The sequence below is a fragment of the Acinetobacter sp. UBA5984 genome, from assembly GCF_002429925.1.
GTDB classification, from domain to species: Bacteria; Pseudomonadota; Gammaproteobacteria; order Pseudomonadales; family Moraxellaceae; genus Acinetobacter; species Acinetobacter variabilis.
The window spans coordinates 1-57,671 of the sequence record NZ_DJBE01000039.1 but is presented as its reverse complement, the minus strand read 5'-3'; the positions used below and the strand labels follow the sequence as shown (position 1 = coordinate 57,671).

The 57,671-nt window shown below is 42.8% G+C and carries 45 protein-coding genes, 1 tRNA gene and 2 pseudogenes (1 of these 48 running past the window's edge); 27 read left to right on the top strand and 21 right to left on the bottom strand.

Features of this window, described 5'->3' with window-relative positions; genetic code table 11:
• From thrS to B3J29_RS05830, 3 genes and pseudogenes are all read right to left on the bottom strand, one after another.
• Window positions 1-1,672 carry the 5' portion of a threonine--tRNA ligase gene (thrS, locus tag B3J29_RS05840; protein WP_004783592.1) on the bottom strand. Its footprint begins 251 nt before the window's first position, so the window shows 1,672 of its 1,923 coding nt (coding positions 1-1,672); it begins with the start codon at window positions 1,670-1,672; its stop codon lies off the left edge, out of view.
• A gap of 257 nt (window positions 1,673-1,929) precedes the next feature.
• On the bottom strand, window positions 1,930-3,069 hold the full coding sequence (locus B3J29_RS05835; protein WP_262735829.1) for an alanine racemase: 1,140 nt from the start codon (window positions 3,067-3,069) through the stop codon (window positions 1,930-1,932).
• 12 nt (window positions 3,070-3,081) lie between these two features.
• A pseudogene (locus B3J29_RS05830) lies at window positions 3,082-4,365 on the bottom strand (D-arabinono-1,4-lactone oxidase).
• A gap of 241 nt (window positions 4,366-4,606) precedes the next feature.
• On the opposite strand from B3J29_RS05830, the gene B3J29_RS05825 reads away from it, so the two are divergent.
• Window positions 4,607-6,250 (top strand): acyl-CoA synthetase, encoded by a 1,644-nt coding sequence (locus B3J29_RS05825; RefSeq protein ID WP_005233901.1) that lies wholly within the window; start codon window positions 4,607-4,609, stop codon window positions 6,248-6,250.
• Between the two features lie 265 nt (window positions 6,251-6,515).
• On the opposite strand, the gene B3J29_RS05820 is transcribed toward B3J29_RS05825, so the two are convergent.
• Window positions 6,516-6,602 (bottom strand) — tRNA-Leu (locus B3J29_RS05820).
• Between the two features lie 167 nt (window positions 6,603-6,769).
• Here B3J29_RS05820 and queA point away from each other — a divergent pair.
• The 8 genes from queA to secF all read left to right on the top strand — a co-directional run bounded on the left by queA (window position 6,770) and on the right by secF (window position 15,027).
• Window positions 6,770-7,804: a tRNA preQ1(34) S-adenosylmethionine ribosyltransferase-isomerase QueA gene (gene queA / locus B3J29_RS05815; RefSeq protein ID WP_005233900.1), complete on the top strand. Its 1,035-nt coding sequence runs from the start codon at window positions 6,770-6,772 to the stop codon at window positions 7,802-7,804.
• Between the two features lie 18 nt (window positions 7,805-7,822).
• Entirely contained in the window at window positions 7,823-8,851 is a 1,029-nt protein-coding gene (locus B3J29_RS05810) for a hypothetical protein (RefSeq protein ID WP_286964595.1), read from the top strand.
• A 25-nt stretch (window positions 8,852-8,876) separates the two neighbouring features.
• A complete protein-coding gene (locus B3J29_RS05805; RefSeq protein ID WP_286716323.1) occupies window positions 8,877-9,446 on the top strand; it encodes a LemA family protein in 570 nt (189 codons plus the stop codon).
• 110 nt (window positions 9,447-9,556) lie between these two features.
• The gene (locus tag B3J29_RS05800; RefSeq protein ID WP_286964594.1) at window positions 9,557-10,411 is read left to right on the top strand and encodes a DUF4303 domain-containing protein; all 855 of its coding nucleotides are present in this window, start codon (window positions 9,557-9,559) and stop codon (window positions 10,409-10,411) included.
• A gap of 122 nt (window positions 10,412-10,533) precedes the next feature.
• Window positions 10,534-11,664, top strand: a complete 1,131-nt coding sequence (gene tgt, locus B3J29_RS05795) for a tRNA guanosine(34) transglycosylase Tgt (protein ID WP_286741032.1) — start codon at window positions 10,534-10,536, stop codon at window positions 11,662-11,664.
• 100 nt (window positions 11,665-11,764) lie between these two features.
• Complete coding sequence (yajC, locus tag B3J29_RS05790; protein ID WP_004783613.1) at window positions 11,765-12,094, top strand: preprotein translocase subunit YajC; 330 nt, start codon at window positions 11,765-11,767, stop codon at window positions 12,092-12,094.
• 52 nt (window positions 12,095-12,146) lie between these two features.
• The gene (secD, locus tag B3J29_RS05785) at window positions 12,147-14,045 is read left to right on the top strand and encodes a protein translocase subunit SecD (RefSeq protein ID WP_286741030.1); all 1,899 of its coding nucleotides are present in this window, start codon (window positions 12,147-12,149) and stop codon (window positions 14,043-14,045) included.
• A gap of 10 nt (window positions 14,046-14,055) precedes the next feature.
• Window positions 14,056-15,027, top strand: a complete 972-nt coding sequence (secF, locus tag B3J29_RS05780; RefSeq protein ID WP_005233894.1) for a protein translocase subunit SecF — start codon at window positions 14,056-14,058, stop codon at window positions 15,025-15,027.
• A 60-nt stretch (window positions 15,028-15,087) separates the two neighbouring features.
• On the opposite strand, the gene B3J29_RS05775 is transcribed toward secF, so the two are convergent.
• The 5 genes from B3J29_RS05775 to cysM all read right to left on the bottom strand — a co-directional run bounded on the left by B3J29_RS05775 (window position 15,088) and on the right by cysM (window position 21,328).
• Window positions 15,088-15,732 carry a hypothetical protein gene (locus B3J29_RS05775; RefSeq protein ID WP_286964593.1) on the bottom strand — a complete coding sequence of 215 codons (645 nt, stop codon included), beginning with the start codon at window positions 15,730-15,732 and terminating at the stop codon, window positions 15,088-15,090.
• A gap of 93 nt (window positions 15,733-15,825) precedes the next feature.
• Entirely contained in the window at window positions 15,826-18,135 is a 2,310-nt protein-coding gene (locus B3J29_RS05770; protein ID WP_286964592.1) for a RelA/SpoT family protein, read from the bottom strand.
• Between the two features lie 44 nt (window positions 18,136-18,179).
• On the bottom strand, window positions 18,180-19,556 hold the full coding sequence (rlmD, locus tag B3J29_RS05765) for a 23S rRNA (uracil(1939)-C(5))-methyltransferase RlmD (RefSeq protein WP_286964591.1): 1,377 nt from the start codon (window positions 19,554-19,556) through the stop codon (window positions 18,180-18,182).
• Window positions 19,557-19,562: 6 nt separating this feature from the next.
• Entirely contained in the window at window positions 19,563-20,381 is an 819-nt protein-coding gene (locus tag B3J29_RS05760) for a 3'-5' exonuclease (protein ID WP_286741023.1), read from the bottom strand.
• Window positions 20,382-20,398: 17 nt separating this feature from the next.
• Entirely contained in the window at window positions 20,399-21,328 is a 930-nt protein-coding gene (gene cysM / locus B3J29_RS05755; protein WP_286713902.1) for a cysteine synthase CysM, read from the bottom strand.
• A 331-nt stretch (window positions 21,329-21,659) separates the two neighbouring features.
• Here cysM and B3J29_RS05750 point away from each other — a divergent pair, with 331 nt between their 5' ends.
• The 6 genes from B3J29_RS05750 to B3J29_RS05725 all read left to right on the top strand — a co-directional run bounded on the left by B3J29_RS05750 (window position 21,660) and on the right by B3J29_RS05725 (window position 28,473).
• The gene (locus tag B3J29_RS05750; RefSeq protein WP_286964590.1) at window positions 21,660-24,467 is read left to right on the top strand and encodes a GacS-like sensor histidine kinase; all 2,808 of its coding nucleotides are present in this window, start codon (window positions 21,660-21,662) and stop codon (window positions 24,465-24,467) included.
• A 102-nt stretch (window positions 24,468-24,569) separates the two neighbouring features.
• On the top strand, window positions 24,570-25,358 hold the full coding sequence (locus B3J29_RS05745) for a crotonase/enoyl-CoA hydratase family protein (RefSeq protein WP_286741019.1): 789 nt from the start codon (window positions 24,570-24,572) through the stop codon (window positions 25,356-25,358).
• Window positions 25,359-25,394: 36 nt separating this feature from the next.
• Window positions 25,395-26,261: an NAD(P)-dependent oxidoreductase gene (locus B3J29_RS05740; protein WP_286741016.1), complete on the top strand. Its 867-nt coding sequence runs from the start codon at window positions 25,395-25,397 to the stop codon at window positions 26,259-26,261.
• A gap of 40 nt (window positions 26,262-26,301) precedes the next feature.
• The gene (locus B3J29_RS05735; protein ID WP_034170849.1) at window positions 26,302-27,090 is read left to right on the top strand and encodes a hydroxypyruvate isomerase family protein; all 789 of its coding nucleotides are present in this window, start codon (window positions 26,302-26,304) and stop codon (window positions 27,088-27,090) included.
• Between the two features lie 81 nt (window positions 27,091-27,171).
• The gene (rsfS, locus tag B3J29_RS05730; protein ID WP_004783634.1) at window positions 27,172-27,573 is read left to right on the top strand and encodes a ribosome silencing factor; all 402 of its coding nucleotides are present in this window, start codon (window positions 27,172-27,174) and stop codon (window positions 27,571-27,573) included.
• A 148-nt stretch (window positions 27,574-27,721) separates the two neighbouring features.
• A protein-coding gene (locus B3J29_RS05725) for an IS5 family transposase (RefSeq protein WP_414632197.1) occupies window positions 27,722-28,473 on the top strand; the annotation gives its coding sequence in 2 pieces (ribosomal slippage) (window positions 27,722-27,956 and window positions 27,956-28,473; 753 coding nt in all).
• Between the two features lie 261 nt (window positions 28,474-28,734).
• On the opposite strand, the gene B3J29_RS05720 is transcribed toward B3J29_RS05725, so the two are convergent.
• Genes B3J29_RS05720 through B3J29_RS05710 form a run of 3 tightly spaced genes read right to left on the bottom strand, consistent with a single transcriptional unit; the run spans window position 28,735 to window position 31,646 of the window.
• Window positions 28,735-30,180, bottom strand: a complete 1,446-nt coding sequence (locus tag B3J29_RS05720) for an NAD(P)(+) transhydrogenase (Re/Si-specific) subunit beta (RefSeq protein WP_214001954.1) — start codon at window positions 30,178-30,180, stop codon at window positions 28,735-28,737.
• Between the two features lie 3 nt (window positions 30,181-30,183).
• A complete protein-coding gene (locus B3J29_RS05715; RefSeq protein WP_004783638.1) occupies window positions 30,184-30,507 on the bottom strand; it encodes a proton-translocating transhydrogenase family protein in 324 nt (107 codons plus the stop codon).
• An 11-nt stretch (window positions 30,508-30,518) separates the two neighbouring features.
• Window positions 30,519-31,646: a Re/Si-specific NAD(P)(+) transhydrogenase subunit alpha gene (locus B3J29_RS05710; RefSeq protein WP_286739153.1), complete on the bottom strand. Its 1,128-nt coding sequence runs from the start codon at window positions 31,644-31,646 to the stop codon at window positions 30,519-30,521.
• 970 nt (window positions 31,647-32,616) lie between these two features.
• Between B3J29_RS05710 and B3J29_RS05705 the strand changes: the two genes are divergently transcribed.
• Complete coding sequence (locus B3J29_RS05705) at window positions 32,617-33,804, top strand: MFS transporter (RefSeq protein ID WP_286739151.1); 1,188 nt, start codon at window positions 32,617-32,619, stop codon at window positions 33,802-33,804.
• Window positions 33,805-33,810: 6 nt separating this feature from the next.
• Here the strand turns inward: B3J29_RS05705 and B3J29_RS05700 are convergent, their stop codons facing one another.
• Window positions 33,811-34,455, bottom strand: coding sequence for a HEPN domain-containing protein (locus tag B3J29_RS05700; protein ID WP_286739149.1), 645 nt, complete (start codon window positions 34,453-34,455; stop codon window positions 33,811-33,813).
• A 296-nt stretch (window positions 34,456-34,751) separates the two neighbouring features.
• Here B3J29_RS05700 and dusA point away from each other — a divergent pair, with 296 nt between their 5' ends.
• On the top strand, window positions 34,752-35,774 hold the full coding sequence (gene dusA / locus B3J29_RS05695) for a tRNA dihydrouridine(20/20a) synthase DusA (protein WP_286739147.1): 1,023 nt from the start codon (window positions 34,752-34,754) through the stop codon (window positions 35,772-35,774).
• Window positions 35,775-35,823: 49 nt separating this feature from the next.
• On the opposite strand, the gene B3J29_RS05690 is transcribed toward dusA, so the two are convergent.
• Window positions 35,824-36,336 carry a hypothetical protein gene (locus B3J29_RS05690; protein ID WP_214001915.1) on the bottom strand — a complete coding sequence of 171 codons (513 nt, stop codon included), beginning with the start codon at window positions 36,334-36,336 and terminating at the stop codon, window positions 35,824-35,826.
• Window positions 36,337-36,558: 222 nt separating this feature from the next.
• A complete protein-coding gene (gene coaBC, locus B3J29_RS05685) occupies window positions 36,559-37,833 on the bottom strand; it encodes a bifunctional phosphopantothenoylcysteine decarboxylase/phosphopantothenate--cysteine ligase CoaBC (RefSeq protein WP_262736440.1) in 1,275 nt (424 codons plus the stop codon).
• 113 nt (window positions 37,834-37,946) lie between these two features.
• Between coaBC and radC the strand changes: the two genes are divergently transcribed.
• Entirely contained in the window at window positions 37,947-38,642 is a 696-nt protein-coding gene (gene radC, locus B3J29_RS05680) for a RadC family protein (protein WP_005233842.1), read from the top strand.
• Window positions 38,643-38,713: 71 nt separating this feature from the next.
• Window positions 38,714-39,625: a bestrophin family protein gene (locus B3J29_RS05675; RefSeq protein ID WP_005233841.1), complete on the top strand. Its 912-nt coding sequence runs from the start codon at window positions 38,714-38,716 to the stop codon at window positions 39,623-39,625.
• 78 nt (window positions 39,626-39,703) lie between these two features.
• On the opposite strand, the gene B3J29_RS05670 is transcribed toward B3J29_RS05675, so the two are convergent.
• A complete protein-coding gene (locus B3J29_RS05670; RefSeq protein WP_286739144.1) occupies window positions 39,704-40,555 on the bottom strand; it encodes a PHP domain-containing protein in 852 nt (283 codons plus the stop codon).
• A gap of 44 nt (window positions 40,556-40,599) precedes the next feature.
• Here B3J29_RS05670 and B3J29_RS05665 point away from each other — a divergent pair, with 44 nt between their 5' ends.
• The 4 genes from B3J29_RS05665 to mnmC are packed head-to-tail and all read left to right on the top strand — an operon-like array spanning window position 40,600 to window position 44,013.
• Window positions 40,600-41,211, top strand: a complete 612-nt coding sequence (locus B3J29_RS05665) for a septation protein IspZ (protein WP_005233839.1) — start codon at window positions 40,600-40,602, stop codon at window positions 41,209-41,211.
• 28 nt (window positions 41,212-41,239) lie between these two features.
• Window positions 41,240-41,542: a YciI family protein gene (locus B3J29_RS05660; protein WP_261635327.1), complete on the top strand. Its 303-nt coding sequence runs from the start codon at window positions 41,240-41,242 to the stop codon at window positions 41,540-41,542.
• 5 nt (window positions 41,543-41,547) lie between these two features.
• Window positions 41,548-42,066, top strand: a complete 519-nt coding sequence (locus tag B3J29_RS05655; RefSeq protein WP_005233837.1) for a hypothetical protein — start codon at window positions 41,548-41,550, stop codon at window positions 42,064-42,066.
• A gap of 39 nt (window positions 42,067-42,105) precedes the next feature.
• A complete protein-coding gene (mnmC, locus tag B3J29_RS05650; protein ID WP_286964584.1) occupies window positions 42,106-44,013 on the top strand; it encodes an FAD-dependent 5-carboxymethylaminomethyl-2-thiouridine(34) oxidoreductase MnmC in 1,908 nt (635 codons plus the stop codon).
• Between the two features lie 148 nt (window positions 44,014-44,161).
• Here the strand turns inward: mnmC and B3J29_RS05645 are convergent, their stop codons facing one another.
• Complete coding sequence (locus B3J29_RS05645; protein WP_286739141.1) at window positions 44,162-44,476, bottom strand: rhodanese-like domain-containing protein; 315 nt, start codon at window positions 44,474-44,476, stop codon at window positions 44,162-44,164.
• Between the two features lie 91 nt (window positions 44,477-44,567).
• Here B3J29_RS05645 and B3J29_RS05640 point away from each other — a divergent pair, with 91 nt between their 5' ends.
• Window positions 44,568-45,056, top strand: a complete 489-nt coding sequence (locus tag B3J29_RS05640) for a YajQ family cyclic di-GMP-binding protein (RefSeq protein ID WP_004783667.1) — start codon at window positions 44,568-44,570, stop codon at window positions 45,054-45,056.
• Between the two features lie 27 nt (window positions 45,057-45,083).
• Window positions 45,084-45,587, top strand: coding sequence for a DUF4442 domain-containing protein (locus B3J29_RS05635; protein WP_286739140.1), 504 nt, complete (start codon window positions 45,084-45,086; stop codon window positions 45,585-45,587).
• Window positions 45,588-45,644: 57 nt separating this feature from the next.
• On the opposite strand, the gene B3J29_RS05630 is transcribed toward B3J29_RS05635, so the two are convergent.
• The 3 genes from B3J29_RS05630 to B3J29_RS05620 all read right to left on the bottom strand — a co-directional run bounded on the left by B3J29_RS05630 (window position 45,645) and on the right by B3J29_RS05620 (window position 47,423).
• Window positions 45,645-46,016: an acyl-CoA thioesterase gene (locus B3J29_RS05630; protein ID WP_171523022.1), complete on the bottom strand. Its 372-nt coding sequence runs from the start codon at window positions 46,014-46,016 to the stop codon at window positions 45,645-45,647.
• A 75-nt stretch (window positions 46,017-46,091) separates the two neighbouring features.
• A complete protein-coding gene (trxC, locus tag B3J29_RS05625; protein ID WP_286739138.1) occupies window positions 46,092-46,526 on the bottom strand; it encodes a thioredoxin TrxC in 435 nt (144 codons plus the stop codon).
• Window positions 46,527-47,423 carry an alpha/beta hydrolase gene (locus tag B3J29_RS05620; RefSeq protein ID WP_286739137.1) on the bottom strand — a complete coding sequence of 299 codons (897 nt, stop codon included), beginning with the start codon at window positions 47,421-47,423 and terminating at the stop codon, window positions 46,527-46,529.
• A gap of 125 nt (window positions 47,424-47,548) precedes the next feature.
• On the opposite strand from B3J29_RS05620, the gene B3J29_RS05615 reads away from it, so the two are divergent.
• Complete coding sequence (locus B3J29_RS05615) at window positions 47,549-47,884, top strand: TIGR01244 family sulfur transferase (RefSeq protein WP_004783676.1); 336 nt, start codon at window positions 47,549-47,551, stop codon at window positions 47,882-47,884.
• A 223-nt stretch (window positions 47,885-48,107) separates the two neighbouring features.
• On the opposite strand, the gene B3J29_RS05610 is transcribed toward B3J29_RS05615, so the two are convergent.
• Window positions 48,108-56,255, bottom strand: coding sequence for a hypothetical protein (locus tag B3J29_RS05610; RefSeq protein WP_286739135.1), 8,148 nt, complete (start codon window positions 56,253-56,255; stop codon window positions 48,108-48,110).
• 172 nt (window positions 56,256-56,427) lie between these two features.
• Between B3J29_RS05610 and B3J29_RS05600 the strand changes: the two are divergent.
• A pseudogene (locus B3J29_RS05600) lies at window positions 56,428-57,448 on the top strand (FAD-dependent oxidoreductase).
• Window positions 57,449-57,671: the final 223 nt, after the last annotated feature.

The following is a 57,671-nucleotide window of genomic DNA, read 5'->3' as shown; positions in this document are numbered from 1 at the left end:
CGACTGACTCACAAGCCTCGGCTTGAGCATCAGTAATATTCATTACACACGCTTGCACTGGTGATAACCAAGGTGGCATAAAGCCCGCGTAGTGCTCAATCAGTATACCAATAAAACGTTCGAAACTGCCAAGAATTGCACGATGCAACATTACAGGCTGATCACGATCGTTATCTTCAGTGACATAAGAGGCATCCAGACGTTCTGGAAGGTTGAAGTCACATTGAATGGTACCGCACTGCCAGATTCGGCCTAAGCAGTCTTTCAATGAGAATTCGATCTTCGGACCGTAGAATGCACCTTCACCTGGTTGTAAATCCCAATCCAGGCCAGCAGCATCTAAAGCATCTGCCAAAGATTTTTCTGCCATATCCCAAAGTGCATCATCACCCACACGTTTTTCAGGACGTGTCGACAACTTCATTTGTACTTCTTCGAAGCCAAAATCTTTGTATACGTCTAGTGTCAATTTGATAAAGTCTGCAACTTCAGTACCGATTTGTTCTTTGGTACAGAAAATATGCGCATCATCTTGGGTAAAGCCACGTACACGCATAATGCCGTGTAAAGAACCTGACGGCTCGTTACGGTGACATGAACCAAACTCCGCTAAACGGATTGGAAGATCACGATATGATTTTAAGCCCTGGTTGAACACTTGCACATGACAAGGACAGTTCATCGGTTTCACGGCATAGTTACGGTTCTCTGAATGAGTCGTAAACATGTTTTCAGCATAGTTCGCTGCGTGACCTGATTTTTCCCAAAGCGTGAAATCAACTACTTGTGGTGTACGGATTTCAAGGTAACCATTTTCTTGCTGAACTTTACGCATGTATTGTTCAAGCACTTGATAAATGGTCCAGCCGTTCGGATGCCAGAACACCATACCTGGTGCTTCTTCCTGCATATGGAACAAGTCTAAGGCTTTACCAATTTTACGGTGATCGCGTTTTTCAGCTTCTTCAATACGTTTGATATAAGCTGCGAGCTGTTTCTTGTCAGCCCAAGCTGTACCATAGATCCGTTGCAGCTGTTCGTTTTTCGCATCACCGCGCCAATAAGCACCGGAGATTTTAGTCAGCTTGAATGATTTTAAGAATTTGGTATTTGGTACGTGCGGACCACGGCACATATCCAGATAGTCCTGATGGTAGTACAGGCCCATTTGAGTTTCTTCAGGCATGTCTGCGATCAGGCGCAATTTGTATTCTTCACCACGGGCTGTGAATTCTGCAATCACTTCATCACGTGGGGTCATTTTTTTCACGACATCATAGTCTTGATCAATGAGCTTTTTCATACGCTCTTCAATCGCAGCCATGTCATCTAAAGTAAATGGACGTGGCATCCAGATGTCATAGTAGAAACCTTCTTCAATGACTGGACCAATGACCATCTTTGCTTCTGGGAACAATTGCTTAACGGCATGACCCACCAAGTGTGCGCAAGAGTGACGAATAATTTCGACACCTTCTTCATCTTTAGGCGTGATGATTTGTAAGGTTGCGTCTTCAGTAATCAGATCGCACGCGTCCACTAGACGATCGTTTACACGACCTGCAACAGTATTTTTTGCTAGACCAGGACCGATGCTTTGAGCAACTTCCATCACAGATACGGCGTGATCAAACTGTTTTTGATCGCCATTTGGCAAAGTGATAATTGGCATATGAAATCCTTAAGGAGTGATGCCCCGTACCATGGAGCATGTCACCGCGAGATTATGATCGAGGGAGAACCTCAAAAGATAAAAACGGTGGATAAATAAAAAATCACCTAGAATTTTACACGGCTTGGGCCAATGATTAAACCTTTTCCCTAATAAAAATAGGATTTATCACCAAAAAGTTCTTTTGAGCTGCAATGAGTTAAGATGATTATTCGCTCAAGAATTATTTATTCTCTCAAGGTTTGCCACGCTTCAAATTACCCTTCAGCATAGACATACAATTGAGAAAACTGAGGAATGATGGCTTCACTTTGGGTCGGCCTTAAAAACACGTAATCATCGACTTTCAGTTCACAAGATTTCGGTACCAGAACCATTTCCTGATTGCTACTACGTCCATATAAAACATGCGGCTGGCTTTTTTCTGGAAAATAATAGTCCGCCTGCCAGTAACCACCATAAACGAATAGCGCTTTATAATGATGCGGTAGATGATTAAATACTTTCAGACCAGGAATCTGGCTATAAGGCAGCACTTTTAAAATCGGAGTGGCGATCCACAAAGCACATTTTAAAGCAGAGAGATTGGCCAGATCAAAATCACTGGGTTTAAGTAGCATGGAACCAAAAGCTAGATCATTACAGACACTCTGCTGGCAATGCTGCATAAAGGTCGGACTGCCGCCACCATTAAAACATAGATTTTCATGCCATAAATCAGGAAATTGCTGTTGCAGCGTCAGCTTGAATTGCTGATAAATCTGGTGTGATTGCTGATAACTTTTTTCAGGTCTTTTGAGAATTTTTGGCAGTTTGGCTACATGCGCATCATAGCCCATTAATCCGGAAAACTTTAGATACAGTAGATGCTGCCGAATTAAATTAAGCATGGTTACGAACTGCTCCTGACTGCTTACTCCTCCGCGATGTAGGCCCACATCAATTTCAATATTTATATTCAAGCAGAGATTCAGGTTTTGGGCGAGTTGCAGATACTGCTCCAAGCGTGCTTGACTATCGATCAGCCATTGAATATTTACTTGAGGATTTAAGCCCTTTTGACTAAACAGGCTTTGATAAAAGCGCTGCGCTGCATGAATCGGCATTGGTTTACCGAGCAGAATGTCCGCTTGCTGAAATGCTCCGATAATTTCCCGAAGATGTGGCAGATGAACTACCATAAAACATTGGGTATTCAGCTTTTCACTAGCGAATTGAAGCAACTTGGTACTGGCTAGAGATTTCACCGCCAGACGAGGCTTTAACTGCGGAGGTAATTTTGCCTGCACAACATCCAGATTATGTTGATACTGAGCCAAATCCAGAATCAGTTGTGGTGCACCCGTACCCTGCTGTTTTAGGTCTTGAGTCAGTTGCTGAAAATAAGTTGATCGCACCTTCTACTCCTGTTACTTAACCAAAAACAGTTGTTTTAAGTAGGGATTCAGCCATTTTTTTTTGCGGATCCAGCTGCTGACGTAGCGCCATAAATTCACCCCATCTTGGATATAAGTCGCGCAGTGATGCGGCATGCATGCTATGCAATTTTCCCCAATGTGGTCGCCCCTGATATTTCTGAAAAATCGGTTCCACTAGATTAAAAATGACGTGATAATCCTGCTTATAAAATTGATGGATAGAAATTGAAACTGAATCCCGCTGATAAAATGGACTGAGCCAGATTCATCCGCTTTGACATAACGAAACTCGATCGGAAAGAACATCGGCACACGATGCTGCCTTAGACAATGCAGCACTTCTTCCAGACACTGCAAGCCTAGTTCGACAGGAATCTGGTATTCCATTTCATTAAATCGGGTATTGCGCGGTGTAGGGAAAATCTGACTGGACCAATCCACAAAACAGGTCGGTTTGACAAAAACACCGAGCAGCTTTTGCAGATAAGGATTGGTAGACGGCAATAACCGTGTCAATTCAGAACATAACATCAGTAAACTGTCTTCTGATGGCCAGCTTTCTTTTCTCGACTGGAGAATTTCATCCGTTTCATCTAGTGTTTTCAGCATGACCTGATCAGCATGTAAAAATGCCCAAAACTCAATATGCCGATGCTGATGTTTCCATTGATCGATATTGGAAAATATGTCTTTTAACGAACATAACCAGATCTGTTCTTTTAATTTATAACGCGGCCGATTTTGCAGGTTAATTTTAGTGAGTATTCCGAGACTGCCCAGTGCCACCCGGCCCGCCTAAAAAATTTCCGTATTTTGCTGCTTATTACATTGCAATAATTCGCCATCTGCAGTCAGTAACTGAAAGCCTTGAACGAAAGCAGATAGACACGGTAAATCAATTCCCGTGCCATGCGTACCGGTCGAGATGGCACCCGCCAGACTTTGCTGATCGATATCACCTTGGTTGATCAAAGCCTGATTCAGAGGGGCTAGATATTCACCCAGCTCATATAAAAGCGTACCTGCCTGTACAGTACATTGAGCTGTCGCTTCATTTGCATCTATCACGCCTTTGAAATGATCCAGACGAATCAATACCTCATCAGTTTTGGCTAGCGCACTGAATGAATGTCCTGCACCCGCCACACGAATCTGTGCATGTGACTTTACCAGAGTTTGTAATTCATTGATTTTTTTAGGCTCGAAAGTTTGAGGAGAACTGTACTGGCTTCCCGACCAGTTACTCCATGTTGCATCCGCCTGTTGTATTTTCATTATTATTCCTTGGCTGAGGCTATTTTTAACACCCATTTAGAGTAAAATACCTAAAAAGGCAAATATGGGAACCCATAGGTTCAAAAAAATCAGTGCTTAAAAATAATTTTATTAATATTCAATTATTTAATTTTTTAAAATTATGCATTCTCACTCGACTAAAGCATAACTGCAAGACTTCCAAGAATTGCATATCTTTTTTAACAGGATATGAAAAATAAATATAGAACGGAGTTTTACAATGGTTAAGGCATACGATGAATTACCGCGCACCCCTGCCAATTTTGTAGCGCTGTCACCTTTGCGCTATCTCGATCGCGCGGCTTATATCTACCCGAATCAAAACGCGATCATTCATGGTAAGCGTCGTATTACCTGGCGTGAAAAATACAATCGTTGCCGTCAGTTTGCCCACCAACTCCAAAATTTAGGCATCGGTAAAAATGATACCGTTTCAGTTTTATTGCCAAACGTACCTGCAATGATTGAAGCACACTTTGCTGTGCCAATGGCGGGTGCGGTCCTGAATACTTTAAATACCCGTCTGGATGCCAAAACGTTGGCGTTCATGCTGGAACATGCTGAGACTAAAGTACTGCTGGTCGATCCAGAATTTTCTGCAGTTGCAACAGAAGCTTTGGCATTAATTCCACAGCAAGACATTTATGTGATTGATGTGGCTGATGAAGAATTCGAGGGGGAAGACACCCGTATCGGCCAAATTGAATATGAAGACTGGTTGGCTCAAGGCGATACCAATTTTGAATGGCATTTACCGGATGATGAATGGAATGCGATTAGCCTGAACTACACTTCTGGAACCACAGGCAACCCGAAAGGCGTGGTTTACCATCACCGTGGCGCTTATATTAACGCAGCCAGTAATATCATTGCTTGTGGCATGATGCCGCGTGCCACTTACTTATGGACCTTACCGCTGTTCCACTGTAATGGCTGGTGTTTTGCCTGGACCATGGCAGCCAATGGTGGTACGAACGTCTGCTTACGCAAGGTTGATCCGGAACTGATCTTTAAACTCATTGCTGAACATAAAGTGGATTATTTCTGCGGTGCACCAATTGTACTGTCTATGCTGATCAATACTCCTGAAGAGAAAAAGACCAAGTTTGATCATCGTGTCGAAGTGATGGTAGCCGGTGCTGCGCCTCCTGCTGCAATCATTGAGGGCATGCGCAATATCGGTATCAATGTGACTCACGTCTATGGTCTAACTGAGACCTACGGCCCTTCTGCGCTCTGTGCGTCTCAGGCAGGCTGGTCAGACCTGTCGATTCAGGAACAAGCACAACTGCATTCTCGTCAAGGTGTACCATATCCACTGCAAGACGGCATGAAAGTGCTTGATCCTGACACTATGCAGGAAGTGCCACATGATGGTCAGACCATGGGGGAAATCATGTTCCGTGGCAACATCGTCATGAAAGGTTATTTAAAGAACCCGGAAGCAACTGCAGAAGCCTTTGCTGGTGGCTGGTTCCATACTGGCGATCTGGCAGTATGCCAACCTGATGGTTATGCAAAAATTACCGACCGCTCTAAGGACGTGATTATTTCAGGTGGTGAAAACATTTCATCGCTGGAAGTGGAAGAAGTGCTCTATCAGCATCCTGCTATTCTCACGGCAGCCGTGGTGGCAAAACCAGATCCACGCTGGCAGGAAGTACCATGTGCCTTTGTCGAACTGAAAGCAGGACAAACTGCTACAGCAGAAGAGATTATCGAATTCTGCAAGCAACATCTGGCGCGTTTTAAAGTACCTAAAGATGTGGTGATTACCGAGATTCCAAAAACTTCAACCGGGAAATTGCAGAAATTTATCCTGCGTGACTGGGCTAAAGAACGCTCTCAAGGTGAATTTTCTTAATTTATTAAGACCCTAGCATCCAGCCCTACTCCTGAAATTTCTTTTTTAATATTGAGAAAGAAAAATTTGGTGAGTGGGGCTTTTTTTATATTCAGAATAAAGACAATTAGTGTATTTAAGTGCTGATTAAGGTACTTATTCTGAGAGATGCCTTACCAAATTAAAGATAAAGAATGCGATCCATCAAAGAAGTTCGCATCCACATGCTTATTTTTAGGCAATAAAAAACCCCAAGACTTAATACGCTTGGGGTTTTTCAAAATCTTGGTCCCGAGGGTCGGACTCGAACCGACACGTCATCTCTGACAGCGGATTTTGAGTCCGCCGCGTCTACCAATTTCACCACCTCGGGAGTGGATGACGGCTATATTACTCTGTTTCAAAAACTTGTCAACGCAGAAAAAACACATTTGCCTAATTTTAAAACAATTCTTATTTTTTTGTTTTATAATCGAGCAATTCCCGCCATAAAAAAGAAAAAAGTTTATACTAGCCGCAGTTTTTTTATCGTAAATTGTCATGCAACTTTCTGATTTTAGTTTCGATCTCCCTGATGAGCTGATTGCTCGCTATCCTCTTGAACAACGTAGTGCTTCTCTCCTGTTACACCTTGATGCACAAGGCCAATATCACGATCACCAGTTCACCGATATTTTGGATTTATTGAATGAAGGCGATTTGCTGGTTCTGAACGATACCAAAGTGATGAAAGCGCGCCTGAAAGGTAAACGTGCCTCTGGTGGTGCAGTTGAATTACTGGTTGAGCGTATGATGGATCAGTTCATTGCGCATTGTCATATCAAGGCCAGCAATACACCCAAAGCCGGTGCAGAATTATTTATTGGTCCAGATGAAGTTAAAGTCACCGTTCAAGGCCGTCATGAAAATCTGTTTATTGTCGAATTTTCTCAGCCGATTTTAGATGTTCTAGACAAATACGGCGCACTGCCAATTCCCCCCTATTTCAATCGTGAAGCAGAAGAAATTGATACGGTTCGATATCAGACTGTCTTTAATGATCCAACTAAACTGGCCAGTGTTGCTGCTCCTACCGCTTCGCTGCATTTCGATGAAGAGTTGCTGAAAAAACTGGAAGAAAAAGGCATTCAGAAAACCTTTGTGACCTTACATGTCGGTGCAGGTACATTCCTGCCGGTTCGTACCAATGATATCGAAAATCACATCATGCACAGCGAATGGTGTCAGGTATCGGATGAATCTATGGAGCTGATCAAAGCCACCAAAGCGCGCGGCAATAAAGTGATTGCTGTGGGGACGACCGCAACCCGTGCGACCGAAAGTGCGGCTCAGGCCAATGGTGGTGAACTAAAAGGCTGGACCGGTGATACTCAAATCTTCATCTATCCGGGTTATGAATTCAAAGTGGTGGATCGTCTAATCACCAACTTCCATTTACCGGAATCTACCCTGCTCATGCTGGTTTCAGCTCTATCTAATCGCGAAAATATCCTGAATGCTTACAAACATGCGGTTGAAAGCAAATACCGCTTCTTCAGTTATGGCGATGCCATGCTAATTGATCAAGCGCAATAATCAGCAGGAACCCTCCCGATGCCGATCGAGTCTGTGCAGCACTCCATTCATATTCGACGCAAGAAAAATGCAGTAGTGTTTCGCAACATCGCCCGGCTCTGGGATCTGGGTCGTCAGGCCAAAAGCCATCAGGAATTATTGGATGGCTTGCATCCATGGAACGGCCCAATTAGCTTAAAATTTGAAAATAATTTACCGCTTGCTCTGGCCGGAATCGGACTCTTTCTGATTGGTTGCATTTTTGTAGCGCCTGCTAATATCTGGATGCAAATCGGTGTTTTCTTTGGATGCCTACTGGTATTCTGGGCTTATATCAGCTATGAACATCGAAAGCCACTGGATGAAGTCATTCGCTATCTGGAAGATGAGGCGCTCGCCAAAAAATACCAGCTGGCTTTTCAGAAGCAGCCACAACATATCTCGATTCCACTCAATCCCGTACATTTTATTAACCATTTAAAACGTCTGTTCCCGGTATTTAATCAAGGCTCTCTGAGTAATGAAATTTCACGCTATGCCAGCACTGTCTGGGAAGATGAAGATGGTCAACAACATCAGGTTCTGGTCTTTCAATATCATTATGTGCATGAAGTTCAGGTACGCAATAAGGAAGGTCAACCGGTCAAACTGACCCAGGTACATAAAGACCTTTGGGGGGTATTTGTTTTTGATGTTCAGATTCAGGGGCTAGCCGTGACTACCTCCAGAAAAAAATTTCATTATCCTTATGCTTATCCTTGGCACAGCAGCGACATTCGCACCAACCAGAAATTAAATTTCTTTGGCAGCGATCCGATGCAAATGGCGAAACTGCTCACGCCTGGTTTTGTACTTCGACTGGCGGACTTTTTTGAGCAGCGTCAGGGCGATTTACTGTTTCATCCAGAAAGCCATATGCTCTGCTATCTGGGACCACATGATTTATTTCAGGTATCCAGTAAACACCATAAAATTACCGATATTTCCACATTGCGTGGCCATCTCAGAACGTTTAAATTAATAGAGTTGGAAAAGTTACGTACTGATCTGACACAATTTTTAAAATAATTATTTTTTTCTGGGGGTTACTTTTATGGGATTTTTCGTTTTTGTCATTATCCCGCTTTTGGTCATTATTGCCATTATCATGATTCGTAACAGCATTGTGCGCCATCATAACTCCACTATTCGTGCATGGTCCGATGTCGCCAGTTATGAACGGCAAAAACTAAAAATCCTGGATGGTCTGCAACCTCTGGTTGAGCAATATTCCAGTTTTGAAAAAGGGACTTTAGAGAAAGTTACTGAACTGCGCCAGAACATTATGAACCTGAATATTCAGGATGCCGATATTGCCCAGTTACAACGGGTTGAAAACCTAAATAAAGAACTGATGCGCAGCCTGAATGTGGTGATTGAAAACTACCCTGAACTAAAAGCAAATGACATTTACCTGAAAATGATGAATGAAATTGAAGAACAGAATGAAAATGTCGGTGCTGCGATTACCATCTACAACCGTAATGTCGAACTCTTCAATAATCAGATCCAGATTTTCCCGCATAATATTATCAATAACATGTTTCTCAAAAAGAAAGCAGTACGCCCTTTCCGTGACCAGACCGTGAGTCAGAACTTTGACTATCGTCCAAACTTCCACTGAGAAAAATCATTACATTTTATAGTTTTAGATTTGCAATCCATTGGCTTATGATGAAATAGCGAGAGATAAAGCAATACACTTATAAAACCTAATAAAAAGAATAAAAAATCATGCTGGATTATTTAGAACACTTGCAACAGATGCTGGTCAAGGACTTTTATCAGCTGTATGACCGCTATCAGGATGATGAAATCTATGCCTGTAGTCTGGTCTTTGATGAATTTTTACTGCTGGATGATCTGGCGATTTCCACAGAACGTAGCTTTTTTCAGGACCCTGAAGATCCACAGCAATATCTGGCCGAACGGGATCGCTGGAATGTACGAAAATGGCGCTATAAAAGCCAAAGCTCTTCACAATCTGAACTCGTGCCTTTTAAAACTTTGCTGGCAGAGTATTTTACAACCCAGCATAGTTTTGGCCATCCTGTCTTAGCCCAGCAAAAACAGATTCCTGCTACTCACTTGGATTTACTGCTAGAAACTTTTAAGCAAACCAAACATAAACTATCTGAAGCTTATGGTCTGGATCTAGATTCGATTATTTTTTTCCTCAGCGTTCCGCCCCAACCCGAATGTGAATGCCAATCGGCACTTGAACTCAATTCTGACAGTCGCTTATTGCAGGACTTTTTAGCTTCCAGACAGACCCTGTCTCAATCGACAGTCAATAAGCGTTTAAAACTCTCGCAAAGTGACAAAGACATCCTGATCGACCTGGAACAAATGCTCACGATAGAGCCTTATGACTATTTGCAAGTGGCGCAGGATGCCTATTTACTGACGCTGGAATCTTATTTTGTCAACAGCAATATCTATATCCAAAAACTGATCCAGCATATTGCTGCCATGGCGGCTGAACCCGATGGTAGCTGTGCCTTGAGCCGGGAAGAAATCATGCAGCGTTTACAGCAGTTTTCTGCAAATTCACCTCTTTCACCTGATATTTCCCCTATTCATCGATAAATAAAATTACAGAGTGAATTCTCTACAATGCTGGCGTTTAAGGTCAGAATCAAGGAAAATAGCGCCCTTTAATTCGCATTAGTAATCAGCGAACTGTTTTTTCGCCTTGATTTGGAACTCTTATGAAGTTTGAAAAATTAGGTCAGTCGGGTCGTGCCCGTCGTGGTCGTTTAACGCTTGAACATGGCGTAGTAGAGACACCCGTCTTTATGCCAGTTGGTACTTATGGCACCGTCAAAGGCATGTTGCCACGTGATGTTGAAGGCATTAAAGCGCAGATTATCCTCGGTAATACCTTCCACTTGTACCTGCGCCCGGGTCTTGAAGTCATCAAGCAGCATGGTGGCCTGCACGGTTTCATGAAATGGGACAAACCGATTCTGACTGACTCAGGCGGCTTCCAGGTCTTCAGTCTGGGTGCAATGCGCAAGATTGAAGAAAAAGGCGTGACCTTCCGCTCCCCGATCGATGGTTCAAAAGTTTTCCTTTCACCTGAAATTTCGATGGAAATTCAGCATACGCTGAACTCCGATATCGTGATGATTTTTGATGAATGTACGCCTTATCCAGCGACCCATGAAGAAGCGCAAAAATCTTTGCAGCTGTCTTTACGTTGGGCTGAGCGCTGCAAGAAGCATCATCATGATGAACTCAAAAATAAAAATGCCCTGTTCGGGATTATTCAGGGCGGGATGTATGAAGACCTGCGTGATGAATCCTTAAAAGGCCTGCTTGAGATTGACTTCGACGGTTATGCGATTGGCGGTCTGTCTGTCGGTGAACCGAAAGAAGAAATGATCAAGGTGCTGGATTATCTTCCGAACAAAATGCCGGAAAGTAAACCGCGCTACCTGATGGGTGTCGGCAAACCGGAAGATATCGTTGAAGGTATCCGCCGTGGTGTAGACATGTTCGACTGCGTTATGCCAACCCGAAATGCACGTAACGGTCATTATTTCGTGACCGATGGTCTGGTGCGTATCCGTAACAGCCAATATCGTCATGATCAAAGTCCGCTTGATCCACATTGCGACTGCTATACCTGTCAGAACTTTACCCGCGCCTATCTGTTCCATTTAGAGAAATGTGGAGAAATGCTAGGTTCTATGCTCGGTACCATCCATAACCTGCGTTATTACCAGCGTTTTACCGAAGATATCCGCAACGCGCTGGATAACGGAACTTTTGATGAATTTGTTCAGGACTTTTACGCTCGTCGTGGCCTGGAAGTTCCACCTTGTCCACAAGATTAATCTTTCAGCATTTGCGCTGAGGAAAAAGACAGGGTAAATTGCAAGAATATGTCAATTTATTATCAAGTTGATCACCAGTTTTTTATTTTAGGAAAATGAAATGAGCCTATTTATTTCGACTGCTCACGCTGCAGGTGAAGCTGCACAACAACCGAGCTTGATGGCTAACCTTTTGATGATTGCGGTTTTTGTTGCAATCTTCTATTTCTTGATCTGGCGCCCTCAATCAAAACGTGCCAAAGAGCACCGTGCTCTGGTTGACAGCCTTGGCGTAGGCAGCGAAGTCGTTTTTGCAGGCGGCTTAATGGGCAAAATCACTAAAATTGAGGGTGATTTCGCAGTCGTTGAGCTGAGCCGCGGTGTAGAAGTCAAAGTTCAACGTGCGAGTGTGATCTCAGTTCTGCCTGAAGGCACTTTAAATAACATTTAATCAAAATTAGTCGTGCTCCCCGCACGACTTTTTCATTTTAAGAAGAAAACGAATGCGTTACCCAGCATGGAAATATGTGCTGATCCTGGTTGTCCTGGTGGTCAGTACTTTATATGCCCTGCCAAGTTTGTATCCAGATGAACCTGCTGTACAGATTTCGGGTGCCAAAGCCGGTACTCAGATTGACGCAGGCATCGTACAAAAAGCAGAGCAGATTTTAACAACTGAAAATATTGCAACTCACGACAATAGCTTTAGTAATAACGCTGCTTTATTACGTGTAGATTCAAGTGAAGCACAGCTGAAAGCCAAAGAAGCTTTACGCCGTGGTTTAGGTGATGAATACGTCGTAGCACTTAACCTTGCTCCAACCACCCCAGAATGGCTACAGAAAATTGGTGCCAAACCAATGAAACTGGGTCTGGACTTACGTGGTGGTGTTCACTTCCTGCTTGAAGTGGATATGGACAAGGCGATTGCACAGCGCATGGACACCTCTGCAACTGACCTGCGTCGCCAGCTGCGTGATAACAACTTGAAATTCAATAGCCTGAATTTAAGCAACAACACCATTGTTGTGCAGTTTGCCAATAATGATGATCGTGCTGCTGTCATGGATTTCTTGCGCCGTAATGGCAATGAATTCAACCAGCAGGCCGTGGCGACTGAAACCGGTTCGACTTTACGCCTCAACTATACCGATACGCGTAAGCAAGAAATCGAATCTTATGCGGTGAACCAGAACTTAACTACTTTACGTAACCGTATTAACGAGTTAGGTGTGGCTGAAGCATTGGTACAAACCCAAGGCAGCAACCGTATTGTGGTTGAACTACCGGGTGTACAGGATACCGCAGAAGCAAAACGTGTCTTGGGTCGTACAGCGAACCTGGAATTCCGTCTGGTGTCTGATCTGAATGATCAATACATCGATCCTTATACTGGTCAATTAAATGGTACAGCTCCAGCAGGTACTCAGGCATTTGCTTATGAATCTCTGGACAGTGGTCGTCAGTTATTGCTGAACCGTAACCGTATTTTGACCGGTGAACGTGTACAAAATGCATCTTCTGGCTTTAGTCAGGATACTGGCGGTGCTGAAGTTAATATTACTTTGGACAGCGCTGGCGGTAAATTGATGGCAGATGCCACACGTAATGCCGTAGGCAAACGTATGGCGGTACTGTTCATCGAGAACAAGCAAAAGATCAGCTACGTAGAGGACCCGGCAACTGGTGCACAAACTGAAGTGCGTACACCATATACTGAATCTGTGGTGATTAACGCTGCAACCATTCAGGCAGTATTGGGTTCTCAATTCCGTATTACCGGTCTGGACTCACCTCAGGAAGCTTCTGAGCTTGCCTTGATGCTACGTGCCGGTGCGCTGGCTGCGCCTATGTATTTCGTTGAAGAACGTGTGATTGGTCCAAGTCTGGGTCAGGAAAATATTGATAAAGGCGTATTGTCGACTCAAATCGGTTTCATCTTAGTTGCAATATGGATGGTCGTATTCTTCCGTCTATTCGGTGTCATTGCCAACTTCGCACTGGTCGTTAACCTGGCAATGATTCTGACTGTCATGTCATGGATTGGTGCTTCCCTCACCCTGCCGGGTATTGCCGGTATCGTAATTACCATCGGTATGGCGGTCGATGCCAACGTATTGATCTGTGAGCGGATACGGGAAGAAATGAAATGGGGCGCCTCGCCGAAACAGGCAATTGTGGCCGGTTATGATCGGGCCTATAACACCATTTTCGATTCGAACTTAACTACCTTCTTGGTAGCGTTCATTCTGTTCGCAATTGGTACCGGTCCGATCAAAGGCTTTGCTGTCACCCTGATGATTGGTATTGTCTGCTCAATGTTTACGGCGATTACCGTAACCCGTGCGATCGTACAGATCATCTATGGCAAAAAACGTAACTTGAAAAAGTTGAGCATTTAGGAGATCGACGATGACTGAAAATACTCAACTGAATCAGAAACAGTACGGTCGCCCTGAAGATGAACGTATCATTCCGTTTATGAAGATTGCATTGCCTGCAGCAGTGTTCTCTATCATCCTGACGGTTGCCAGCATCTTCTTTATTGCGACCAAAGGCTTGAACCTCGGTCTGGACTTTACCGGTGGTGTATCAGCAGAGCTGAACTATACCAATCCAGTAAAATCGGAAGATGTGACTCAGGCACTCAGCAAAGCTGGCTTTGATGATGCGGTCGTGCAGACTCTGGGCTCGGAACGTGACCTGATGGTACGTATGCCGGTTCAGGAAGATATTGAAGCAGAAGACCTTACCAAAGCCATTACCGCAGCCGTTCAGCTGCCCGGCAATGCAGCTCAGGTGCCTAAGGTCGATGTAGTCGGTGGACAGGTCGGTAACGAGCTGTATGTGCGTTCTGCGGGTGCAGTTGCCCTTGCCCTGTTGCTAATGCTGGTCTATGTCACTATCCGCTTTGAGTTCAAACTGGCGATGGGTGCTGTACTGTCATTGTTCCACGATATCGTGGTGACGATTGGTATCTTTGCCATGATGCAGTGGCCGTTTGACCTTACTGTTTTGGCAGCCGTACTGGCGATCATCGGTTTCTCACTCAACGATAACATCGTGGTTTCTGACCGTATTCGTGAGAACTTCCGTAAGATCCGGGGTGCCGAACCTGTTGAAATTATCAATATTGCCTTGACTGAAACCTTACGCCGTACCATTCATACTTCTATGACTTTATTACTGGTTGTAGTGGCCATGATGATCATGGGCGGTGCTGGCCTGAAATGGTTCTCGATTGCGATGTTTGTAGGTGTCTTTGTCGGTACCTATTCTTCGATCTATATCGGTACAGCCTTCGCCCTGTGGCGCGGTCTGAATCGTCAGGACTTTATTGTTCAGGTGAAACCAGAGTTTGAAGACGAAAATCAGCTTCCATAAGCTGCCCGTTTTCAATTTCACTATTCAGCCCATCTTATGATGGGCTGAATTATTTCTGGTCTAAGAAAATTGCTGCGGAGGCACGATGGCAATTACAGGATGGATTTTAGCTACATCAGATTTCTGGAAACTGACCTTGCGGCTTTCATCCAGACTTTGGATCTGATAGCTGTCTTGGCTTTCCGAAATCAGCTCCACAATGAGTTGCAGTCCATTAATTAAATAAAGACACATCAAGCCAGATGGCTGTAAATCAGCTTGCTCATCACAGACCAACCACCAGCCTGCTTTTAGGCTCGGAAAATAATACTGTCCTGTGACCTGAATGGCATAATGCTGAGGTTCCAATTTCAACCAAGATACAAGATTTTCTGCCGAATCTATAACTTCCATTTTAAAGGCTTGCTGCTCAACAACCTGCATCTGGAACAAAGTTATTTTTACAGGACTAGATGCCATTTCAATGACAGGTGCTTGAGCACGATCCAATATTAAACTTTCTAAACTCAGTTGCTGTTCCAGCTCGCGTGCAGCCTTTTCTCCAATCTGGCGCTTACTGTTCAATAGCTGGGTAATATAGGCTGCAGACAGACCAAAATGCTCGCAAATCTCTTTGCCATTTTTAAACTGCTGGCTATCAATCAACTGATCAATCACTTTGGCCAGATTATTTCGTCTCAGTTCAAATATTTCCGTGGCACTCATGTTTATTATTTGCTCTTTTCTCTCTTCAGCACACCTTATAACAAAAAAGCCCGCAATTGAATTGCAGGCTTTTCTAATCATGCCTAAAAAGAATCAGTTGCCTTGTACCAGACGGCGGGCACTGATAATTCCCGGCTGCTGTTCAAGACGGGCCAATAGTTTGGAAAGTTGAGCCAAGCCTTTGACTTCAATCAACAGTTTCATATTGGCAATACCATCTGCTTCAGAAATAGTATTTACCTGACGGATATTGATCTGATCCGAGAAAATCACCTGAGTCAGATCTTTGAGCAGACCACGACGGTCATAGGCTTCCACCACGATCTGTACACTTTGGCCACGAGTCGGCTGCATTTCCCAGTCGGCTTCTACTGCACGCTCCGGTTCTTGGCTGATCATACGTACATAATCCGGACAAGCTACCTTATGGATGCTTACACCGCGATTCAAGGTAATATATCCCGCAATCGATTCACCATGCACCGGCTGACAGCACTGGGCTACATGCAGTTCAACGTTATCCAGACCATCAATTAGAATACCATGTGCAGACAAGGTATGGCTGGCACGCGGATTCAAGGCTGGTTTCAGCACCAGTTCAGGCTCATCCTGATCCAGATGCATATGGCGATTGACCTGATTGATCAGAGCATGCAGGCTAATATCACCATTCACCAGACCAATCATAATATCTTCGCCACTCTTCACATTGAAATGGTTGCAATAATCACCCAAGTCGATTGATTTTGGATGAATTGCCAGACGTGCCAATTCTTTATTCAGAATTTCACGACCCACTTCCAGATTCTTACTGCGATCTTGCTGACGGAACCAATGACGTAACTTGTCACGGGCGCGTGCAGTCTTGATATAACCCAGCGAATTGACCAACCAGTCCCGATTTGGTTCACGGTCTTTCTTGGTCAGAATCTCGACCTGTTCCCCGGTTTTCAAGGCATAGGTTAAAGGCACATAGCGCTGGTTGACCCGAGCCGCATAGCATTTGTTGCCGACTTCTGTGTGCACGTGATAGGCAAAGTCGAGTACGGTTGACCCCCGTGGCAACTCTTTAATATCACCATCACGGCTGAACACATAGATTTTTTCGAAGCCTTCAAAATCTTGAATGTGTTCAAAATTTTCAACTTCCTCTTCTTCATCTTTATGCGCACTGGCTTCATTGCGTTCTTGATAATGCTCAATCACTGCACGCAGGGAATGCAGACGATGATTAAAGGAAGTATCGGTATTTTTCGAACCTTCCTTATAGTTGAAGTGCGAGCATACGCCAAGCTCGGCCTCTTCATGCATCGTATAAGTACGAATCTGCACTTCAAGTGACTTGTTTTCCGCAATCACAGCTGTGTGTAAAGAGCGATAACCATTGGCTTTCGGATTAGTAATATAGTCATCAAACTGATGCGGGATATGTCGCCACAATTGATGTACGATCCCGAGCGTGTGATAACACTCAGGCACACTTTTCACCAATACACGCAGTGCACGGATGTCATACAGCTGGTCGAAGCTCAGGCTCTTGCTTTTCATTTTTCGATAGATCGAATAAATGTGCTTCACCCGGCCGTTAATTTCAGCTTCAATGCCGTGTTCTGCCAGCTCTTCACGCAATTTATCAATCACGAACTGAATATATTGTTCGCGTTCCAGACGCTTTTCATTCAGCAAAGAGGCGATTTCTTTATAGCGTTCCGGCGCCAGATAGCGGAAGGCTAGATCTTCGAGTTCCCATTTCAGCTGGGCAATCCCGAGACGATGCGCTAAAGGAGAATAAATGGTGAGAATTTCTCGTGCGACCCGTTCTTGCCGTTCACGTGAAGAATTAGCCAGCTCACGCAGTGCATAGGTACGTTCTGCCAGCTTGATTAACACGACGCGGACATCTTCTGTCACTGAAATCAGCATCTTGTAAATGCCAGATAGGTGCTCACGCTGGTTATTATTGAAGTGGTCTTCCAGGCGTTTATTTTTTTCAATCAGCTCAGACAGCTTACCCATGGACAGCGTGCCTTTGACCAGGCTGTAGACCTGTTCACCGAATTTTTCCTGCACTTCTACCAGTGGCATGACGCCTTCACGTACTGCGCGGTAAAGCATGGCAGCAGACAAGGTATCTTCATCAACATAGAGATGCGCGAGAATATCCGCCATTTCAATACCGGTATAGAAGGTATTAGAGCGATGCTGAACCGTACTTTGTAGCTCTTTTTCTAAGGTTAAACGGGCAACTTCTTCGAGCTGCTTCAGGGGAGCCCCGTCTAATATGCCACGAACCCGATCTAACCATTCAGTCAGATCCTGCTGTGCTTGTTCGGCATGTTCTACAGTCGCCTCCTGTGACAACTCATTGAGCCGCCCAGGCAGTTGCTCACGTACTGTGACCATACCCTTCTCCTACTTTTAGATACATCATCTCTTTGATCGTTTATTTAATTTTCTTTTTCGAACAAGGCAATCGACTCGACATGTCCGGTATGCGTAAACATATCCATCACACCGGCTTTGGTTAGCTGATAACCCTGTTGTACCAGTAGCCCTGCATCTCTTGCGAGCGTAGCGGGATTACATGACACATAAACGATTCTTTTGGCACCAAATTGAGGGATATAATGCATAACTTCTTCTGCTCCAGCACGTGGCGGGTCGATTAATAATGCATCAAATCCTTGATTTGCCCAAGACTGGTGCGAAAAATCTTTGGTTAAATCTTGTGAATAGAACGAAACTTGTGCAATACCATTATGGTTAGCATTTTCTGCACCGCGTTGCGCCATTTCCTCACTCCCCTCAACCGCAACCACCCGACCAGATGCACCAACACAACGCGCCAGTGGCAAAGAGAAGTTTCCTAATCCACAAAACAGATCCAGAACGCGTTCGCCTTGCTGTAATTGAAGCAAATCACATGCCAAGCGAACCATCTGCGGATTGATCGTTGAATTGACCTGAGTGAAGTCCAATGGATTAAAACCGAATTCCACATCAAAGTCATCAAGACCATAGTGTAAGCGTGCTGCCTGTTCAGGCTCATCAATCCGCTTCAAATAATCTTGACCTGCAGGTTGCAAATAAAGCTGCCAACCTTTCTCTAACGTAAATTGGCGTAATCGGTTGACATCTGTTACCGATAATTCTGCAGTTTCACGAATAAGCAACGCAATGTCATGATCACCCATAGCCAATTCTATATGACCAATATCTGCCTGACCATCGAGACTTTGGAGCAATTGTTTAAGACGTGTAACCGATCCAAACTCGCGATCTAGAATCATGCAGCGGTCAATCGAGGTCAGCTTATTGGACTGGTTTTCACGAAAACCAACCACCAGCTTGTCTTTTTGAGGCAGATAACGTACCCCAATCCGGGCTTTACGACGGTAGTCTTCACGTTGTGAACGTAGCGGTGGCAGCCATTCTTCAGGCTGAATCCCGGCAAAATGCTGCAAATGTGATTTCAGAACATCCTGCTTAAGTTCAATTTGGGCATCTGGATGGATATGCTGCATATTGCAGCCACCACAAACGCCAAAATGTGGACACACAGGTTTGGCCCTGATCTCGGACGCCTCACTGAGCAACTCAAGGCTATCTGCCTCTTCCAGTTTTTTGACTTCACGGGTAATGCGGGCACGAACGGTTTCACCTGGCAAGGCATAACGGATAAAGACTTTCTTGCCATGCTTTTCAAGCGGATTGTCCGGATGTGAACCATAGTGAGCGATGCCACGTCCTTCATGTGAGAGTGATTCAACCTGAAAAATATACTCGGATTGCGGTGCTGGACGTGGTTGTGCTCGACGTTTCATGAAAACCTAGGATGTGGAGATGGGAAAATCAAAACGGGTAAATTCAGTTCTTTGTGAGGTTTCACGCCAGACTGATAAAAAATCTGCATGTTGCGGCTGGGTATGCAGGTATTGAATCGTACTCTGCACCAGATGCTGATAATCAGGCAACATCAATTGGCCCTTTAGCAACAGCCAGCGAATATAGACCAACCAAGTATTGAGCACATCACCTTCGCAATAGCTGGTGAGTTGGCTCCATTGCTGGTTACGTACATATTCAGGTACATGATAGCCACCATCACCACGCTTGCCTGGATAACCCAATAAATGAGCAACATCATCCAGTTTCTGAAAATGACGGGCATGAAACATGGCCATAACATCCATCAAATCGACGTGACGCTGATGGTAACGATTCTGGTAGTTATTATAACGCTTTTGCGTATCAATTTCGCCCTCATCGAACAGACTTGGGGCAGATAAGCCATGATACATGGCCCGATAAAGAATAACCGGCAGGTCAAATTGTGAGCCATTCCAACTGACTAGCGTCGGATGACGCTTGTCAAAAATGGATAAGAATTTTTTTAAAATCTCTGCTTCGCTGTACTGTTCACGGCTGAAAGAAAACAGGCGCATGCCCTGTTCATCCATCCATAAACCGGAAATACAGACAATCTCATGCAGTGGCAGACGCTGAAAATCCGAGCCTGATTCCTGACGGCGTAATTTGGTCAGGGCCTGATCCAGATCAGCCTCGGGCAGATCCAGAGCAAACAGATGCGCGCCTGATTTAAGATCGGTTTGGGTTTCAATATCGAAAGTTAAAACAGGCAGGCGCATAAAAGATTTCTCAAAAATTATTCAGGGTCTTGTACAGAGAACAAGCCTGTAGACAGGTAACGGTCACCACGGTCACAGATAATACATACAATCACTGCATCTGGATTTTCTTCTGCAAGCTTGATGGATGCCCAAACTGCACCGCCAGAAGATGTACCGGCACTGATACCTTCTTTTTGTGCCAATTTACGCATAGTACGTTCCGCTTCAATCTGTGGAATATCGATAATATGGTCGATACGACTACGATCGAAAATCGTTGGCAAATATTCTTCTGGCCAGCGACGGATACCGGCAATGCTAGAACCATCAGATGGTTGTAGGCCCACAATCTGAATATCCGGATTCATTTCTTTCAGATATTTAGATACGCCCATGATCGTACCTGTAGTACCCATTGAGCTGACAAAGTGCGTAATCTTGCCGCCAGTTTGCTGCCAGATTTCAGGACCTGTGGTCAGGTAATGTGCTTCGACATTGTCCGGGTTACCAAACTGGTTTAACACCAGACCTTTACCATCAGCCTGCATTTGCAAGGCCAGATCACGTGCACCTTCCATGCCCTGCTCTTTGGTCACTTCAATCAGTTCAGCGCCATAAGCACGCATCGCGTCCTTACGTTCCTGACTCATGTTATTCGGCATAATCAGCTGCATTTTGTAACCGCGCATGGCCGCAACCATCGCCAATGCAATCCCTGTATTTCCGCTGGTCGCCTCAATCAAGGTATCACCCGGTTTGATCTGTCCGCGCTTTTCCGCCTGCATGATCATGTTATACGCTGGACGGTCCTTGACCGAGCCTGCCGGATTATTTCCTTCGAGTTTTGCGAGTACTGTGGCTTGAGTGTGACTAGCCAGACGCTGCAAACGCACCAGTGGCGTTTTGCCTACATAATGGTCCAGTAAAAATTCGTCTGCTTGAAAATCAGGGGTGGTATTACTCATTATTTGCACCTATATCGAGGTGCGGCTATTGTATGAAAAAATGCATTTTCCTGCACCCATTTATAGCAGTGCTTTTGCATAAAACTGTATAAATCACGATCGGCATGGCCAATTCGTCCTGTTTTAGCTTGATAAAACTCCTTAATCATGACAGTGACTTAGCTCACCTCGCCTCCTGAAAAGATTTACTCAAACCCCAATAATGACTGTTCAGCATAATGGTTCTTATTTTCTGCCTTAATCTGGAGCTTTATAAAAATAATGCTGAAATTTTAACAGTAGATTTAAAGCATGCTAATATGCAAAGCATAAGGAAAATACTGCTTGAATCATGTCAAATATCAACAAAAAGCTGTTTAAACGCCTACACTTAAATCATGCTTATGGACAGCTGATTGCACTGATTTTTGTACCCATTACTATTCTGGCCTGTGTCGGCGCTGCTCTGGTCATTTCAGAGACTTCCAATGCCGCTCGTGCCCAGCAAAAGCAGATGGCCATTGCGATTCTGACCCGTTTTCAGGCCACGTCTGAATATGCGCTGGACATTTTGAGCCTGTACCCATGGCAATATGAGCAGGCTCATGATGCCATGCAAAATATGCTGAATGAAAAGCATCTGGTTCGTGCGGCTATTCTGGATGAAAATGGCAAAAGTAAACTCGGCATTGGTTTTCAGGAACAGGCGCCTTGGCCGGACTTTAAAAAAGATGGCAATTTTGTTGGCCCGATCTTAGATAAAAACAATCATATTTATGCAGTCAAAGTAAATGAAAATGGCATGAATGCAGGCTGGCTGGCGATCGAACTGGACAATCAGCCCTTAGAAATTGCCCGCTACCGGGTCTTGATCGTTTTGATTGCGACCGGCTTATTGACCTTATTGCTCTTGTTGTTATGTCTGAATTTCTATTCACGTCGCTGGATTGCGCCGATGTATGAGATTCGCATGCAGCTGCAACGCCTGAATGCCGACACCCTAGATCAGCATATGGTGATTAACAGTACCGGTGAACTGCGTCTTTTGCAGCGTGATATTGCCAATGTGGTGAAACGTCTACATTTCAGTTTTCTGGAATTGCGCGAGCATACCGAACAGACCGAAGATGATTTGCGCCGTACTCTAGATACTTTAGAAGTTCAAAATATTACTTATCGTCAGGCACGTGACCAGGCGATTTCGGCCAACCAGGCCAAGTCGGTATTTCTGGCCAATATTTCCCATGAATTACGCACACCCTTAAACAGTATGGATGGTTTTATTCACCTGCTGCTGCGTCAAGGCAATCTTAGCAATGAGCAAAGCCTGTATTTGCAGACCATCCGCAAATCTTCTGCACATTTGCTGGCCCTGATCAATGATGTACTGGATTTCTCCAAGATTGATGCTGGCAAACTGGAACTGGAAACTGCACCTTTTGATCTGGAAGAAGCTATCTTTGATGTGATGGACATGCTCTCGCCACTGGCTGCACAGAAGCATATCGATATGGCGTTCTATTTTGCAGACAATGTACCGAAACATGTGATTGGTGATGTACTACGCTTTAAGCAGATTCTGACCAACCTGATTTCTAATGCGATCAAGTTTACTCCAGACGGCGAAATCATTGTTCGGGCACGCATGGAGCACGATGATATTGGGCAATGTCTGCTGCATTTCAGTGTTCAGGACAGCGGCATTGGCCTGAGCGGAACTGACCGTAAAAAACTGTTTGAATCCTTCTCGCAAGGCGATACCTCGGTCACCCGCCAATTCGGCGGTACAGGTTTAGGCCTGGCCATTTCCAAACAACTGGTCCACTTGATGCATGGTCAAATCGGATTTGAAGATAATCAGGAACGTGCTCCAACAGAAAAAGGCTCAACCTTCTGGTTTACCGCCCAATTCCCGGTGGATGAAGATATTATCCATGAGCACCCGGATTTCAGTGATCTGACGGTTGTGTCTTATCTCGCCCATCCGGCAACAGCGAATGTATTAAGACATTATCTGGAAAATTATCACGTTAAACATATTGAATCGACATCCATTCTGGATCTGTTTAGCCGTCTGAACCATTTACAAAATATTGAGAATACCTGGCTGATTGTTGACCATAGTGGTGATAGCCAAGCCTTACTGACAGAAATTCGTTCTCGCTATCAGGGACATCTGGCTGTGTATGGTTATCAAATGCAGCTTGATCCGAACATGCTGAATGATCATCGTGCCCGTGCTCTGCATCAGCCACTCAGTCGTAGTGCCCTGATTCAGCTACTCGGCAATCAACCCGTCTTTGATCAGGAACAGCATGAAGACTTTAATGGCCAGGGACTGCATATCCTTGCCGTTGATGACCATCTGCCGAACCTGATTGTTCTGGAGGCCTTGCTAGCCGAACTGAATGTGACCACAACCAAAGCCATTAGCGGACAGGAAGCGATTGATATCATCCAGAGCCGTTATGAACAGGGTCTGCCATCTTTTGATCTGATATTTATGGATATCCAGATGCCAGTGATGTCCGGTATCGATACCACCCGTGCAATCCGTTCACTGGAATCAACTTTTGAAAATCATCAGCGTCTGCCGATTATTGCCCTGACAGCACATGCCCTTTCCGACGAGAAGCAAAAACTGTTACAAAATGGTATGGATGATTATGTCACCAAGCCTATTCAGATTGATCAGATCGTGCAGATCCTGACGCAGTGGACGACTGAAAGTTTTAAAAAGATTCCAGTGCTGGAACGTGCCAATGTCATTGATGCGCTGGATCCGAATATTCTGGATTGGCAACAAAGCTTGCAACTGGCAGCCAATAAAGAAGATCTGGCAGTCGATCTGCTTAGCATGCTGGTCGACAGTTTTGAAAAAGAGCTGGATGAAATTAAGCAATTAATTGAGCTGGAAGATTTTCCGCAGCTGGAACATGTTTTGCACCGTCTCTATGGGGCTACCCGTTACGTCGGCACACCGACTCTGCAAAAAGTTACCGGAAGTTTTGAGCAGTTTGTCTCGACCTTGCGTAAGGAACGCCGTAAGGCCGATGACAGTTTTGTTCAGGAAGTACTGAAATATCTGGATGAACTGAAAGCAGTGATTGAGCAGGTAGAACAGGCAGCTCAGCAAATTTTAAACAAGCATAGTGGTTAAAAAATTACTGTTTTACTTACTCATATCTGTATGACTGCACTGTCATGCAAGCACAGATTGCTCATGCTATGCTCGCTTACAGAAAAATTAAGGATGAATACCATGTCACTTGTACGCTTTGAAAAAAATAATGGAATTGCCACGGTTACTCTCAGCCGTCCAGATAAACGTAATGCCATGAGCTTTGCCCTGCTGCGTGAACTGGTGCAGATTGCGAACCGGATTAAAAAAGACAAGTCGGTGCGGTGTGTCATTTTAACCGGTGAAGCGCAGGTCTTTAGTGCCGGCATTGACTTGGCCGATTTAAATAATCCTAAAAATCGGGCCTATGCGGCCTGGGAACTGATTCGTCCTGGACAGAGCTTATTTCAGAAAGCTTTTCTGGTCTGGCAGGAACTGCCTGTACCCGTCATTGCAGCCATTGAAGGTTTCTGCTTTGGTGCAGGTATGCAACTTGCGTTGGCTGCGGATATCCGAATCGCCCATCCTGCGACCAAAATGTCAATTATGGAAACTCGTTGGGGTCTAGTACCAGATATGGGGCTAACGCGTTCTCTCAAAGGTCTGATCGGGATTGATTTGGCCAAAGAGCTGACTTTAACCGCACGTATTTTTGAAGGTGCCTATGCCAAAGAAATTGGTCTGATCACCCATGTCGATGAGCAGCCATTAGCAAAAGCACAGGCTTTGGCTGAAGAAATGTCACAACGCTCTCCAGATGCCTTGATGGCCTCTAAATTTGTGCTGGATGCGATGGAACACAAACCCAACAAGTCACTGCGTATGGAAAAAATCTGGCAGCTTAAACTGTTACTCGGTAAAAACAGCCAACTGGCACGTAAAAAGGATAAAGATCCGGACGTGCAGTTTGTGCCACGTCAATATCGATAATTATGGCTGAAGCAAAATCAAAAGATGAGAGATAAAATGCAATTCGATCGTGATAGCAAAATTGCCTTTTTAGGTATGGGACTCATGGGTAGCCGCATGGCAACCCGACTGCTGAAAGCTGGTTTCCAAGTTGCAGTCTGGAACCGCACGGCCAGTGCCTGCGATCCATTGCTTGCACTGGGAGCCACTCCGCTATATCTAGATCAAATTGCAGATTATCCCGTTATTCTGACCTGTCTGGCAGATGATGCTGCGGTGCAATCGGTCTTTGAGCAGATTCAGCCCTATCTGGTGGCTGGTCAGATCATTGTCGATTTTTCCAGTCTTTCCATACATCAAACTAAAAATCTGGCTGAACAAGCCCAAGCTAAACAAGCCACTTGGATTGACTCTCCTGTATCTGGCGGTACAGTCGGTGCAGAACAAGGCACGCTAGTGATCTTCGCTGGCGGTGATGCAGAAACTATTACCGCACTTGATCCAATCTATAAGGTGCTTTCACAACGTGTCACTCGCATGGGTGATACTGGAACCGGTCAGGCGACTAAAATCTGTAATCAGCTGATTGTGGCAGCGAATAGCACCTTGATAGCTGAGGCAGTGGCTTTGGCTGATCGTGCCGGTGTGGATACTGCCCTGCTTGCACTAGCATTAGCCGGTGGTTTTGCTGACTCCAAGCCTTTTCAAATTCTAGCCCCACGTATGGCCAGCCAGACGTTTGAACCCGTGCAATGGAAAGTGCAGACATTGTCTAAAGACCTGAACAATGCTGTGCAACTGGCAGCTACTTTATCTTTGGATATTCCTGTGGCCAGCCAAGCCCTGTCTCAACTCAAAACCCATCAGCAAGACGGATTTGCTGAAGCCGATCTAGCCACTGTTATCAAGCACGTAGACCGCTAATATTACATTTCAATATTCTGACTTGAGCAAGGAAAAGCCCATGACCAAACTCGCCGTTAACCTCTCCATGATTTTCACGGAAGTACCGCTCTTAGAACGTTTTGCCTTGGCTCATGCGCACGGTTTTAAGCATGTGGAAATCCAGTTCCCCTATGAACTGAGTATTGAGCAGATTCAGCAGCAGCTTCAGTTACATGATCTTGATATCTGCCTGATTAATGTGCCTGCTGGTGATCTGATGCAAGGTGGACACGGTCTGGCCGGTATCCCTGGACAGGAAATCGAGTTTCGTCATGCCATAGAGCAAGCCATTCAATATGCGACTGCTCTGAATGTGCCGAGTGTCAATATTCTGGCCGGCAAACAGCCACTGGATTGTGACCTGCTTCCTTGCCTGAACACCTTGGCGAGTAATCTGAAAATTGCCTGCTCCATGCTCTCTGATTATCAGATTCAGCCAGTCTTTGAAATGATCAACGGTCAGGACATGCCACGTTTCCTGATTCAGAATGTGGCTCAAGCTCAGGAGATGCTGGAAGCGGTTAATCATTCTGCCTTGAAAATGCAATATGACTGTTATCATATGGCCATGATGGGTGAAGATGTACTGGAAGCCTTAAAAGAAAATATTGCAGAGATTGGTCATATTCAGTTTGCAGACTGCCCGGGGCGTCATCAACCCAATACCGCATCCATTCCATATTATGAGATTTTTCAATGGTTAGAGAATAGCCAATACAGTGGTTATGTCGCAGCCGAATATAAACCTCTGGGGACTTCGGGAGAATCCTTTGGCTGGAAAGAACAGTTCTTCCCGGAGTATGACTAAAGCGACGGAAGGTGCATTTGAAATTTTGGGCTAAAACCGCTATATTAGATCATGCATAATTGTTAGGAAATTATACTCCCTATGAATTTAGAACCATCGCCCAGCGCTTCTAATTCTCACGATCACACTATGAATTCTCATGCACAAGCAGTAAACGCATGCTTGAAAGTTGTACATGCAGCCCTCGAAGATGTAAAGGCTAAAGAAGTTGTTCAGCTTGATGTGGCTAGCATCAGTAACGTGGCAGATGCCATGGTGATTGCAAGCGGTACATCAACCCGCCATATCAAATCACTTGCAGATAATGTTGCTGAAGAAGCACGTAAAGCAGGTTTCCGTCCGCTTGGTATCGAAGGCGAACGTGATGCAGAATGGATCCTGATTGATCTAGGTTTTGTTGTAGTGCACTGCATGCTGCCTACAGCGCGTAAATTCTATGACCTAGAAAGCCTATGGCGCAATCCTGCAGATTCTGTAGCATAAATATCGAATATTCAAAAAAAGCGACCTATGTAGGTCGCTTTTTTATATCATTTAACTTGAATCAAACTAGGGCGTGTCCTCATTTGAAGAATTGGTTTTAAATACTTAAAATCCTCCTTTAAGCTCTTTTCATTTCTATATTTTTTCAATGGCACGTACTCTTCTCACCGATGATATTTGGCAGCAAATTCAAGATACTATGCGATTACACGGTTGTTACTGTTCAAAAAATAGTAGAAATATCATGGAAGCCATCTTATGGAAACTACGTACGGGTGCGACATGGCATGATATTCCTCAAGAACTTTGCCCTTGGCAAACTGCTTACAATCGCTTTAATCGCTGGGCAAGTAAGGGATTATGGGATAAATTTTTTTTAGATTACGAGGCATTCTGGATCAGGAATGGGTATTCATTGATGGAAGCTACATACGCGTGCATCAACATGCAAGTGGAGCTCGGCATGGTTTCGAAAGAGCAATTGGACAATCACGCGGTGGACGAACAACAAAAATACATCTTGCAACCGACGCGAATGGATTATCGATTGATTTTAAAATCACTGGGGGTGACGTCCACGACAGTCAAGTTGCAAAACAACTGATTGATATTGTAGGCGAGGCAACTTATCTCATTGCTGACAAGGGGTATGATGCTGAGCACATTAGAATATGTGCCAAGAACAAGAATATGATTCCCATTATTCCATTGAGATCAAACAGTAAGAGATCGAATAAGGAATTTGATAAATATCTATATAAATTAAGACATTTAGTTGAAAATGCTTTTGCGAGATTAAAACATTTCCGTGCTATTGCAACTCGATTTGATAAACTAGCACGCAATTATAAATCTATGATCCGTATAGCCTGCATATTTATTTGGTGCAAAGCCAAATGAGGACACGTCCTAGAAATTTATGGATCAATAACTTTAATAAATTCGTTTTGCTATCAGATTTAATCATTCAGCCCATTTTTTAAACGTTTTGTTGCAATTTTATCTAGACCAATTTTCTAAAAATAAAACACCGTAGCTAATTTTATTTTGTAATTCTTTCCGATTCAGCTTTTATATAGGAGGGAGAATTTATCTATAATTTAAATGGAAAAATCCCCCTTTTGAAAGGGGGATTTTAGATGATCCAGTGAATGGAAAGTCTTAGTGACCTGTACCATTAATCGCTTTGGTCATATCTTCCACAACTTTCTTCGCATCACCGAAAATCATCATGGTTTTGTCGTTATAGAACAGGTCATTGTCCAGACCTGCATAACCGGTCGCCATAGAACGCTTGATGACCATAATGGTACGCGCCTTGTGAGCCTCCAGAATTGGCATGCCGTAGATCGGAGAGTTCGGATCGTCTTTTGCAGCCGGGTTTACCACGTCGTTTGCACCAATGACCAGTACTACGTCAGTTGCCGGGAAGTCCGAGTTGATCTCGTCCATTTCCAGAATGTCTTCATAAGGAACATCAGCTTCTGCAAGCAATACGTTCATATGACCTGGCATACGACCAGCAACCGGGTGAATCGCAAAACGTACAGTCACGCCCTGCTCTTTCAGCAAGTTTGCCAGTTCTTTAACTGCATTTTGTGCACGGCCTTGTGCCATACCATAACCCGGTACAATGACAACGCTGTCTGCATTTGACATTAAGAAGCCAGCATCATCCGCAGAACCTGAACGGTAGTTACGTTGCACTTGTGCACCCGCAGCTGCTGTCGGCGCAGCGGCACCGCCCATCGCACCACCAAACAATACGTTGATGATTGAACGGTTCATCGCTTTACACATGATGTAAGACAGAATCGCACCTGAAGAACCAACCAGCGAACCTGCAACGATCAGCATGTTGTTTTCGAGTGTGAAACCAATCCCTGCTGCTGCCCAGCCTGAGAATGAGTTCAATAGCGAAACCACAACCGGCATATCGCCACCGCCTACTGGTGCAATCCATACCCAGCCAAATGCCAGTGCAAGACCAGTCATTGCCCAGAAAGATGTCATGCTACCTGTCAGGAAGAAGTGAATCCCTGCTGCCAGCATTGCAATAAAGATCAGAGCCTGAATCGGTTTTACCCAGCCACCTGAAATGGTTTTTGCCCATTTCTTTGCAGCCAGCTTACCGTATGCAAATACAGAAGCAGTAAAGGTAATCGCCCCCACAAAACAGCCCACAAACAGTTCAAACAGGTGAACCTTGCTCATTTCATGGAAAGTCACACCATTTGCAGCCAACAGGTCCGGACCCAATTCAACCAGCTTGTTGTTATGGATAATTGCTGCAACTGCAATCAATACTGCAGCCAGACCCACCAGTGAGTGCATAAGTGCCACAGTTTCTGGCATCTGGGTCATTGGTACAGTACGTGCACGCGCAATACCCACCACTGCACCCGCCGCCATGGCTGCAAGAATCATCCAGACTACTGGATTTTCAGCGACAAAGAATGTGGTGACTACAGCAATCGCCATGGCAATCATACCGTAGCGGTTACCTGCAATTGCAGTTTTAGGACCAGACAAACCACGTAGCGTTAAGATAAAAAGAACGGCGCCAATCAGGTAGAACCAATCCGCATACTCTCGAATAAATTCCATGGTTTAACCCTCTTTTTTCTTTTGCTTAGGTTTGAACATTTCCAGCATACGTGCAGTCACGGCAAAGCCACCGAAAATATTAATGCTCGCCAGAAATACTGCGATTGCCCCCAGTACACTCACCACGTTAATGGTCTGGAAATCCACGCTGCCTTCAACGCCCACCATTGGCAAGCCAACAGTTTGAATCATTGCGCCCACGATAATGATCGAAGACAAGGCATTGGTCACCGCCATCAATGGCGTATGTAGTGCTGGTGTTACCCCCCAAACTACGTAGTAACCCACGAAGATGGCCAGGACGAAAATCGTAATTGTTTCAACCATGAGTCTGCTCCTTAACCACGTTTTAACAGCACTTGGCCGCCGTGAGTGACAAGTAGGGCTTTTTGAATTTCATCTTCCTGATTCAGGACAAAGTTCTTATCTGCATCAAAAAGTGTTTCAACAAAGTTATACACGTTACGTGCATATAGCGCTGAAGCTTCAGTCGACACCGTTGATGGGATATTTGGAACACCCAGAATCTTCACACCATTTTCAGTCACAACAGTTTCGCCGCACTTAGAACCTTCCACGTTACCGCCTGATTCCACTGCCATATCCAGAATGACTGAGCCTGGCTTCATCTTGGCTACAGTTTCAGCGCGGATTAAACGCGGTGCATCACGACCTGGTAACAATGCAGTGGTAATCACGATATCGGCATTCGATACCGCTTTATCGACAATCGCGGCCTGATCCTTGATGTACTGTTCACCTGGCATCCAGCCATAACCGTTTTTAACTGCTTCATCAGCACGTGCCTGCTCTTCAGGAGACATTGGCACGTCTAGCCATTTACCGCCTAAAGACTCAACCTGATCTTTGGCAGTCGGACGAAGGTCAGTTGCTTCTACGACTGCACCTAGGCGTTTCGCTGTTGCAATTGCTTGAAGGCCTGCTACCCCGACCCCCATGATCACGACACGAGCCGGTTTCACCGTACCTGCCGCTGTCATCAGCATTGGGAACATGCGCTGATATTCAGCAGCAGCTAAAAGCACTGATTTATAACCTGCGAGATTCGCTTGCGAAGACAATACGTCCATGTTTTGCGCACGTGACAGCGTACGTGGCAAAAGCTCAAGAGCAAATGCAGACACATTCTGTGCCGCGAACTGGTCAAGCTCGGTATTGCGGTATGGGTCAAACATCGCTACAACCGTGGTGTTGGCTGACAGCTTTTGAATTTCCTCACCTTTCGGTGCACGAACTTTCAAAACTATCTGACTACCGGTGTAGGCATCATCCGTAATTTTGGCACCAACTTGCTCATAGGCACTGTCGATGTAGGCAGCTTTAACACCTGCTCCACGTTCGATCACCACACTATGACCAGCGCTGATCAATTTCTTTACTGTCTCAGGCGTCGCAGCGACGCGATTTTCACCGATGACAGTTTCGGCTGGAATTCCAATCTGCATGAGCGTCCCTCAAGCTAATTTTTTCTTAAGTAAACACCGCAATTTACGGTGCTTCCCCTCAGGATGTGTTTTTGTTGAATTTTTGGATTCTAATTAAACTTCTAGAAATTACTACCTATTATTTATTTAATAAATACCCATATTTTGAACTGACGATTCATAAAAATGATGCAGTCATATAGCATTATTTATTAGTTCAGCCTGATTATTTTGATTTGCTGAATTTATAAACGATATTCATTCTCTTGAACGATGACTGTTTTCTTAGTTATTTTTTATTAGATTACTTTTTGTTTTATTTTGTTACATTGATCATTCTGACAGATATTTCATTTTTCCTGCTAAGCAAATCTTTATTTCAAATGAACTGATAAAGCCTAAATTAAGGCACTTTTCTAGGGCAGTTTTCTGTTTTTGACCTTTTTGACAATTTTAATCTATTTTTGAATATTTATTTTTAAACTCTAAAAATACTGTTTTCCTATAACTTTTTCATTTTTCACTCATAAAAAATATGAATTAATGATGAAAAAATTGATTTGAGATTCACTTATTTGACTTATTCAGCTCAAGTCTTAAGACTTACCTGAAATAAGTGAAAAAATATTCTGCAACATTTATTATATTAATACTCAGCCCACCATCAGATTTACAAATTCTTCATTCTGCACCAATTTTGGGCAATCACTGATTCAGATTGAGATCTGTCACTTGGTCTTAAATAAGATGACTTAATACAAAGCGCTTCCAAGTCCATTTTCTCAAGTGAAAAAGTTAAATTTCTAGCGAATTTTCATCTCTTATCAATCCAGAAAAGTACTTTTTTGTGGCATTTCTCTTCTATGAGTTCGAGCACTTTGCACTATTTTTCTACTTTTATCCTGACGGGTTTTCGCCTATAGTGCCTGCAACCTATGCATCATCTTTGATGTTCTTTATAAAAATTCTCCCTGAGCTTAAGGTACTTGCCATGACTCCTCCTCTCGATATCAGTCAAAATAAATCTCTGTTATGGCTGATGGCGATCGCATGTGGTTTATGTGCAGGTGCAAACTATTATTGCCAACCGCTTATCTCCTCGATTCAGCAATATTATCAGGTACCAGAATCCCAAGTGGCGCTGACCGTGACCTTTGCGCAGGTGTCTTATGCCTTGGGCCTGCTGTTTATTGTGCCTTTGGGAGACATGCTGAATAAGTCCAGACTCATTCCTTTTTTGATGTTTGGTGCCGCATTAGGCTTGCTGATCTGTGCCACAGCAGTCAACCTGCCGATGCTCTGGGTGGGCACTATTATTGCCGGGCTATTTTCTGTTGCTGCCCAGATTCTGATTCCATTAGCTACGATGGCTGTCCGACCTGAAAAAACCGGAGAAGTGGTCGGTTTTCTTATGAGTGGCTTATTAGTCGGTATCTTATTGTCGACCAGTATTGCCGGCCTTCTTTCAGACCTGTTTCACTGGAAAACCATTTATGCGCTCAGTAGTATGGCACTGCTGGTTTTGGGCTTTTACTTAAAAGGACAATTGCCCAGCATGCCGCGTATGCGTATCAGCTATGCAGCAATTTTTAAATCCATGGGTATGCTACTGCGTGAGGAACCGCGACTGGGCTTACGCTCCCTGATTGGTGCATGTGCCTTTGCAGCCATGAGCATGCTGTTTTCAACCATTGCCCTGCTGCTGACCCAGAAACCTTTTCATCTTTCTGATGTGATGGTGGGCCTAGTAACACTAGTTGGTGTTTTTGGTGCGCTGTCGACTCAGGTTATTGGCAAATGGGCGGATCGCGGCTATATCAAGATCCTAACCTGGATTGGCTGTTCAATTTTGGCAGGAAGCTGGCTATTTTTATATTTTGGTGGCGTGTCCCTGCTCAGTTATATTCTAGGTTATGCCCTGATTAACTTAGGCCTGGCGATTACTCATAGCTGTAATCAGAACGTGATTTTCCGCTTGCGCCCGGATGCCAAATCACGCCTGAACTCTATTTACATGACGCTGTATTTTATTGGTGGGGCCTGTGGTTCTGCCTTGGGGGTTTATGCCTGGCATCATGGTGGCTGGAGCATGACCTGTCTGTTTGGACTTGGCTTGGCACTATGCGCCACCCTGTTTGCACTAATTGATCAATGGCAGCAGCATCGAGCAAAAGCTTAAACAAATTTAACTGACTTGTACGACTGGGTAATAAGGTTTACCCGAATCCCAAGTCGCTGCATTTTCCAAAAGGATGCAGATAAAAGTGGGCAGTAACCCGGCCAGAACCCGACAGCTGTCTTGAAGTTGCTTGACGTTAAACGAGCTCTGATAAGTCACACCGCCCTGCATAAGCTGATAATGCAAGGTGGAAAGACGGTTAAAAATCACCAATAAAATTTCACTTAAATTTCGTTCCTGTACAGCCTTTTGTATTTTCTGCTTTTGCTGGTCTAATGCTTCACGGCAGCTTTCCAGACTGACTTTATGATGGCGATAATCCCAGAAACCTTGATCGGTATAAGGGCTATCCAGCAGTGCAGAAATTGGCTGGTTGTATTTCTCCCAGACAATATGCTGAAGTTTTTGTTCCACATCTTTTTGACAGAGGGTTTCCAGAAATTGATGCAGGCTTTGTTGATCCTGACGAACCTCTGTTTCTTGTGCATAAATCGAATTAAAACTGATCCACAGGCTAATAAACTTAAACTCTAGTTCCTCATCCAGCTCTAATGCTTTTTTAAACCAACTAAGTCCCCGTTGAATCCGTAAATTAAAATAGTCTGAATGTTGAGGTTTTTTGCTTTTATAAATCTCCTCCAACATGAGCATCGTTATTCTCCTTATTTATCTCGTTTTCTTTATCTTAATCTTAAATATCTCAGAATATAGCATTGCCGAATGACTGGGAGTTTATTTTTTTCAATTCCCACAATTTCTCTTGTTAAATATCTTTATTGGAATAACAGTTATAGATCCTCATGCAGTTCAGCCTTTGATCATGCAAATTTTATGCTAGTATTACGCCCTCTTTTTACAGTACTGCTTTTTTTGAGCAGATTTCCAGCAATTCTTGCTCATTCTTGTACTGCTATTACTCTTCCATTTCATTTAAGGCGTGATTTTGAATGACTGATCTCAGCACCATTGAAAACAAACTTCAACCTCGCATCAGTGTTGCGCCGATGATGGACTGGACCACCAAAGATTATCGTTTCTTTGCGCGCCTGTTTAATCCAAATGTCATTTTATATACCGAAATGGTGACGACAGGTGCCATCATTCATGGCGATGCTAAACGCCATCTGGACTTCAATAAAGAAGAATATCCGATTGTGTTACAGCTCGGCGGTTCCAATCCTCAAGATCTGGCAACTTGTACTAAAATGGCTCAGGACTGGGGTTACAATGAAGTTAACCTGAATGTCGGCTGTCCGAGTGACCGGGTACAAAATAATAAAATCGGTGCCTGCCTGATGGCCGAACCTGATCTGGTCGCAGAATGTATTGATGCAATGCGTAATGCCGTTGATATTCCGGTGAGTGTGAAACACCGCATTGGTATTGATGACATGCATTCTTATGAAGAAATGCTGCATTTTGTGGATACGGTCGCCAAAACCGGTTGCGATAATTTTATCGTGCACGCGCGAATTGCTTTACTCCAAGGTCTTTCACCTAAAGAAAACCGTGAAATCCCGCCACTGCGCTATGAAGATGTTTACCGTCTGAAGCAGGACCGTCCAAAACTGACCATTGAAATTAATGGCGGGATTAAAACCTACGCAGAAACGCTTGAACATCTCAAGCATGTCGATGGCGTGATGATTGGCCGCGAAGCCTATCACAACCCATACCTGTTAGCTGAGCTGGGTCAACTATGGAATCTCGAAGCACCAGACCGTTTTGAAATCATGCAACAAATGCTGCCTTACATTGCCCAACGTATGGCTGAAGGTGCACCATTGTCGATTATTACCCGTCATATTTTAGGTTTATTTCAGAACTTGCCAGGTGCACGTAAATGGCGTCAGGCTTTAAGTGGTGGCAATGCCAAAACGCTAAAAGATGTAGAAACAGCATTATTGAATATTCAGGAAGCCATGCAGCGTACTGAAGATTATCTGCGTGAACATCAAGTTCAGCCTTAAAATCAAAAAGCACCGAGATCCGGTGCTTTTTGATGACCTAAAATAAAAATTAGTGGGTATAGGCCGTAATATTTCCGACCGGAATCGGTTCTTCATCATAGGAAGCCGCTTGCAGGACAGGTTCTGTAACTGAACGGACATCTGGCCCTAACTCAATGCTGGTAGGTTCATTCACAGGTTCTAGATCATCGAGTGATGAAGCCAGTTGTTCCAGTTCACGATCCAGCTGCTGACGATATTTCTCAATCTCGATTTCATCGATAAAGGCAAAAGCATCATCTTCAATTGCCCAGCTATAACCACCATTGACCTTTGAAATTTTGACATTAATGGGATATTCATTTCCCTGATAATTCAGATGTGAAACTGCTTCAAACTCATTGCCTTTGCGATGGCGGATTTTTACATTTACCACAGTCAGACGATAATGCTGATAATTCGGATTGGCATTAAATTCTTGCTGCATTTGTCCTTGAATATTTTTGGCCAGTTCATCAATCGATACAAAATAGCTGCATCCAGCCAGACAGGCGATCATCAATATCATTATGATTTTTTTCATCCCGCCCCCTTATGTGCTTTCACTGCTTTACAGATGTGTAAAACTTTTCATCTTTGGATTATTCTGTGATCCATTTTATACTTTTTTTAAATAAATGAATAAATAAATCCTTAGTATATAAAGTCGTTTTTATTTTTATGTTGTACTGGTTTTTTAACTTCATTGTAAAAAATCCTATAAAAAAGCCCTGAATCAGTCAGGGCTTTAACCGTCATTGAAAACTTAAAAATCATCTTCTGCAGCAGGATCATGGTGCAAGGCATCATGGATCGCTTCAACCAACTGCTGGGCAATTTCCTGTTTAGAGGCCTTGTCCAGATCACGCTTATCCAGATGATAGTGTTCGGCAAAGAATACCGTCATGGCATTTTCATCGGATGCAAAGCCAATATCCGCACGCGAAACATCATTGCAGGCAATCATATCCAGTTTTTTAGCCACCAGTTTGCCCGCTGCATATTCTTCAATATTTCGGGTTTCTGCAGCAAAGCCCACCATAAATGGACGTTTTTCCTGCTGTGCGATGGTCGCCACAATATCCGGGTTCTTTATTAAAGCAACATTCAGCTCATCGCCTGCTTTTTTGATCTTATGCTCAGCTATCTGTGCGACACGATAATCAGCTACTGCAGCGGTCGCAATGAAGATGTCACAACCCTGCTCGAGCATTTGCATGCTTTCATTCAGCATTTGTACTGCAGAAGAAACATTTTTACGTTTGACGCCATTCGGTGTATCTAGGCTCACTGGACCAGCGATCAGGGTCACATTCGCTCCAGCTGCATAACAGGCTGCTGCCAATGCAAAACCCATTTTCCCGGTACTATGGTTGGAAATATAACGTACCGGATCAATCGCTTCACGGGTTGGACCAGCCGTAATCGTGACTTGCTTACCCGCCAGCATGCCAAATTTTTCTGCAATCGCGCGCTGAGCTTTATGAAAATATTCCGTGACCTGACGTGCCAGATCTTCCGGTTCCGGCATACGCCCCAAGCCTACATCACCACAGGCTTGTGAACCAGCATCCGGCATAATCACATGCACGCCATCTTCAATCAAAGTCGCAAGATTACGCTGTGTCGCTTTGGCAGCCCACATCTGCTGGTTCATGGCTGGTGCGACCCAGACTGGTGCATTAGTTGCCAGATACAAAGTGCTCAGCAAATCATCTGCAAGACCTGCAGCAAATTTTGCCAATGTGTCACAACTGGCTGGTGCAACTAATAACAGATCAGCCCAACGTGCCAGCTCGATATGCCCCATGCCCGCTTCTGCTTCAGGATCCAGCAACTCGGTATGTACCGGATTGCCTGACAAAGCTTGAAAGGTCAAAGGAGTAATGAAAGCCTGTGCGCCTTGAGTCATGACAACCCGCACATTAAACCCGGCATCTTTCAGACGGCGAACTAGAATGGCACTTTTATAGGCAGCAATACCGCCAGTGACTGCTAAAATGATATTTTTATGAGGAATTACACTTAGATCAAAGCTCACGAACAGCTTACCTTTCTGTTGCAGTGGGGCTCACAATAGCATTAAATAATTGCATTCCCAAGAGATCAGCTTCAGGGAAAACTCATAATTCATAATAAATAAGTCTAATAACTATGCAATTTTCAATCAAAAACTGGCCTGAACTGGAACGGCCGCGGGAACGTTTAATTCAATATGGAGCAGAAAGTTTATCTGATGCGGAACTACTCGCCATTTTTCTCCGATCAGGTTCACAACAGCACTCGGCCGTAGAATTAGCACGGCTACTGATTCAACATTTTGGCCATTTAACTGCTTTACTCGATGCACCCTTAAAAGAAGTCAGTCAGTTTCATGGCATGGGTATTAGCAAATATACTCAACTGATGGCGGTTAAAGAATTAGGACGGCGTTATACTGCCGAGCATCTTAAACAGGATGCCTTAGAACTAAGTAATTCAAAAAGACTGCGGGATTATTTACGTTTCGAATTATTGGGTGAAAATCAGGAAGTGTTCGCGGTCCTGTGTCTGGACGCCAGTTTAAGGAAAATTGCGTTTAAAAAGCTGTTTTATGGCTCTGTGAATGCATGTGATATTTCAATTAATCAGTTGCTCAGATATGCCATTACCCAACAGGCAACTTCAATTGTGATTGCGCATAATCATCCCTTGGGCCAAGCCACTCCTTCTAAGGCTGACCTGTATCTGACCCGCCAGATTCAACAGGCATGTCGACTGGTCGATATCCGTTTAATTGATCATTGTATTATTGCTCTGGAAGGCAGTTTTTCCTTTGCTGAGCAGCAACTCATCAAACCTGAAGCCTAAGGGGGAATAGCACTTGACAAAGCAGCTACAACTCAAGAAGATCATGAAAAAAATTGTGATGATTCCAATAAATGATCGTACGTGACCAGCAGGACGTTTTTAAATTATTATTTTCCTGGCGAGGAACGATTTTACCTAAGGTTCTACCTCCTTTAGGCGTGGTCATGCTGATTTCAGCCATTATTGGTGGTTTTTCACGTGTAGGTTACTTTCATTTTCCAGAACTCCCTCTCGTTGGCTTTACCCTCATCGGCGTAGTACTGTCTATCTTTCTCGGATTTAAAAATACTGCCTGTTACGACCGTTGGTGGGAAGCACGTAAACTCTGGGGTATTCTGATTGCCAATGCACGTCATTTTGACCGTGACTGCCGGATGTTGTCCCAAGGTCGTCGTGAACGTGTGATTCAGCATGTCATCGTTTTCGCAAATGTCCTGCGTGACCGTTTACGCCATCAGACAGCCAATCCGACTGAGCTGGTGGAAACCAGTGGAATGAGCCAGCAGGCGATTACCCAGCTTTATCAACAGGCCAATGCCCCGCAATATACTTTAAGTCTGATCCAGTGGGAGCTGATGCAGGCTCTCAAAGAAGGTGAAATCTCTGACATCATTTATATGCAGATGAATAATCATGTCGCAGAACTCAGTATTGTGCAGACGGGTTGTGACCGGATTGCGACGACTCCTTTACCTTTTGCTTATTCAGTTCTGTTGAATCGTACTGTTTATTTCTTCTGTTTTATTCTGCCGTTTAGCCTTGGTGCAACCTTAGGTTTATTCACCCCTTTTCTGGTCGGCATTCTCGCTTATACCTTCTTAGGTCTCGATGCTTTAAGCTCAGAGATTGAAGAGCCTTTTGGTACACAAAGTAATGACTTACCACTTGATTCTATGGTTCGTACTATTGAAATTGAACTCTTGGGAACTTTAGGTAAACCGACACCACCACCGATTCAGGCTCAAGATAATAATTTGCTTTAATAGGTTACCTCTCTTATTCAAAGAGAGAATTCCTTCACGTTGGAATGGGTAGCAGTGTTGCGACTACTGCTTAACGCATTAAACAAAACTCTCCCAAATCCCGATCTGTCCCGGTTTTAAACTTGGCACCTGACCGAGTTTAACCCAAGGCATATTATCGCCATGAAAATCACTTCCGATCGAAACTTTCAAACCTTGTTCTGCAATCATCCGGTCGACCATCTGACGGGTTGAACTTGGATCAATGGCTGGCGGTAGCTCCACCGCATCTCCACCAAACTTGGCGAAGATCTCGAGAAGATAGCGAATATTGGTGGCTGATAAGTCATAACGGGTTGGATGAGCTAGCACGGCAAAGCCACCGCTGTCATGTATGACCTGAATGGTTTCTTCCAGACCCAGACCATCAAATTTGACATAAGCCTTTTTACCTTCCTTGATGTACTTATCAAAGGCCTGCTGTGGACGGGTCACAATGCCTTTTTCTACCAGCGTTTTGGCAATATGGGTTCGGGTAACCCGATCAGGAATATTGTCAACTTTGGCAATCACGTCAGCATAAATATCCTGGCCTATTAAAGGAACCAGAAGATCACAGATCTGTTTAGAGCGTTCGGCACGAATGATCTTCTGCTGATTGAGGGCTTTTTGTAACGGCTCAGGATTCTGAACATTGAGTGCCACAATATGTACGCCATAATTTTTCTTGGTCGCTGGACGTGACCACTGGCTGGAAATCTCGACTCCAGAAATTATCTTAATCTCATGATTTTTGGCAGCTTCTTCAGCCAGCACCAAACCATCCATGGTGTCATGATCAGTGAGGGCCAAAGTATGGATAAGTTTGTCCGCAGCCGCTTCGACCAATTGCTGAGGACTCAAAGTTCCATCAGAAATATTACTATGTGTATGTAAATCTACGCCGTGCATCTCTATACTATGACATTTATTTGATCAGATTTAGATACTCTAACATGAAAGCACTTTTAGACTTTGTGCCACTCATTATTTTCTTTTATTTATATAAAACTGTAGATCCAAAAGACACTGACCATCAACTTTTACAATTGATCGGTTCTGCGGGGGGTGTCGACAATAACAATATTCTCGTTGCAACTACGGGTCTGATCATTTCCATGCTGGTGGTTTATGGTGCGTTATTTGTCATGCAAAAATTCCGCCTGGACAAACAGCAATGGATCGTTCTGTTTATGACGGTGATCTTCGGTGGTATTACCCTGATGCTCAGCGACGATTTCTATATCCGTCTTAAAGCTGTATTACTGAATCTGGTCTTTGCCGGCGTTTTCCTATTATCGCCATGGTTTAGCAAAGATAAGAAGCCACTCATCCAGCGTCTGTTTGGACCGGTATTCAATTTGAGTGCCAAAGGCTGGCTTAAATTAAACTATGCCTGGGTCGGTATGTTTACCCTTATGTCATTTCTGCATACTTTCTTCGCTTATTTATGGATGGATGGAAAATATTGGGGCGAATTTACTGCATTCGGTGACATGATTGTGATGTTTTCCTTTATCATTATTCAGTTTATTGTATTGCGCAAATACTTTAGAACAGCTGAATAAGTCCCACTACAAACGATAGAGAGTCATCATGCCATTATTCGTCGTTAGCTGTACCGACCAGGAAGGTACAGTTGAAAAACGCCTTGCGATTCGTCCACAACATCTTGCACGTCTGGAACAGTTAGATACTGAAGGCCGTCTGATTGTTGCAGGTGCCATGCCTAAAGATCCAGCCAATCCACAAGCCGGTTTCTATGGCAGTACCATCATCGTTGATTTTGACAGTCGTGAAGCACTGGATGCATGGTTACAGGATGAGCCATTCCTGAAAGAAGGTGTATACGCGCATATTGATGTGAAACCATTTAACAAAGCATTTCCTAAAGGATAAGGTTCATGCGCGCTGTTACCGCCAGTTTCATTGGCTTTTGTTTCATGATTCCTTCTGCCTGGGCTGTTGAAGTTTCTGCTCCAGCTGCCCCGGCTACACAGCCAGCAGCTACTCTTGTTCAAGCTGTTACCACGCAAGCACCTGCTCAGGGCACTTCTGCACAGCAGGCCGGAATTATTCCAGCAGTTGCGACAACTGCTCAGACTGTTCAGCCGACTGAGAAAAAGCCGCTCACTGCAGAGGAAATTGCCAAGCAGAAAGCCCAGCAAGATGCCAAAGTCAAAGCTTTAGTCAAAGATCAGGCAACGCGTCTACAGCAACTGGAAAAAGCCAATCTGGAAGCCCTGTCACAAAATCAGGAATTGCAGCTCAAGAACGACAATCTCGGGGTTCAGGTACAGGTCCTCCAAAGTGAACGTAGTGCCCAGATGTTTCTCTACGGTGCTGCAACTTTGGCGGTCGGTGTATTACTTGGCTTTCTGATTGCAAGCTATGTTTATACTAAACGTCGCCGTCAGTGGTAATCTATAAGCTTTCCAAATATCTTTAAGGTTGTACCCGTTTTGTCGTATGCAATTCAAACTGCCGATCTGGATTGGCAATTAGTGGATGGCATTGATGTGCCTGTGTCCAAGCAATTTGGTGATGTGTATTTTTCCAAAGACAATGGATTGCTGGAAACCCGGCATGTCTTTTTAAATGGTAATGACCTTAGTACCCGCCTGGCCGATTTAAAACCTTTTGCATATTTCTGTGTCGGTGAAACGGGTTTTGGTACGGGTTTAAATATTCTGGCGTTATGGCAGCTGTGGCAACAGGTTCGTCCGAATAATCAAAGTCATCTGCATGCGATTTCAGTAGAAAAATTTCCGCTTTCTAAAGCAGATCTAGTTCGCGCCTTAAATGCTTGGCCAGAATTGAAACCACTAGCAGATCAACTCATTTCCCAATATCCAATGCCGATTGCCGGTTGTCATCGTCTCAGCTTTCCTGAAGAGCGTTTCAGTCTGGATCTGTGGCTGGGAGATGCACATGATGTCTTTCCTGTTATTGAAAAAACTGCACCAGTTAATGCCTGGTTTCTAGATGGCTTCGCACCTTCGTGTAATCCGGACATGTGGGAAGAAAATGTTTTAAATAACATCGTGCGTTTATCCAAGATCGGAACGACTTTTGCTTCTTTCAGTGTTGCAGGTGTCTTAAAGCATGGTTTAAAACAGCATGGAATCTCCATTTCCCGTCCACGTGGATTTGGCCATAAACGTGAAATGCTGAAAGCGATCTGGAATCCTGTTGAAGAAAATAAAGACAGTGAAACGGTTTTAGAGCTGGAAATTGCTCAAAAAAAAACTGAACCAGATCTAGAGAGTCCTACCAGACCTCGTCAAATCGCTGTGATTGGCGCTGGAATCGCAGGTTTAAGTACGGCATTGGCATTCGCTCAGCGTGGTCATCAAGTCACGATTTACGACCAGTCAGCGCCTCTTTCAGGCGGTTCCGGTAATCCCCTTGCCCTGCTTAATCCTAAACTATGTCCAGTTGAGCAAAGTGCTGAACATCTGATGACGGTGGCCTGGCAGCATGCCTTAAATCATTATCAGAAATTTAAAGCTTTTCGCTTAATTCAGGTCAATCAGCTTGCCTTAAAAAATCCTGAACAGCTTTTAGGATTGGTAGATGAATATCCCGCAGACATTCTTGCTGCTCAAAGTGCAGCAGACCAAGAGATTCAAACTGAATTTCCAGCTTTAAAACTATTAGCAGCGGGCGCAGTTTCACCTCATCAACTGCGTGATGAAATTTTGCAGCATCCTCTTATTCAGTATAAACAAGCCCAAATTAGTCATATTGAGGCTGCTGAACAACCTGAGTTATTTGCAGATCAGCAATCCTTAGGCAAGTTTAATCACATCATTGTATGTACCGCACGTGATACCCAGCAATTCTTTGAACATTATCCAGTCCTGAAACCGATTCGTGGACAGGTTAGCTGGGTCAATAATCAAGATCAGCCCTTAAATCAGGATACAGCCTATAGTTACGGCGGTTACTGTATGCAGCTCAGTCCAGAACAACTGATTTTGGGTGCTTCCTTCTATCCGGGTCGGGATGATGCAGAAGTCTTAATAGAAGATCATGTGCATAATTATAAACTTATCCACAGTGTCTTTCCTGAATATGCACAGTCATTACCACCTACCGAAACCTGGCAAGGTCGAGCAGCAGTACGTGCCCAGAGTCAGGATTATTTTCCTTTACTCGGAAAAATGAAAGCAGATGAAGAGATTTATAGTTTTGCTGGTCTCGGCTCTAAAGGTTTTCTGTTTGCACCACTGTGTAGTGAAATTCTGGCTGCCCAGATTTTAGGAGAAGCCTGTCCCGCACCTTCGAACTTGGTAAAGAAACTCGACGTGACACGTTTTCAAAAGAAGGTAAAAGCCAAGAAGCCTTATTTTAAGCCTCAAGATTAAAGAGCCTTCCCTTTAATAAAGGGAGAGGAACACTGTTCCGCAAGGGAGAGATTTTAGAAAGAGTTTAACCCCCTCTTTAAAAAAAGGGGCTTTGAAGAAATCTAGACAACAAAAAGGCGCCTGACGGCGCTTTTTTTCACAAGGTCAATTATGCGCCTTGTTCCAGTGGCATACCTGCATCACGAGCAGCACGAGTACCACCCATCAGGATGACATATTCACGTGAGCTGTCAAAACCTTCTAATTTTTCAGCTGCACGTGGAGCTTTACTCCCACCACCACATAAAATGTAAATCGGTTGATCCGCTGACACCTGAGTCAGGCTATCTGCTGAAAGATCGTTAATGGGGTGATTGACCGCTCCTTTCACGTGTGCTTCAGCATAAGCACTTGCATCTCGTACATCCCAGATTACAGCATTTTCTGGGAACTCAAATGTTGTAATTTCTTGTTTACGGATCATTGCGCACTCCTTTGATGTAAACAACACTTGGCAAATGAAGAAAACATCCCTAGCATCTCAGATATTCTTTCCCTTTGTAAAGGTCTAAACTATGCCTTCTTTCGATATTGTTTCTGAATTAGAAATTTTTGAAGTAAATCATGCAGTTCAAAATACCCAAAAAGAGATTGCAACCCGCTTCGATTTCCGTGGACAGGATGTTTCTATTGAACTGAATGAAAAAAACAAGGAAATTAAAATTAGCACAGAAAGTGATTTCCAATGTGAGCAAGTGTATACCATGCTGGAAAACCATTTCTTCAAGCGTAAAGTGGATATTCAGGCACTAGATCCACAAAAAATGACCGCTTCAGGCAAAAATGTAGTTCAAGTGATCAAGCTTAAAGATGGCCTTGACTCAGATACAGCAAAAAAAATTAATAAGGCCATTAAAGAAAGCGGTATTAAAGTGCAATCTTCTATTCAGGGCGACAAGATTCGTGTGACTGATAAAAAACGCGATACCTTGCAACAAGTGATGGCATTCCTGAAAGAACAACAATTCGGTCTGCCTTTACAGTTCAACAACTTTAAAGACTAAGATATCTCAACGTCTGTAGATAGAATTATGACAAAGAGCAACCGACTGACCAAACTGGTCAAAGCGACATCAAGGTTACCGCAAGGTATGCGTACTGCTTTATTGAGTAAGACCTTTGGCCGAGTGGTTCCAATGGTTGGCTCTGCCAAGATTCGCTATCAGGAAGTCAGTGCATCCAAAGTTGTGGTGAGTATGGTCAATCATAAAGCCATGCAGAACCATATCGGTCAGATTCATGCCTGTGCCATGGCACTGTTGGCAGAAACAGCAACCGGCTTTGTGACTGCAATGAATGTACCTGACAGCGCAGTGGTTTTGATTAAAAGCCTAAAAGTAGACTTTAAGCGTCCAACTAAAGGCTCCATGACTGCAGTAGCTACTTTAACTCCTGAACAACAAGAACTCATGCAGAGTTCAGAAAAAGGTGAAACGCTAGTACAAGTTATTGTAACTGATGAATCTGGTGAAGCACCGATTCAATGCGAGATGCTCTGGGCCTGGATTGCCAAGAATCAGTTGAAGCCAGCCTAATTTCAATACAGACAAAAAAATCCCAGATCAATGATCTGGGATTTTTTATTTAATGAATTATGAGTTCTGCTGAGATTCTGCAAATTTCTGTTTTGCTTCATCCGGAATTGGACGTTTATTGCCTTTGACATCCACTGCGACAAAGGTAAATACCCCTTCAGTCACGCGTACAGGTGCACGTGAGTTATCATGACTGTCCCATACTTCGATTTGCATCTGGATTGAGGTATTACCAACTTTTAGAATTTTGGTATAGCAGCTAATGACATCGCCGACTTTCACAGGAACCAGGAAGGTCATCTGGTTAATCGAAATCGTTGCACAGCGTCCTTTACTAAAGCGCTCTGCATGAATTGCTCCCGCCAAGTCCATTTGTGAAACAATCCAGCCACCAAATACATCTCCACTCCAGTTGGTATCCGCAGGCATTGCAATCGTCTGCAGGGAAAGTACTCCCTCTGGTTTAATATGAGAATCTGTCACTTGAACTCCAGGCTTTTTAAATTAGGATTGAGCATTATTTAACTGCTGATCAAGCCACTTTTGTAGTTCGCTTGAACGTAATGCACCGCTTATTCTAGCAATTTCATTGGTTTTATTCATCAAAACCAGCGTCGGAATACTACGCACATTAAATGCTGAGCTTAATCGCGGATTGGCTTCGGTATCAATTTTAGCAAATACCACCCGTGGATTTTCTTTTGCTACAGCAGCAAAATGCGGTGCCATCATTTTACATGGACCACACCAGTCTGCCCATAGATCAATCAGGATGGGAAGATCACTATGGGTGACAAACTGACTAAAGTTTTGTTCATTTAGCTCAATCGGCGCCAGTGGAACCAAAGCCTGATGACACTGACCACATGCTGGATCGGCCGTTAATTTTTCTTCAGGCATACGATTTTTAGCCTGGCAATTCGGGCATACAATGATCATCTAGCGCACTCCAATATGTTGATGTAAGAATTCTAATTGGGTCGAGACTGCTTTTTCAAACCATTCACCATGATAAATATCAAAATGCCGCATATTCCACTCATGATATTGTACAAATGGTGCAATATTGGTTACGGTTTCCCGGCTAGCTTCAATGGGAATTAGGCTGTCTTGTTGTGCTGCGATAAACAGGACAGGAATAGTGATTTTGCGGACTTGCTGAATAGGACGGTAGCGCATCAATTTAAAGAATACCCGGGCTGGGATATGGCCACTCCAGTAATAATCTGGATTCACAATCGATAAATATCCTTCGTAGCTATCTTGCGTCGGCATAAAACAGAGTTCATGACGATCAACCACAGGTAAGGTCTTGGGAGCTCTTCCTACCTTTGCCCCCATATAATCTTGACTGGAAATCTTCAAGGCTTTAGGCAATTGCTGCAAAGGATAAAGTTTGGCACTTTCTGCCCCATCTACAAAGGGTACCTGGACCATTACCGCCTGAGTATTTTTTAGTTCTGCGGCCAATGTCAGTACATGCCCGCCACTCAATGCTGTTCCCCATAACACAATCCGTTTAGCATCAATGGATTTACGTACCTGCAAATGCTGAATCATTGTACGCCAGTCTTCAATTTGAGCACTGATCGATACCAGTTCACGCGGACGTCCGGTACTGCCTCCCCAATAGCGATAATCAAACAGAACCACCGCATAACCTGCACTGGCAAAACGTTGGGCATATTGCACCAGTTTAAAATGACGTAAAGCCGCTAGGCCATGAGCCATCAGGATCACAGCTGGTTTGTCAATTTGTTGAGGACGATAGAAATCCGCAGCAATCACTTCCTGACCGCTTTTGACATACAGTGGTTCGACTGTATAGGCGTACATACGCGCTCCATTGCGTTATTTTATAGTTGTAATCGTTTATAAATTTTTCAGAACTAGGCCATCATGTTTTCAGCTTAATGCTATCATAAAGCATATCAAGATAAATGACATAATGGAGTGACATCATGAGCGAAAATGTAGGCTTTGCTGGCCAAATTGGTCCTGAACATATCTCTCAAGTAGTTGAAAAAGGTTTTAAATCAATTATCAATAACCGTCCGGATATGGAAGGTGGCCCTGAACAGCCAACCAGCGTACAAATTGAGGAGGCTGCTCGTAGTGCAGGTCTGGATTATGTCTTCCAGCCAGTAGTTGCTGGCCAGATTACCGAGCTTGATGTGCGTACTTTTGCTAACCATTATAACGAATTACCAAAGCCAATCTTGATGTTCTGCCGTACAGGAAATCGCTCCAATAATTTATATCAGTTAGCGAAACAGATGGATCTGCTGGATGACTAAGGTATTTGGGGAAATGTACTTTTAGTCAACATCTCCTTTTAGTTTCAGAGATCGGCGTATGTATAAATTCTTACTGGTTATATGTTGCAGTCTTGCATTGATGGGTTGTAGTTCAATTAATTTTAAGCCTACTGTGGGTGTCAGTGTGGGAACTTCTATTTAATTTTTTGAATTTTAGCTCCTATAAAAAAAACAGCGCCGAAGCGCTGTTTTTTTAGTTAGATCAATTAATACAAGTCGTATATGGACTTACACGGTTCGGAGCATAACTTCCATCAGTCGCATAATCACTAGCTAAACTTGGTAATGTTAATGTTGTATAGCCTCTCGTTGGTGTCTGTGCAAGTGTTGTTTTCGCACCAACCTCTACAGATACCCATTGTGCATTAGCTTTTGGATATTCAATAATGAAATCAAATCTACCCGTGCTATCTGTACGATAGGTCGCAGTATATGGATGAGTTGTACTATTATTTGCTGTCCCACCTAGGAAGCGAACCACACGTAATGCCTGACCATTAGCTGCCCAAGTTGAAGTATTTGCATTAATTGGACATGTAGTTGTCAAATTCTGCATTAATGTCTGTGACGGTGTAAAATTCAACAGTGGATAGTAATAGTCATTTGGTTTAATCCAACCTTTCAAGTTTGTGAATGGATAAACTGCATCCAATTCTTTTACATCTTCTGTCTTAGGTGTCCCATCAGGATTAGTTAGAGGATTACCACTTGCATCTAAAACAGGTTTAGTCACGACTTTCCATGGATTTTTTTGAATACCAAACATCCATTCACCGATGACATAAGAAGTTGGACGAACATCCAGAACAACATCCTGATTTGCAACAGGTTTACCATCAACATCAACTAATTGAACAGAACCTTCTTTTTGATAATAAACCCCATTAGCTGTTGATGTAATCTCTGTTGGGTTAAAGTTAACAGCAATAGAACCAACAGTTACTGGCACTTCTGAATTTACAACATCAATACGATGAGGTACACGTCGTTCTGTATTTTGTTCATCCTTAACAATAGCCTCTACACGTAGGTCAGCAGTAGCAAAGTCATAGTTTCGATCACGCAAGCTTTCATCAATAACAATTGTAAATTTTGCCCAACCATTCTCATCACTTTCTACAGTTGATGCACCACGAATATAAGCACCATTTTGACTGTATGCTGGGATTGTTAAAGTTACTGCTTTTCCAGTTTGACTTGATCCTTCTAAGTCTACTACTAATACAGACACTTCAACACTATCGCCTCTTAGATTCAATTTATCTTTAGATGACTTGATTTTTAAATCTAATGTTGGTGCTAGAACTGTTGGTGAATGGACTTGAATACTACCAGGTTGAGTTACTATAGCACCTGTTACAGTGGTGTGTGTTGCTGTTAATTCAATTGGTAGAACAGGAGTTGATAATATTCCCTGTAATGATTTCATTGATACTTCAAATACAGCTTCACCAAACTCATTTGTTGTAATTTGTGAAGAACCATTAATACTCGTAGCATTACGTGGGTCATTAATCGCTAAAGTTACAGTTTCATTGGCAACCCCACCTTGATTCGCATCAAGAAGTTTAACTGTTACAAATGCACTATCACCTGATGATGATAAAGATACTCGACTGCTATCTATCGTCAAGTGATAAGGATTACTAATATCTTGAACAGTAAAAGTCAGATCCGTCTGAAGTTTATTACCACGTGGATCACGAATAGTACCCGTAACCATAATAGAGCTTAATACTGTTTTTGTAATACCTTTTGGCACAATCAAGTCAATAGGAACTGAACCGTTTCCTTGTATCACCACTCCTTCAGCACTCAGCTTAATACCTGCAGCTATCGCTTCTGGATTCAGAGTTAATTGCATTGGTGTACCATTAGCAGTATTAATCCCCATTTCATCTTTAACAGCTGCATACACTTTAATTGTTTGCCCAGCTGTCACTGTTTTTACATCTGAGGTTAAACGCGGATTTAAAGCATTTGCTGGAGCGGTGATACCAATTACACTTGTTTGCTGTAAACGATCGCCATTATTTAAGTTCGTACCAACTACTGCAAAGACAATACCATTTTTGATCAAACTAGCATCATATGCGCCCTCAGAAACGGTAACCGTAAATTCAGCTTCACCCTTACTGTTAGTTTGAGTTGGTACATTGCTTAATGTCACACGACTAGAAGTTAAACTAGATAGTGCAACTGCGATAGGCGTGTTTGGAATTGTATTACCAGCTTTATCAACTGCTTTAATTTTGACGCGTGTTTCACCACCAAGAACAGAAATTGTATCTAATGGCTTATCATCTACTGTCGTAAAGATAAGATTCGCTAATTCAGGTAAAATAACCTTAGCTTTATCTAACTCAATTTTACGAACCAGCGTATATTCAGAACCATCCGCACGTCGTGCAGTTGCTGTAAATTCAAGATCATTTGCAGCTAAGTTTTCAATTTCTGTATCACTTTGAGGATTGAGTGTCACTCTAAATGTTGCAAGACCTTTGTCATCTGTCATGACTTGAGATGGCGTGTTGAAACTTACACCATTACTTAAAGCAGCTTCATTTAAACCTAGTGACACGACTTGATTTGCAAGTGCATTACCTTGTGTATCTTTCGCATTAATTGTCACCTGAATCGTCTTAGGTGTATTCACACCCAATGTAACAACATAATCAGATGCATCTAAGGTAAAGTAATCTAGAATCTGCCCGGCATTTGGCGATTTAAAGTTCAAGGTTTGAACAGCAGCTTTACCATTGCTGGTGGTCGCCGTGATACGAACACCTGGACTCACCAGCTTAATCTGCTCTTGAGTACTTGCTGCTTTATATTCAAACTCAAAATAAGCGTAACCATTGGCATCAGTAAGCTTAGTTGCTTCACCTGTTAAAGTGAATTGTGCTGTTTTTAACTGCGCTAGGGTTAAATCCGGTGTATCAATCGTAACTTTTGCACCCTGTAAAGCACCCTTATCAGCAGATAACGCTTTTACTGGAATAATGATTTTTTGATCTTTTGAATAATCAAATGCTTGCAGAATTGGATCAATTAAAACTTCTGCAGGTGTAGACTCAACATCAGGAGCTCTTAAGTCAATACGGCGAGAAGCTTCATAATTCGAACCATCAGCACGTTTAGCTGTTAATGTAACCTGTAAATCACCAGTCACATCATCAATCAGCTTTTGCACTTCCGCTTTATTACGTGGCAATGCCTTAAAGGTAAAGGTTACATATCCATCAGCATCCGTTTTTTGCGTAAAGGTTTGTGCACCAACATTCGCACCTGTTGGATCAAGTAAATAAACACCATTATTATGTGCTTGTTCATTATAGCTGATCGTTACATCTTGATTAGCAAGTGCTTTACCACCCACATTGATTGCACGTACCTTAACAGTAATATCAGTTTGTACATTTTCTTCAATCGCAGCATAACCATTTGTATCAATAGAAATATAATCTAATGCTTCTGAAGTTAAAGACTCTCTAAAGTTCAATTTTGTCGTCTGTGTTTTTCCATTTGCAGTTGCAGTAACAGTTACACCATTTAAGATCTCACGCTGTACTGTAGATTCTGCATATTTATATTCAAATACAAATGTCGCATAGCCGTCATCACCAGTAAACTGTTCAGCTGCTCCATTTAAACTAAAGTTGAGTTGTGCTAATTTCGCTTGAATATCAGTTGTGATTGCAACTTTTTCATTTTTCAGCGTACTGCCAGCAGCATCTAATGCTTTAACGCGTACTTGAATCGTATGATCTTGAGTATAGTCAAATGAATTTGAGATTGGATCAATAACTAAAGTCTCAACTTTAGATTCAACTTGCTCTTCGGCTTGTACTAATTCAACTTTACGTTGAGCTTGACGAACAGATCCATCAGCAACTGCAGATGAGACTTTTACTGTTACGCCATTTGTCAATAATGCTTCTAATTCCTGTTGGTTCTTTGGATGCACACTGAATTCAAATTTTGCATAACCTTCTGCATCAGTTGCTACTGATGAAGCTGTAAGAAGATTAATACCATTTTCATTGGTCAATTCAATCTGAACATTTTGATTTGCCAAAACTGAACCATCAGTACCTTTTGCAAGCACTGATAATACAACTTTAGTTTCTACATCCGTATCAATGACAGCTTTACCAATCATATCAATGACAAGATAATCAAGCGTATTAGTTTGAGTTTCCGCAAAGTTAATAACTGTGCGCTGCTCTTTACCATTTGCAGTCGCCAATAACGCTACACCTTTCAATGCAAGGGTTTTTTGCTCTGTAGATTTTGCATCGTAGTTATAGCTAAATTCGAAGACAGCATAGCCTTGATCATCGGTATATTGCTCAGCAGCACCATTTAAACTCAAATTGAGTTTCGCTAATTCTGCACCTGAGATGTTTTCAGGACGCAATGTGATTTTTTCATTACGTAATGCGCTACCATCTTCACCAATCGCCTTCACTCGTACCGCAATGGTATGATTTTTACTGTAGTCATAAACACTAATTGGATCAATGATCAGGTAATCAACTTCACTTGGTGCTTCTGCTTCTGACTTATAAAGTTCAACTTTTCTTGATACTTTGTATGCAGAACCATCTACACGCTGTGCAGATAAACGAACATTCAAACCAGATGCAAGCAATGCCTCTAATTCAGATGCATTTTCTGGTGCAATGTTGACTTTAAATGTGGCTTGTCCTTGTGCATTGGTCACAACTTCTGTCGCAGAATTAAATGAAATACCACTATTGGTTTCTGTTTCATTCAATTCAATTTTCACAGTCTGGTCTTTTAATGCCTGACCATTTGTTGCCAATGCAGTTGCTGTAATCGTCACTTCTGTTGGTTTATCGGTTGAGATAACTGCACGACCACCTGTAGATACCACTAAATAATCAAGATTGATTTCTTGTTCATTTGCAGGTGCTTTAAAGTTAATAATCGTATTATTCGTCTTTCCATTAGCAGTTGCTTTAATTTCAAAACCATTTAGCAGTTTCTTTTGTGCAGGAGACTGTGCATTGTATTTATAGTCAAATGTGAATGTCACGTAACCATAATCATCAGTCAGTTTCGTCGCATCGCCAACAAGACTTAAATTCAGATCAGCTAACTCTTGTGCACTAAGGGCTGTCGTTAAGCTCACTTTTTCATTACGTAAAGACTGACCAGCTTGACCAATCGCTTTCACGCGTACTTGAATTGTTTGGTCTTTTGTATAGTCATATGCTGCTTGTAACGGATCGATTAGTAGTGAAGATACTTGCGATGCTTGCTCTTGCTCAATAAGCTTAATCGTTCTTAGCGTTGTATATTCAGAACCATCTTTTGCAGTTGCTTTAACAGCGACTGTTACACCACTCGCAAGCAACGCATTCAGTTCATCTTTATTCTTTGGTTTCGCATTTAAAACGAACTCAGCATTACCTAATGCATCTGTAACTAGGTTATTAGAGGTCGCATACGTTACGCCATTTGAAACTGCAGTATTATCAATACCAATACTAATACGTTGGTTAGCTAAAACCTTACCATCTGTACCCATTGCCTTGACACGGATCTTGATCGGTGTATCTGTAGTGGTCGAAATTAAGGCTTGTCCATCTGTATCGACAGTAAAGAAACTTAAGTCGATACTATCGCTCGGAGCCTTAAAGTTAATGCGAATATTACTGACCTTACCATTTGCCAAAGCATTGAAAGTAAGACCTTTTTTCGCAAGTTCTTCTTGTTCATGCGTTTCGTTATACTGGTAACTAAGTTTAAACGTTGCATAACCTAATGCATCAGTGATTTGTTCTGCTTGGGTCGTAAAACTTAAGCCTAACTGCTGCATCTGCTGATTAGTTAGGGCAGATTTTAACTGAATTTTTTCTTTTGCTAATGGGCTTCCATTGACATCTAATGCTTTTACACGAACGGTAATTTCTTGATTTTGCGTATAGTCAAAGCGGGTTAAGATTGGATCTACCATGAGGTAATCCACTTGACTCGTTCCAGTGTCAATAATCGAGTTTGAAACTAAATCAATTTTACGAGTAACTGAATGCTTAGAACCATCATTACGATAAGACACTACTGCAACAGTTAGTCCTTTTTCAATCAAGGTATTTAATTCAGTCAAATTACGTGCTGCAACTTTTAATTTAAATTCAACTTTACCTTGTGCATCCGATACAAGCTTAGTTGCCGTGGCATATGAAACACCATTTGACATCGCAGTTTCATCAATACCAATAGCTAATTCTTGATTAGCAAGAACTGCACCATCAACACCAAAGGCTTGCGTACGTACTACAATTTCAGTTTGTTGATTAAGTGCAATTTGAGCTAAACCATCAGTATCTAAAGTAAAGTAATCAAGGCTGACTTTGTCACTGACACTCTTTGTATTGAAGTTAACTTTAATCGTTTGAGTCTTTTGATTAGATAATGCCGTGGATGTAAAAGTAATCCCTTGCTTAGCTAACGCTTGCTGTTCTGCAGATTTATTATATTGATACTTATAAACAAACTCTGCATAACCATTTGCATCTGTTAAAACTTCAGCAGCTGTACTTAAACTTAAACTCAACTTATTCAGCTGATCATCTGAAAGTAAAGATTTAATTGATACTTTTTCATCTTTAAGAGGGCCACCTTTTTCACCAATTGCTTTTACTTTAATCGTAATGTCTTGGTTCTTGGTAGGATCAAAGTTTTCATTAATTGGGTCAATTAAGAGATACTTAACTGCTTCAGTTGCAACAGCCTTATCTTCAACAACAATTTTAATATTATTGCTAATACCGTTATCTGTTGTAAACGTCGCTGTGATCCCTGAAGCCTTTAATGCTTCTACAGCTGCTGCTGTTTGCGATGCTGGTGTTTTAATTCTGAAAGTGACATAACCCTCTGCGCCGACAGACTGACTTTCATTTAAATCAAAGTTAACACCATCACTACTGCCTTCAAACTTAACAGCATTTGCTACAGCTTCGCTATTTAAGGTAAGTTTGATTTTACCTTTTTTCGCAGCATGTCCATTGTTCGCAATCGCTTTGACCTTAATTTCAACACTGTCAGACATTGCATTGATTTTATAAGATGAAGCGATTTCTAGACGTTGAATAGCTTCTTGATCGGTTGCACTATCATCTGCAGTAATGACATCAACAGTAATGGTCGCGAATTTCTCAGGGTTCTCTAGGAAAGTTGCTTTAAGTTCAATCCCTTCATCCTTCAAAGCAAGTGGTGTATCAGAATTACTTTTTAGGATAAATTCCGCATAACCTTGTGCATTTGTAATGGCTTCAGTTTTATCCAAGGTCACACCACGACCAGATTGATTGGTCTCCAGGCGAACTTTTTTACCTGCTAAATCTTGTTTATTGGAATTTTTGGCATATACACGAATACGTGCTTCGCCATTTTTTGCAGCAATCGATGCATCAGGCTTAATAATTTCAAGTTTATCGACAATTGTTGCAATATCTTTAAATGTTAGAGACGTAGTTGCTTGCTTTTCTGCACGATGCTCATCAATGAGTTTAAAGTTTAGTGTTTTAGATGTATCTACAAGCTGTTGAATTTGTGCCGCAGTTAAATTTTTATTTGCTACAAGTTTAAAATTTGCTTTACCTTCACTATCTGTCTGTACAGATGATCCGTTGCTAATTACAAACAATCCTTGTAACTCAGCAGGTAAAGACAATTCAACGGTTTGTCCTGACTTAGAACCACCTTTTGGATCAGTCACTTGGACAAAAAATTCAACTGTCCCATTTGGTAAATCAATCGTAAGGCCTTGTGGCACATCTAGAGTATAATCACTAACAATTACACTAGATTTTTTAATATTAAGGGTATATACCTGTTTAACTTGTGTGCCATCTACAGTTGCAGTTAATTGTACTTTACCAGATTCAATATTAATTGAAGGAATTTTAAGCTCAAAAATAGCAATACCATCTTCAGCTGTAGCAACTAAGGAACTTTTACTTGTTACACCTAATTTATCTGAATCATTAATCGCTAATCGTACATTTTTGCTAGAAATTCCACCTTTATCTGCATTTAAGACCTGAACAGCAATTTGTACAGTTGAATTATCTACAACCTGAACAATATTTTGGCCACTCGAATCTTGCAAATTAATATTCAAGCTTTCTGGAACTTGAGCTGTATTATCTGTAGATTCATTGCCGCCTCCATTATTTCCTCCTGTATTTGGTTGACTATTATTGTCATTATTATAGTAACCGTCACTCCCCCCCCCGCCACATGCAACTAAAGAAATCGATGTTGCTAAAACAGTCGTGTTAACCCCTAATTTTTTTAAATTTATAAACAAACTCATGTTTTTTCCCACTGCATATAATAGTTAAGCTGCCATAAAAGTTAATCTTCTGGCTTTTACACAAAATTTACTCAAAATATCAAAAATAAGCAATCTAGTTACATAATTTACATCAGAAACATTGTAAATCATGCATATAAATATTCATGTTCTGAGAATTGGTAAGCAATTTATGTATGACATTATTATTATCGGTGCAGGCACAGCAGGAATTAGTGCTTATAAAGAAGCTATTAAATATACCCAAAATATTTTAATTATTAATGCTGGTTCATGGGAGACTACATGTGCTCGTGTAGGCTGTATGCCGAGNNAAATCCTTAGCAGTGATTGGTAGTGGCGTCATTGCAATTGAATTGGTTCAAGCCATGCAACGTTTAGGGGTACGTACTACTATGTTTGCTCGTAGTCAGAAAATAGGTGCACTCACCAGTCCAACTCTACAAGCTTTGGTTAGAGAGCAACTAAATAACGAGCTGGATATCAAATTTAAAACCCTACCAAATCAAGTCAAACTCCTTAATGATCAGGTAAAAATTGACTATATAGAGAATGATCAAAAGCAAAGTATTGAAGTAGATTATGTACTCTTAGCCACTGGACGTAGTTCTAATTTAGATCGATTAGATTTGGAAAAAATTAATTCTGAATTTCAAGAGGTTAAAAAGCTACCTATTAATAAAAAAACCAAGCAATTAGCAAATTTCCCTATTTTTATTGTTGGAGATGCAGCCCCTGATGCCCCAATTCAACATGAAGCTGCTCACAATGGTAAAGAAGTAGTCCAAAACTGCTTAAATTTTCCAGATGTTCAACCTATTTCTACCCTAACTCCTTTGGCAATCGTATTTAGCCAACCAGAAATGGCGATTATTGGTCAAAGTTTCAAACAGCTAGAAGAGAAAAATACGGAATATATTAGAGGTTTTGTTTCTTACGAAAGACAGGGACGCGCATTAATCCTTGCAGAAAATAAAGGCGGAGCTGAAGTATATATAGATAAAAAGTCAGGAAAATTATTAGGTGCTGAATTATTCTGCCCTCAAGCCGAACATCTAGCACACATGCTAGCCTGGATGATTGATGCAGAGCAAGATATTCATCAGATTCTGGCAAAGCCTTACTATCATCCGACTTTAGAAGAAGGACTAAGAACAGCATTTAAACATGCTCGTCGTCAGCTTGATCAATAGGAAATAATTGAAAATTCTTAAATATATTAAAGAAGTATTAATAGATAAAATTTAATTACTTCAAACAATATGGTGCAGCTAATAGCTCTGAAGTTTTGGCTGCTCCTTATTACTCCTTAACTCATTTTTTAGATCAGAAAATATCAATAGAAAAAGTTGTAACTATTTAAACCCCACGCATAAAAAAAAGCCCCCTGCGTAAGCAGAGGGCTTTTGGAATAAT

Excerpts from the sequence above, each read along its gene's own strand:
- B3J29_RS05825 (WP_005233901.1), top strand. The coding sequence starts at position 4,607 with ATGGTTAAGGCATACGATGAATTACCGCGCACCCCTGCCAATTTTGTA.
- queA (WP_005233900.1), top strand. The coding sequence starts at position 6,770 with ATGCAACTTTCTGATTTTAGTTTCGATCTCCCTGATGAGCTGATTGCT.
- B3J29_RS05810 (WP_286964595.1), top strand. The coding sequence starts at position 7,823 with ATGCCGATCGAGTCTGTGCAGCACTCCATTCATATTCGACGCAAGAAA.
- B3J29_RS05805 (WP_286716323.1), top strand. The coding sequence starts at position 8,877 with ATGGGATTTTTCGTTTTTGTCATTATCCCGCTTTTGGTCATTATTGCC.
- B3J29_RS05800 (WP_286964594.1), top strand. The coding sequence starts at position 9,557 with ATGCTGGATTATTTAGAACACTTGCAACAGATGCTGGTCAAGGACTTT.
- tgt (WP_286741032.1), top strand. The coding sequence starts at position 10,534 with ATGAAGTTTGAAAAATTAGGTCAGTCGGGTCGTGCCCGTCGTGGTCGT.
- yajC (WP_004783613.1), top strand. The coding sequence starts at position 11,765 with ATGAGCCTATTTATTTCGACTGCTCACGCTGCAGGTGAAGCTGCACAA.
- secD (WP_286741030.1), top strand. The coding sequence starts at position 12,147 with ATGCGTTACCCAGCATGGAAATATGTGCTGATCCTGGTTGTCCTGGTG.
- secF (WP_005233894.1), top strand. The coding sequence starts at position 14,056 with ATGACTGAAAATACTCAACTGAATCAGAAACAGTACGGTCGCCCTGAA.
- B3J29_RS05775 (WP_286964593.1), bottom strand. The coding sequence starts at position 15,732 with ATGAGTGCCACGGAAATATTTGAACTGAGACGAAATAATCTGGCCAAA.
- B3J29_RS05770 (WP_286964592.1), bottom strand. The coding sequence starts at position 18,135 with ATGGTCACAGTACGTGAGCAACTGCCTGGGCGGCTCAATGAGTTGTCA.
- rlmD (WP_286964591.1), bottom strand. The coding sequence starts at position 19,556 with ATGAAACGTCGAGCACAACCACGTCCAGCACCGCAATCCGAGTATATT.
- B3J29_RS05760 (WP_286741023.1), bottom strand. The coding sequence starts at position 20,381 with ATGCGCCTGCCTGTTTTAACTTTCGATATTGAAACCCAAACCGATCTT.
- cysM (WP_286713902.1), bottom strand. The coding sequence starts at position 21,328 with ATGAGTAATACCACCCCTGATTTTCAAGCAGACGAATTTTTACTGGAC.
- B3J29_RS05750 (WP_286964590.1), top strand. The coding sequence starts at position 21,660 with ATGTCAAATATCAACAAAAAGCTGTTTAAACGCCTACACTTAAATCAT.
- B3J29_RS05745 (WP_286741019.1), top strand. The coding sequence starts at position 24,570 with ATGTCACTTGTACGCTTTGAAAAAAATAATGGAATTGCCACGGTTACT.
- B3J29_RS05740 (WP_286741016.1), top strand. The coding sequence starts at position 25,395 with ATGCAATTCGATCGTGATAGCAAAATTGCCTTTTTAGGTATGGGACTC.
- B3J29_RS05735 (WP_034170849.1), top strand. The coding sequence starts at position 26,302 with ATGACCAAACTCGCCGTTAACCTCTCCATGATTTTCACGGAAGTACCG.
- rsfS (WP_004783634.1), top strand. The coding sequence starts at position 27,172 with ATGAATTTAGAACCATCGCCCAGCGCTTCTAATTCTCACGATCACACT.
- B3J29_RS05720 (WP_214001954.1), bottom strand. The coding sequence starts at position 30,180 with ATGGAATTTATTCGAGAGTATGCGGATTGGTTCTACCTGATTGGCGCC.
- B3J29_RS05715 (WP_004783638.1), bottom strand. The coding sequence starts at position 30,507 with ATGGTTGAAACAATTACGATTTTCGTCCTGGCCATCTTCGTGGGTTAC.
- B3J29_RS05710 (WP_286739153.1), bottom strand. The coding sequence starts at position 31,646 with ATGCAGATTGGAATTCCAGCCGAAACTGTCATCGGTGAAAATCGCGTC.
- B3J29_RS05705 (WP_286739151.1), top strand. The coding sequence starts at position 32,617 with ATGACTCCTCCTCTCGATATCAGTCAAAATAAATCTCTGTTATGGCTG.
- B3J29_RS05700 (WP_286739149.1), bottom strand. The coding sequence starts at position 34,455 with ATGCTCATGTTGGAGGAGATTTATAAAAGCAAAAAACCTCAACATTCA.
- dusA (WP_286739147.1), top strand. The coding sequence starts at position 34,752 with ATGACTGATCTCAGCACCATTGAAAACAAACTTCAACCTCGCATCAGT.
- B3J29_RS05690 (WP_214001915.1), bottom strand. The coding sequence starts at position 36,336 with ATGAAAAAAATCATAATGATATTGATGATCGCCTGTCTGGCTGGATGC.
- radC (WP_005233842.1), top strand. The coding sequence starts at position 37,947 with ATGCAATTTTCAATCAAAAACTGGCCTGAACTGGAACGGCCGCGGGAA.
- B3J29_RS05675 (WP_005233841.1), top strand. The coding sequence starts at position 38,714 with ATGATCGTACGTGACCAGCAGGACGTTTTTAAATTATTATTTTCCTGG.
- B3J29_RS05670 (WP_286739144.1), bottom strand. The coding sequence starts at position 40,555 with ATGCACGGCGTAGATTTACATACACATAGTAATATTTCTGATGGAACT.
- B3J29_RS05665 (WP_005233839.1), top strand. The coding sequence starts at position 40,600 with ATGAAAGCACTTTTAGACTTTGTGCCACTCATTATTTTCTTTTATTTA.
- B3J29_RS05660 (WP_261635327.1), top strand. The coding sequence starts at position 41,240 with ATGCCATTATTCGTCGTTAGCTGTACCGACCAGGAAGGTACAGTTGAA.
- B3J29_RS05655 (WP_005233837.1), top strand. The coding sequence starts at position 41,548 with ATGCGCGCTGTTACCGCCAGTTTCATTGGCTTTTGTTTCATGATTCCT.
- B3J29_RS05645 (WP_286739141.1), bottom strand. The coding sequence starts at position 44,476 with ATGATCCGTAAACAAGAAATTACAACATTTGAGTTCCCAGAAAATGCT.
- B3J29_RS05640 (WP_004783667.1), top strand. The coding sequence starts at position 44,568 with ATGCCTTCTTTCGATATTGTTTCTGAATTAGAAATTTTTGAAGTAAAT.
- B3J29_RS05635 (WP_286739140.1), top strand. The coding sequence starts at position 45,084 with ATGACAAAGAGCAACCGACTGACCAAACTGGTCAAAGCGACATCAAGG.
- B3J29_RS05630 (WP_171523022.1), bottom strand. The coding sequence starts at position 46,016 with ATGCCTGCGGATACCAACTGGAGTGGAGATGTATTTGGTGGCTGGATT.
- trxC (WP_286739138.1), bottom strand. The coding sequence starts at position 46,526 with ATGATCATTGTATGCCCGAATTGCCAGGCTAAAAATCGTATGCCTGAA.
- B3J29_RS05620 (WP_286739137.1), bottom strand. The coding sequence starts at position 47,423 with ATGTACGCCTATACAGTCGAACCACTGTATGTCAAAAGCGGTCAGGAA.
- B3J29_RS05615 (WP_004783676.1), top strand. The coding sequence starts at position 47,549 with ATGAGCGAAAATGTAGGCTTTGCTGGCCAAATTGGTCCTGAACATATC.
- B3J29_RS05610 (WP_286739135.1), bottom strand. The coding sequence starts at position 56,255 with ATGAGTTTGTTTATAAATTTAAAAAAATTAGGGGTTAACACGACTGTT.